Source organism: Curtobacterium sp. MCBA15_016, from assembly GCF_001865105.1.
In the GTDB taxonomy this organism is placed as follows: domain Bacteria; phylum Actinomycetota; class Actinomycetes; order Actinomycetales; family Microbacteriaceae; genus Curtobacterium.
This window is the reverse complement of the sequence record NZ_MJGR01000016.1, coordinates 95,885-143,604: the sequence shown is the minus strand read 5'-3', so window position 1 is coordinate 143,604 and position 47,720 is coordinate 95,885. Positions and strand designations below refer to the sequence as shown.

At 70.3% G+C, this 47,720-nt stretch carries 48 protein-coding genes and 1 pseudogene; 4 read left to right on the top strand and 45 right to left on the bottom strand.

What is annotated here, in order from left to right; all coding sequences use genetic code 11:
- Positions 1-29 precede the first annotated feature (29 nt).
- The 3 genes from BIV03_RS07580 to BIV03_RS07570 all read right to left on the bottom strand — a co-directional run bounded on the left by BIV03_RS07580 (position 30) and on the right by BIV03_RS07570 (position 4,502).
- Complete coding sequence (locus tag BIV03_RS07580) at positions 30-2,735, bottom strand: ExeM/NucH family extracellular endonuclease (RefSeq protein WP_071295216.1); 2,706 nt, start codon at positions 2,733-2,735, stop codon at positions 30-32.
- A 106-nt stretch (positions 2,736-2,841) separates the two neighbouring features.
- Entirely contained in the window at positions 2,842-3,588 is a 747-nt protein-coding gene (locus BIV03_RS07575) for an MBL fold metallo-hydrolase (RefSeq protein ID WP_071295215.1), read from the bottom strand.
- On the bottom strand, positions 3,585-4,502 hold the full coding sequence (locus BIV03_RS07570; protein WP_254790792.1) for a tRNA pseudouridine(38-40) synthase TruA: 918 nt from the start codon (positions 4,500-4,502) through the stop codon (positions 3,585-3,587). The genes BIV03_RS07575 and BIV03_RS07570 overlap by 4 nt, the downstream gene beginning before the upstream one ends.
- 161 nt (positions 4,503-4,663) lie before the next feature.
- Here BIV03_RS07570 and BIV03_RS07565 point away from each other — a divergent pair, with 161 nt between their 5' ends.
- Both BIV03_RS07565 and BIV03_RS07560 read left to right on the top strand, forming a co-directional pair.
- Entirely contained in the window at positions 4,664-5,653 is a 990-nt protein-coding gene (locus tag BIV03_RS07565) for an ATP-binding cassette domain-containing protein (protein WP_071295214.1), read from the top strand.
- Positions 5,650-6,480 carry an ABC transporter permease gene (locus BIV03_RS07560; RefSeq protein WP_070417694.1) on the top strand — a complete coding sequence of 277 codons (831 nt, stop codon included), beginning with the start codon at positions 5,650-5,652 and terminating at the stop codon, positions 6,478-6,480. The genes BIV03_RS07565 and BIV03_RS07560 overlap by 4 nt, the downstream gene beginning before the upstream one ends.
- Here the strand turns inward: BIV03_RS07560 and BIV03_RS07555 are convergent.
- From BIV03_RS07555 to infA, 8 genes are all read right to left on the bottom strand, one after another.
- Positions 6,462-9,671, bottom strand: coding sequence for a BTAD domain-containing putative transcriptional regulator (locus BIV03_RS07555; protein ID WP_071295213.1), 3,210 nt, complete (start codon positions 9,669-9,671; stop codon positions 6,462-6,464). The genes BIV03_RS07560 and BIV03_RS07555 overlap by 19 nt on opposite strands.
- A gap of 28 nt (positions 9,672-9,699) precedes the next feature.
- A complete protein-coding gene (locus BIV03_RS07550; RefSeq protein ID WP_071295212.1) occupies positions 9,700-10,818 on the bottom strand; it encodes an aromatic acid exporter family protein in 1,119 nt (372 codons plus the stop codon).
- 208 nt (positions 10,819-11,026) lie between these two features.
- Positions 11,027-11,593 (bottom strand): 50S ribosomal protein L17, encoded by a 567-nt coding sequence (gene rplQ / locus BIV03_RS07545; protein ID WP_070417691.1) that lies wholly within the window; start codon positions 11,591-11,593, stop codon positions 11,027-11,029.
- Between the two features lie 66 nt (positions 11,594-11,659).
- Positions 11,660-12,655 carry a DNA-directed RNA polymerase subunit alpha gene (locus tag BIV03_RS07540; protein WP_022906362.1) on the bottom strand — a complete coding sequence of 332 codons (996 nt, stop codon included), beginning with the start codon at positions 12,653-12,655 and terminating at the stop codon, positions 11,660-11,662.
- A gap of 208 nt (positions 12,656-12,863) precedes the next feature.
- Positions 12,864-13,262, bottom strand: coding sequence for a 30S ribosomal protein S11 (rpsK, locus tag BIV03_RS07535; protein WP_017885507.1), 399 nt, complete (start codon positions 13,260-13,262; stop codon positions 12,864-12,866).
- 9 nt (positions 13,263-13,271) lie between these two features.
- A complete protein-coding gene (gene rpsM / locus BIV03_RS07530; RefSeq protein WP_058728274.1) occupies positions 13,272-13,646 on the bottom strand; it encodes a 30S ribosomal protein S13 in 375 nt (124 codons plus the stop codon).
- Positions 13,647-13,808: 162 nt separating this feature from the next.
- Positions 13,809-13,925, bottom strand: a complete 117-nt coding sequence (gene rpmJ / locus BIV03_RS18725) for a 50S ribosomal protein L36 (RefSeq protein WP_022903266.1) — start codon at positions 13,923-13,925, stop codon at positions 13,809-13,811.
- A 70-nt stretch (positions 13,926-13,995) separates the two neighbouring features.
- Entirely contained in the window at positions 13,996-14,217 is a 222-nt protein-coding gene (gene infA, locus BIV03_RS07525; protein ID WP_017885509.1) for a translation initiation factor IF-1, read from the bottom strand.
- Positions 14,218-14,506: 289 nt separating this feature from the next.
- On the opposite strand from infA, the gene BIV03_RS07520 reads away from it, so the two are divergent.
- Positions 14,507-15,823 carry an LCP family protein gene (locus BIV03_RS07520; RefSeq protein WP_071295211.1) on the top strand — a complete coding sequence of 439 codons (1,317 nt, stop codon included), beginning with the start codon at positions 14,507-14,509 and terminating at the stop codon, positions 15,821-15,823.
- 250 nt (positions 15,824-16,073) lie between these two features.
- On the opposite strand, the gene map is transcribed toward BIV03_RS07520, so the two are convergent.
- The 26 genes from map to BIV03_RS07390 form a co-directional block, all read right to left on the bottom strand.
- Positions 16,074-16,907 carry a type I methionyl aminopeptidase gene (gene map / locus BIV03_RS07515; RefSeq protein WP_083403276.1) on the bottom strand — a complete coding sequence of 278 codons (834 nt, stop codon included), beginning with the start codon at positions 16,905-16,907 and terminating at the stop codon, positions 16,074-16,076.
- 7 nt (positions 16,908-16,914) lie between these two features.
- Positions 16,915-17,505, bottom strand: a complete 591-nt coding sequence (locus BIV03_RS07510) for an adenylate kinase (protein ID WP_070417689.1) — start codon at positions 17,503-17,505, stop codon at positions 16,915-16,917.
- Positions 17,502-18,824 carry a preprotein translocase subunit SecY gene (gene secY / locus BIV03_RS07505; RefSeq protein ID WP_022906357.1) on the bottom strand — a complete coding sequence of 441 codons (1,323 nt, stop codon included), beginning with the start codon at positions 18,822-18,824 and terminating at the stop codon, positions 17,502-17,504. The genes BIV03_RS07510 and secY overlap by 4 nt, the downstream gene beginning before the upstream one ends.
- 146 nt (positions 18,825-18,970) lie before the next feature.
- The gene (gene rplO / locus BIV03_RS07500) at positions 18,971-19,435 is read right to left on the bottom strand and encodes a 50S ribosomal protein L15 (protein ID WP_022906356.1); all 465 of its coding nucleotides are present in this window, start codon (positions 19,433-19,435) and stop codon (positions 18,971-18,973) included.
- The gene (rpmD, locus tag BIV03_RS07495) at positions 19,432-19,617 is read right to left on the bottom strand and encodes a 50S ribosomal protein L30 (RefSeq protein WP_022906355.1); all 186 of its coding nucleotides are present in this window, start codon (positions 19,615-19,617) and stop codon (positions 19,432-19,434) included. The genes rplO and rpmD overlap by 4 nt, the downstream gene beginning before the upstream one ends.
- Positions 19,617-20,408, bottom strand: a complete 792-nt coding sequence (rpsE, locus tag BIV03_RS07490) for a 30S ribosomal protein S5 (RefSeq protein WP_083295430.1) — start codon at positions 20,406-20,408, stop codon at positions 19,617-19,619. The genes rpmD and rpsE overlap by 1 nt, the downstream gene beginning before the upstream one ends.
- A gap of 5 nt (positions 20,409-20,413) precedes the next feature.
- Positions 20,414-20,788: a 50S ribosomal protein L18 gene (rplR, locus tag BIV03_RS07485; RefSeq protein WP_031261773.1), complete on the bottom strand. Its 375-nt coding sequence runs from the start codon at positions 20,786-20,788 to the stop codon at positions 20,414-20,416.
- A 2-nt stretch (positions 20,789-20,790) separates the two neighbouring features.
- Positions 20,791-21,327: a 50S ribosomal protein L6 gene (gene rplF / locus BIV03_RS07480; RefSeq protein WP_031261772.1), complete on the bottom strand. Its 537-nt coding sequence runs from the start codon at positions 21,325-21,327 to the stop codon at positions 20,791-20,793.
- Between the two features lie 6 nt (positions 21,328-21,333).
- A complete protein-coding gene (rpsH, locus tag BIV03_RS07475; RefSeq protein ID WP_022906351.1) occupies positions 21,334-21,732 on the bottom strand; it encodes a 30S ribosomal protein S8 in 399 nt (132 codons plus the stop codon).
- 153 nt (positions 21,733-21,885) lie between these two features.
- Complete coding sequence (gene rplE / locus BIV03_RS07470; protein WP_022906350.1) at positions 21,886-22,476, bottom strand: 50S ribosomal protein L5; 591 nt, start codon at positions 22,474-22,476, stop codon at positions 21,886-21,888.
- Positions 22,476-22,835, bottom strand: a complete 360-nt coding sequence (gene rplX / locus BIV03_RS07465; protein ID WP_022906349.1) for a 50S ribosomal protein L24 — start codon at positions 22,833-22,835, stop codon at positions 22,476-22,478. Before rplX ends, rplE begins: the two co-directional genes overlap by 1 nt.
- 3 nt (positions 22,836-22,838) lie before the next feature.
- Positions 22,839-23,207, bottom strand: a complete 369-nt coding sequence (gene rplN / locus BIV03_RS07460) for a 50S ribosomal protein L14 (RefSeq protein WP_017885523.1) — start codon at positions 23,205-23,207, stop codon at positions 22,839-22,841.
- 31 nt (positions 23,208-23,238) lie between these two features.
- Positions 23,239-23,523 (bottom strand): 30S ribosomal protein S17, encoded by a 285-nt coding sequence (rpsQ, locus tag BIV03_RS07455; RefSeq protein WP_022906348.1) that lies wholly within the window; start codon positions 23,521-23,523, stop codon positions 23,239-23,241.
- Positions 23,523-23,843: a 50S ribosomal protein L29 gene (gene rpmC / locus BIV03_RS20240; RefSeq protein ID WP_022906347.1), complete on the bottom strand. Its 321-nt coding sequence runs from the start codon at positions 23,841-23,843 to the stop codon at positions 23,523-23,525. The genes rpsQ and rpmC overlap by 1 nt, the downstream gene beginning before the upstream one ends.
- On the bottom strand, positions 23,843-24,262 hold the full coding sequence (rplP, locus tag BIV03_RS07445; RefSeq protein WP_022906346.1) for a 50S ribosomal protein L16: 420 nt from the start codon (positions 24,260-24,262) through the stop codon (positions 23,843-23,845). The genes rpmC and rplP overlap by 1 nt, the downstream gene beginning before the upstream one ends.
- Before the next feature lie 2 nt (positions 24,263-24,264).
- Entirely contained in the window at positions 24,265-25,062 is a 798-nt protein-coding gene (gene rpsC / locus BIV03_RS07440) for a 30S ribosomal protein S3 (protein WP_022906345.1), read from the bottom strand.
- On the bottom strand, positions 25,062-25,454 hold the full coding sequence (gene rplV, locus BIV03_RS07435; RefSeq protein ID WP_022906344.1) for a 50S ribosomal protein L22: 393 nt from the start codon (positions 25,452-25,454) through the stop codon (positions 25,062-25,064). The genes rpsC and rplV overlap by 1 nt, the downstream gene beginning before the upstream one ends.
- A gap of 25 nt (positions 25,455-25,479) precedes the next feature.
- On the bottom strand, positions 25,480-25,761 hold the full coding sequence (gene rpsS / locus BIV03_RS07430) for a 30S ribosomal protein S19 (protein ID WP_022906343.1): 282 nt from the start codon (positions 25,759-25,761) through the stop codon (positions 25,480-25,482).
- Between the two features lie 11 nt (positions 25,762-25,772).
- A complete protein-coding gene (gene rplB, locus BIV03_RS07425) occupies positions 25,773-26,612 on the bottom strand; it encodes a 50S ribosomal protein L2 (protein ID WP_070417686.1) in 840 nt (279 codons plus the stop codon).
- Positions 26,613-26,630: 18 nt separating this feature from the next.
- On the bottom strand, positions 26,631-26,930 hold the full coding sequence (rplW, locus tag BIV03_RS07420) for a 50S ribosomal protein L23 (RefSeq protein WP_022903283.1): 300 nt from the start codon (positions 26,928-26,930) through the stop codon (positions 26,631-26,633).
- Positions 26,927-27,586 carry a 50S ribosomal protein L4 gene (gene rplD / locus BIV03_RS07415; protein ID WP_070417685.1) on the bottom strand — a complete coding sequence of 220 codons (660 nt, stop codon included), beginning with the start codon at positions 27,584-27,586 and terminating at the stop codon, positions 26,927-26,929. Before rplD ends, rplW begins: the two co-directional genes overlap by 4 nt.
- Before the next feature lie 2 nt (positions 27,587-27,588).
- Positions 27,589-28,242 carry a 50S ribosomal protein L3 gene (gene rplC, locus BIV03_RS07410; protein ID WP_070417684.1) on the bottom strand — a complete coding sequence of 218 codons (654 nt, stop codon included), beginning with the start codon at positions 28,240-28,242 and terminating at the stop codon, positions 27,589-27,591.
- Positions 28,243-28,255: 13 nt separating this feature from the next.
- Complete coding sequence (rpsJ, locus tag BIV03_RS07405) at positions 28,256-28,564, bottom strand: 30S ribosomal protein S10 (protein WP_022903286.1); 309 nt, start codon at positions 28,562-28,564, stop codon at positions 28,256-28,258.
- 521 nt (positions 28,565-29,085) lie between these two features.
- A complete protein-coding gene (locus BIV03_RS07400; RefSeq protein WP_070417683.1) occupies positions 29,086-29,898 on the bottom strand; it encodes a DarT ssDNA thymidine ADP-ribosyltransferase family protein in 813 nt (270 codons plus the stop codon).
- An 80-nt stretch (positions 29,899-29,978) separates the two neighbouring features.
- Positions 29,979-30,956 (bottom strand): DNA topoisomerase IB, encoded by a 978-nt coding sequence (locus BIV03_RS07395; protein ID WP_071295234.1) that lies wholly within the window; start codon positions 30,954-30,956, stop codon positions 29,979-29,981.
- Positions 30,957-31,051: 95 nt separating this feature from the next.
- Entirely contained in the window at positions 31,052-39,661 is an 8,610-nt protein-coding gene (locus BIV03_RS07390; RefSeq protein ID WP_071295210.1) for an isopeptide-forming domain-containing fimbrial protein, read from the bottom strand.
- Between the two features lie 255 nt (positions 39,662-39,916).
- On the opposite strand from BIV03_RS07390, the gene BIV03_RS07385 reads away from it, so the two are divergent.
- The gene (locus BIV03_RS07385; RefSeq protein WP_071295209.1) at positions 39,917-40,483 is read left to right on the top strand and encodes a GNAT family N-acetyltransferase; all 567 of its coding nucleotides are present in this window, start codon (positions 39,917-39,919) and stop codon (positions 40,481-40,483) included.
- A gap of 98 nt (positions 40,484-40,581) precedes the next feature.
- Here the strand turns inward: BIV03_RS07385 and BIV03_RS07380 are convergent, their stop codons facing one another.
- The 8 genes and pseudogenes from BIV03_RS07380 to BIV03_RS19530 all read right to left on the bottom strand — a co-directional run.
- Positions 40,582-40,839, bottom strand: a complete 258-nt coding sequence (locus tag BIV03_RS07380) for an Rv0909 family putative TA system antitoxin (RefSeq protein ID WP_071295208.1) — start codon at positions 40,837-40,839, stop codon at positions 40,582-40,584.
- 178 nt (positions 40,840-41,017) lie between these two features.
- Positions 41,018-42,205: an elongation factor Tu gene (tuf, locus tag BIV03_RS07375; protein ID WP_070417678.1), complete on the bottom strand. Its 1,188-nt coding sequence runs from the start codon at positions 42,203-42,205 to the stop codon at positions 41,018-41,020.
- A gap of 134 nt (positions 42,206-42,339) precedes the next feature.
- Complete coding sequence (fusA, locus tag BIV03_RS07370) at positions 42,340-44,454, bottom strand: elongation factor G (RefSeq protein ID WP_070417677.1); 2,115 nt, start codon at positions 44,452-44,454, stop codon at positions 42,340-42,342.
- Between the two features lie 87 nt (positions 44,455-44,541).
- Positions 44,542-45,012, bottom strand: coding sequence for a 30S ribosomal protein S7 (gene rpsG, locus BIV03_RS07365; RefSeq protein ID WP_022903294.1), 471 nt, complete (start codon positions 45,010-45,012; stop codon positions 44,542-44,544).
- A 4-nt stretch (positions 45,013-45,016) separates the two neighbouring features.
- On the bottom strand, positions 45,017-45,385 hold the full coding sequence (rpsL, locus tag BIV03_RS07360) for a 30S ribosomal protein S12 (protein WP_017885540.1): 369 nt from the start codon (positions 45,383-45,385) through the stop codon (positions 45,017-45,019).
- 419 nt (positions 45,386-45,804) lie between these two features.
- Positions 45,805-46,941: a hypothetical protein gene (locus BIV03_RS07355; RefSeq protein ID WP_071295207.1), complete on the bottom strand. Its 1,137-nt coding sequence runs from the start codon at positions 46,939-46,941 to the stop codon at positions 45,805-45,807.
- Between the two features lie 34 nt (positions 46,942-46,975).
- A pseudogene (locus BIV03_RS07350) lies at positions 46,976-47,446 on the bottom strand (DUF6121 family protein); the annotation flags it as partial.
- 13 nt (positions 47,447-47,459) lie between these two features.
- A partial coding sequence (locus tag BIV03_RS19530) for a hypothetical protein (protein ID WP_217637352.1) occupies positions 47,460-47,720 on the bottom strand: 261 nt, incomplete at its 5' end.

The following is a 47,720-nucleotide window of genomic DNA, read 5'->3' as shown; positions in this document are numbered from 1 at the left end:
ACCGCGCCTCCCGTCCGGTGCAGCGACCGTCAGCCGAAGAGGCTCCGCAACCACGCGAGCAGGGCGGCGAGCGCCGCCAGCGCGTCCGCGACCGGACCGCCGTGGCCCGGGTTCCCGCCGTGTCCGGGGTCGCCGCCGTGGCCGGGGTTCCCGCCTCCCGGGGTGCCGACGCCCGGCAGGTCGATGCCGACCACGACCGGGTCGTGGTCGCTCGCCCGGTACACGTCGTCGCGGTACAGGTCCGTGACGTTGTAGTCGTACCGGCTGTACTCGAGGCCCACCGACTCGACCGAGTTGATGTTCCAGATGTCCACGCCGGTGACGGTCTCCAGTGCAGCAGGGGACGCGAACACGTGGTCGAGCGACCCGCTCAGCCCGCTGAAGACGTACGACCACTCGGACGCGTCCTCGGTCGGGCCGAGGTCCGTGTAGCCGGCGTCCTCGAGGGCGACGACCGGGTCCTCCTCGCTGTAGGCGTTGAAGTCGCCGAGCATGAACACCTTGTCGGTCCGCGCCTGGCGCTGCATCGCGGTCGAGAACGTCACGAGCGCCTTCGCCTGCTCGACGCGCGAGTGGTTCGACGCACCCTGCCCGTCGCCCTGGTCGGCGTCGACGCCCTCGCCGGAGCCCTTCGACTTGAAGTGGTTGGCGATGACCAGGAAGGTGTCCTTGGCACTCGGCTTCTGCGCACCCTTGCCCTTGCCGGGCTTCGCGACGACCGGGGCGAAGGCCTGCGCGAGCGGCTGGCGGGCGTTCGTGAACGCCGTCGAGTCGGTGAGGATCGTCGACGAGCCGACCGGCTGCACGCGGTCCTTCTTGTAGATGAGCGCGAGGCGGATGACGTCCTCGCTCGACGGGAGCTTCGACGGGGACCCCGCGTACGCCCAGGTGTCCTTGCCGGTCGCAGCGTTGAGCGCGGCCACGAGGGTCGCCACGGCCGCGTCACGGTCCTGGCCGAAGCGCGCCGAGTTCTCGATCTCCTCGAGGGAGACGACGTCGGCGCCGAGGCCGTTGATCGCCTTGACGATCTTCACCTGCTGGCGGGCGAGGTCGTCGGCGTTCGCGGCACCGCGGGCGTCGCAGCCGCCCCGGACGGTCACGGGGTCGCCGTCGCGGTCGGTGTAGTAGGTGCAGCCGGTGAGCTGGTCGCCGGTCGTCGGGAAGTAGTTCAGGACGTTGAACCCGGCGAGGCGGATGTCACCGCCGACGTTCTCGGGCGCCGCGGTGCGGACGTCCGAGAACGACGCCGGCAGGTCGGCAGCCGGGGTGGCGCCGGTGATCGGCGACGTCGGCTGGAACTTCCACGAGTCGTTCCGGTAGTCGAGGACGACCGGCTCGCGGAAGGTCGCCGCGGCACCGACCGTGATCGGGCCCTGCGTGAGCCACGACACCGGGATCGACTGGTTCGCCGCGCTGAGGAAGTTCGTGCTCGCACCGTCGTCGAGGACGACCTTGCGCGCCGCGTTGTCCGCGGTCACGGCGGCGGCCTCGGCACTGCCCGGACGGGCGACCTCGGTCGGCTGGAGCAGGCGCTGCTTCCCCGATGCGAGCACGACCTCGCCGTACTGGTTCGTCGTGTAGTTGTCCGCGACGGTGTAGTCGCCCTGCGGCGCCACGAGCATGCTCTCGAGGGACTCGCGCTGTGCGTCGGTGCGCGGGAACGTCAGCGTGGCCGGGACCGGCTGGACGACCCCCGCGGCGGGGAGCTTCGTCAGACCGGCCGTGGTGGGCACGGTCAGCTCGGTCAGGCCGTTGAACTCGGACACCGTGCCGGTGAGACGCACCGCGTCCCCGATCGCCACGCTGCCGACGGTCGCCGACGAGTACACGAAGACGGCGTCGGAGGCGGTGTGCGTCCCGAGGTCGAGCGCGCCGCCGGTGCCGGCGGTCTGGACCGTGTAGCCGTTGAAGCCGCCGATGGCGTACACCGCGGTGACGACGCCGTCGGTCGTGACGGTCTTCCCGGCGTACGGCGAGGCGTCGCCGGTGCCCTGCAGCTGCGCGATCGTGACCCGTTCGGCCGGGGTCGTGCCGCCGTCACCGGGGTCGGTGGGGTCCGTGGGGTCGGTCGGGTCCGTCGGCTGCGTGGTCTCGCCCGCGGCGTTCTCCGGCGTGACGGTCGTCGTCACCCGGAAGTCGGCGGCGTTCGAGTCGGTGTCGGTCGTGCCCTGACGGGTGAGCGCGTCCGGGACGGCGTTCGCCGTGCCGGTCGGTGCGACCGCGGTCTCGAAGGTGTTCGACGTGCCGTAGCCGAGCAGGTCGACGACGCCGGGGGTGCCCGTCGTCACGGCGCCGGCGGGGAGTGTCAGCGCCGTCGCCTGGTCGGCGAGGACGAGGGTGCCGGTCGAGCCGGAGGGGTTCAGCCCGGTGACGGCGTCCGGCTCGGGCAGCGCCTCGCCGTTCGTGCCGTTCGAGCCCATCTGCACGAGGTAGGTGCCGTGCGCGGGCACGGAGCCGGCGAGCTTGCCGACCGAGGGCGCTCCGGTACCGGTCGCCGCGCGGTACTGCACCGACCAGCCGTCGAGGCTGACGGGGCTGTCGGTGGGGTTGCCGAGTTCGACGAACTTGTTCGTGAAGGGCTGGTTCGCGCTGCCGCCCTTGAGGTAGGCCTCGGCGATGACGAGCCCGGCGCCCTGGGGGTTCGCGGTGGCCGTGGAGACGGAGACGAGCGGAGCGGCGACGAGCGCGGCTGCAGCGGTGGCGCACAGCAGAGTGCGCCCGACGGATCTGTGCATGGTCGCACGGTACCGACCTGCGGGGCCCCTCAGGTTTCCGGCGGGTGAACGATCCGTTCCACCCCTGATCGGGGTGCAGCCGGCGGCGCTGCGCGGTGCCCGGGGATCAGGACCCGATCGGCCGCCAGGTGGACCCGACGCGGTGCACGGCCGGCCCGTGTCCGGGGAGCAGGACGTCCGGGATCGGCAGCGCCCGCGCGGACTCGAGCGCTCGTGCCTGGTCGGCCGTGAAGAACGACGTGATCATGCGTGGCCGCGGCTCCCACGACGACGGCTGCGTGTCGTGCCGGCTGACGACGGCGTCCCCGGTGATGATCGCGTTCGCGGCGGGCAGCAGGTAGGCCGTGGACCCGTCGGTGTGCCCGGTGGCCGGCAGCGGCGCGATCGCCCGACCGACGAAGTCCGCACCCGTGAACGCGCGGGCGGTCGGCACCGCGGTGGGTCGCAGCGCGTCGGAGCGCACGGCGCGGGCGAGCCACCGGAGGACCCGGGGCGCGGCCAGCCGTCCACCGATCTCGGCCGGCGTCACCTGCTGCCGCGCGGGCCCGCGCACGTTGTCGAGCTCGTCGGCGTGGGCGAGCACCTCGACGTGCGGGTACCGCTCGAGGATACCGGGGATGCCGCCGACGTGGTCGACGTGCCCGTGCGTGACGTACACCCGGCGCAGGTCGTCGAGCTCGTGGCCGGCGTACCGCACGGTGTCGAGCACGAGGTCGGTGTCGGCCGGGTAGCCGGCGTCGATCAGTGCGACACCGTCCTCCTCGGCGAGGACCACCCAGTTCGAGACGGGCCCCTCGACGAACACCACCCCGGGTGCGACGGACACGACGGAGCGGGGTTCGCGGGAGGTCATCCCCCGACGGTACCGCCGTCGTCGGGCGCTCCGCGTCGCGCGCGGGTCTGCGACGCCCGCGCCGCGAGGTCGTCGTCCGCCGGGTACCCGACCTCGGTCAGGGTGAGGCCCTTCGCCGGCGCGACCGTGAACTCGCTCGTCCGGGCCTCGGCGACCCGCAGCTCCTCGAGCCGGTCGGCGCCGAACCGGCCCTCGCCGACGGCGATCGTCGCCCCCACCATCGCGCGCACCATGGAGTGGCAGAAGGCGTCGGCCTGGAGGCGCGCCACCAGCACACCGTCCGGCTCGCGGTCCCAGCGGAACTCCTGCAACGTCCGGATGGTCGTCGCCCCCTCGCGCGGCTTGCAGAACGTCGCGAAGTCGTGCAGCCCCAGCAGCCGCAGCGCACCGCGCTCCATCGCCGCCGGGTCCAACCGCGTCGGGTGCCAGACTGTGTGCCCCCGTCGACGTGGATCGCGCAGGGCGTCGGCGTCCGCGACCCGGTACGAGTAGCGGCGCCACAGCGGCGAGAACCGGGCGTCGAACCCCTCCGGCGCGACCGAGGCCCGGGTGACGACGACGTCCCCCTCCGGCGCCGCGATGCCGTTCACGCGCTTGACGAGCCCGTCCAGCGGCGAGCGCCCCGACCCCCGCTTGGCGGCCAGCGCGTCCCACTGCGCCGACGTGAGGTCGAGGTGGGCGACCTGCCCGGTGGCGTGCACGCCCGCGTCGGTGCGCCCGGCCACGGTGAGCAGCGGCGGCTCGCCCCACCGGGTGAAGACGGTGGCGAGCGCGGCCTCGAGCGCGCCCTGCACGGTCCGGAGACCCGGCTGCCGGGCCCACCCGGAGAACGCCGCACCGTCGTACGCGATGTCCAGCCGCAGCCGCACGCCGCCACCGTCACCGCCGCCCTGCGGGCCCGCCGTCTCGTCCACCAGGCCACCGTACCGGGGCCGGACCGCGCCTCCTGGCCCCCGTGCTGACACGCGCCTAGCCCCGGTGTCAGTGCCACGTCAGTGCCGCGTGAGCGGGCCGCGGCACCATCGTCCTCGACATCGACGAACCACGTCGAGTCACCACGAAAGGACCTGCGCGAATGACCACCACACCGCTCGCGGTCGAGGCCACCGGCCTCGTGAAGACCTTCGGGACGAACCGCGCAGTGGACGGTGTCGACCTCCGCGTGGAGGCCGGCACGGTCTACGGCGTGCTCGGCCCCAACGGCGCCGGCAAGACCACCACCATCTCGATGCTCGCGACGCTGCTCAAGGCGGACGCCGGCGAGGCCCGCATCTTCGGGCGGGACGTCCGCCGCGAGGCGCAGGCCGTCCGCTCCCTCATCGGCGTGACCGGCCAGTACGCGAGCGTCGACGAGACGCTCAGCGCGACCGAGAACCTCGTCATCTTCTCGCGCCTGCTCGGCCTGGGCCGCGCCGAGTCGAAGCGGAAGGCCGCCGAGCTGCTCGAGCGCTTCGGGCTGACCGAGGCTGCGTCGCGTCCGTTGAAGAACTTCTCCGGGGGCATGCGTCGGCGTCTCGACCTCGCCGCGAGCCTCATCGCACAGCCGCCGCTGCTGTTCCTCGACGAGCCCACGACGGGTCTCGACCCCCGCACCCGCGCCCAGATGTGGGACACGATCCGGGAGCTCGTCGCGACCGGCTCCACCGTCCTGCTGACGACGCAGTACCTCGACGAGGCCGACCAGCTGGCCGACCGTATCGCCGTGATCGACCACGGCCGCGTCGTCGCCGAGGGCACGGGCGACGAGCTGAAGGCGTCCATCGGGTCGAGCTCGCTCCAGCTCCGGCTGGCCGACCCGCTCCGGCTCGACGCCGCCCGCACCATCGTGCGGAACAGCCTCGGCGTCGACGCGGTGGCCAGCCCCGAGGGCTCGCGCCTCACCGCGCCGATGTCCGACCCGGACCGCGTGACCGACCTGCTCGTGTCGTTCCGCGACGCCGGCATCTCCCTCGCCGAGATGAGCGTGCAGAAGCCCACGCTCGACGAAGTGTTCCTGACCATCACGGGTGCCCCGGCCACCACCGACGACGACACCACGCGCGAGCTCGAAGGGAGCATCGCATGACCACCATCGCCCCCACCCCCACCTCGGCGCCACGGGTCGCCCCACGCCCCGGCATCGGCGGCTCCGGACTCGGCGCGACCGTCCGGCAGTCCTTCACGATGGCGTACCGCGGCCTGGTGAAGGTCCGTCGCACGCCCGAGCAGCTGTTCGACGTGACGCTCATGCCGATCGTCTTCACCGTGATGTTCACGTACATCTTCGGCGGCGCGATCGCCGGCGACGTGTCCAGCTACCTGCCCGTCATCATCCCCGGCATCCTCGTGCAGACGAACATCACGTCCTCGATCGTCACCGGTGTCCAGCTCCGCGAGGACATGGACAAGGGCGTGTTCGACCGCTTCAAGTCCCTGCCGATCGCCCGCATCGCCCCGCTCGCCGGTGCGCTGCTCGCCGACACGGTCCGGTACGCGATCGCCACCGCCATCACGTTCACGGTCGGGATCATCATGGGCCTGCGTCCCGAGGGCGGTGCCGCGGCGGTCGTGCTGGCCGGCGTGCTCGTGATCGTCGTCGCCTGGTCGATCAGCTGGATCTTCGCCTACTTCGGCGTGGTCGCCCGCACCGCGTCGAGCGTCTCCGGGATCGCCAACCTGGTGCTCTTCCCGCTGACGTTCCTGTCGAACGCGTTCGTCCCCACGGACACCCTGCCCGGCTGGCTGCGCTGGTTCACCGAGGTCAACCCGATCTCGCACCTCATCACCGCCGTCCGCGAGCTGATCAACCACGGCGCCGTCACCGGTGACCTCTGGATCAGCCTGCTCGGTGCCGCCGTGGTGGTCGCCGTGTTCGCGCCGCTGACGGTCCGCGCCTACATGCGGAAGGCGTAGCGGAGGTCCTCCAGCAGCGTCCTCGCCCGCGCGACGGCCTCGGTCCGGTCCCATCCGGCCGAGGCCGTCTCGGCGTCCGCGACGCGGGCCGCGCCGAGCGCGTCGACGAGGAGCGGTCGGAGCCGTCCGTGGGCGAGCACCGCGAAGTCCTGCCGGGTGCCGAACCGCATCGCGGCACCCCAGCACCGGGCCGCCTCGGCCGGACGGTCGCTGCGCGCCGCCGCGACCGCGAGTCCCGCCAGCGTCGTGCCGATGACGGGCAGGTCGAGCCACCACGGGTGGACGCGGATCATCACGAGTGCGGCCTTCCGGATGCGGCGAGCGACCGCGCGTTCGTCGGCCTGGAGGCGCGGTGCGGCTCCGTCGGCCGCGCCGAGTGCCGCCTCGTCGACCGCTGCGATCCGCGCCGCGCCCGCCATCACGGTCCAGTGCGGTGTCGCCTTCCGGTGCGGCAGCACCCAGTCCCACGCGGCCGTGTACTGCGCTGCAGCGGCGTCGAGGTCGCCCTCGAACCGGAGGCACTCCGCGCCGATCGCGACGGCGAGCACGCCGATCTGGGAGCGGTCGCCGTCGAAGCCGCCGCGCCCCGAGACCGGTCGGTGCTGCAGCTCGGCGGCGATCGACCGGGCGGTGTCCACGGCGCCGGTCGCGGCCGAGCAGAGCCCGACGGTCCAGCCGATCTCGTACAGGTCGTCCTCGGCGCCGAAGCGCTCGAGCTGCTCACGGGCGCGGTCGGCGTTCGCGAGGGCGTCCGCGTACCGGCCGGTCTGGGCGAGGAGCTGCGTCATGGTGACGGCCACGGTGCCGATCGTCCACGCGTCGGCGGTGCGCTCCGCGAGGGTCTGCGCCCGGGTGGCGTACCGGAGGGCCGCCGCGAACTCGCCGTCGTTCTCGGCGAGGGGCGCGCTGAGCATGTTGGCGGTGCCGGCCACGCCCTCGTCGGGGTCGTCGCGGAGGCGCGCGAGGAGCGCGGTGCCCGCCGCCGGACGCCCGAGCGTCAGGAGCAGTGCCGCCTGCGCGTCGAGCACCGGGAACCCCGTCGTCCCGACGCGGCGGAGGCGCCGGAGCGTGGAGATCGCCCAGGCGGCGGTCCGACGGTCGTCGAACGCCGAGGAGGCCCCGGCGACGACGAGTCCGACGTGCACCGCGGCGACGTCCTCGGCCGCGGGCGGACCCGAGCGCAGCACCGCGACCACGTCCGACGCGATCGCGGTGACCTCGCCGTGGGCACCCCGGAGCGTCCAGTAGGCCCCGAGGGCGGCGAAGACGTGCGCGGTCGCCGAGGCGTCGTCGGCGCGGAGGCTCCAGCGGAGCAGGGTCACGAGGTTGTCGGCCTCGCGCTGGACCTCGTGGAAGCGGTCGAGCTGCTCCGGGCCGGTGAGCGTGAAGAGGTTCCTGGCGGCGGCGAAGTCCCGCCCCCAGCGGATCATCGCCGTGCGCACGGCCTCGGTGGCGCCGCGTTCGTCGAGCCGTGCGGCCCCGAACTCGCGGACGGTCTCGAGCAGGCGGTAGCGGACCGGCTCCCCCTCGACCTCGACGAGCTGCACGAGGGACTGCTCGACGAGTTCGGCGAGGTCGTCGAGCGCATCGTCCCGGCGGTCCGGCGCGGCCACGGCCTCGACGGCGTCGACCGCCAGGCCGTCCGGGAACAGTGCCAGGCGGGTCAGGAGGTCCTGCGCGCCCGCGTCGAGCAGGCGCCAGCTCCACTCGATGACCGCCAGGAGCGTGCGGTGCCGCTCCGGGGCGCTGCGGTCGCCGCCGCGGAGCAGCGCGAACCGGTCGTCGAGCCGGCGCTCGATCTCGTCGATGCTCATCCCCCGGATCCGCGCCGCGGCCAGCTCGATCGCGAGCGGCGACCCGTCGAGCCGCGTGCAGATGCGGCGGACGGTGTCCACGGGCAGCACGGCCCCGGGTCGGGCGGCCCGGGCGCGCTCGGTGAACAGCCGGACCGCGGCCCCGTCGGCCTCGACTGGGAGGGGCGCGAGGGGCGCCACGACCTCGCCGGCGATCGCGAGCGGTGCGCGCGAGGTCGTGAGGATCCGGAGGTCGGGGATGCTCGCGAGCAGGTCGGCGGCGAACCCGGCGACGTCACCGACGAGGTGCTCGCAGTTGTCCAGGACGAGGACCGTCGGGGCCTCCCCGAGCGCCCGCCCCACCCGCGCGCGCAGGTCGGCGACGACGACCTCCCGCAGCGCCCGGGCGGAGCGGAACTCGGCCACCCCGAGCAGGGCACCGAGCGCGGGGACGACGTCCTCGGCGGTGGCGATCGGCGCGAGCTCGAACACCACCACGCCGGTGGTCGGCGGCACACCGGCGGCGACCGCCTGCGCGAGGCGGGTCTTGCCGAGCCCACCCGCACCGAGGATCGTGACCAGCCGGTTGCGGGACAGGAGGTCCGTGACGGCGTCGAGGTCCTCCTGCCGCCCGACGAGCGTGTTCGGCGCGGCCCGCAGCCCGACCCGACGAGCACGACCGGAGTCGGCGGCGGACCGGCGGAGCAGATCGGCGTTCAGCCGCACCAGGTCGGCCGAGGGGTCCGCGCCGAGCTCGTCGGCGAGGCGGTCGCGGTGCGTCGCGAACGCGGCGAGCGCCTCGGCGTTCCGGCCGGCGGCGACCAGCGCGCGCATGCACCCGGCGACGGCGACCTCGTCGAACGGGTTCGCCTCGGACTCGGCGAGCCACAGCGCGGCCGCTTCGGCCGCGTCCCCGCGGTCGAGGAGGAGTTCGCCCAGCCGGCGTCGGAGCGCACGGCGGGCAGTGGCCGCGCGGTCGGCGAGCGCGGCGCCGAGGTCCCCGTCGACGTCCGCGCCGGGGTCGCCCCGCCAGCCGTCGAGCGCTGCCCGGACCGCGGCGACGTCCTCGCTGGCAGCCGCGTGCTCGGCGGACGTCAGGTCGACCGAGCCGGGGTCGACCCCGAGTGCGTACCCGGTGCTCGTCGACACGACGACGCCGTCGGCCGTGCTGCGCCGGAGCCGGGAGACGAGGGTCTGCAGCGCTGCACGGGCACCCCGCGGCTGGTCGTCGCCCCAGAGCTCGTCGATGAGCGCCTCGGTCGTCACGGCGTGTCCGCGCGCGAGCACCAGCGCGACGAGGAACCCGCGCGCCAGGGCACCGGGGACGGCGGTCGGGCGCCCCTGCTGGTCCTCGACCTCGACCGGCCCGAGGACGGCGACACGAGAGTGGACGGGCACGTCCCGAGTCTAGGTCGAGCGTCGAGGGTCAGCCGCGGGCGTTCCGGAAGGCGGACGGCCCCGTGCGGGTGTCGAGGTCGTTCGTCGCCCGGCGCTCGGACTCCACGATGCCGCGCATCGCCACGAGTGCGGCGGACGTGACCGCGACGTGCGACGGGTTCTCGCGCGATGCGTCCAGCGCCCGCTCGACCTCGGCGATCGCGTCGTCGCCCGCTTCTTCGGGGCACTCGCCGCGGACCATGCACGCGAGCTCACGGAGGGCCGTCGCGAGCGGCTCGGCGAACTCGGGGTCCGGTCGCCCGAGCCCCTCCGACACCGGACCCGACCGGGCGACGAGCTCGGTGAGGTCCGTCGTGTACCAGGCGACCCGCTCGAGGGCACGGAAGCGGGCACCGTCCTGCTCGAGCCGTGCCCGGGACCCACGGAGTGCTCCGCGCGGGTTCAGCCGCCGGCTCTCGTGCGCGATCGACACCCGGGAGCGGACGTCGGCGATGGCACGGTCCAGTCGGTCCTGCTGACGGTCCCAGGCCTTCTCGTCGCGCTCGCCCCCTGCGAGGACCTCGGCGAGCCCGTCCAGGTGGTCCGCGAGCACCTGGTTGACCGCGTCGATCCGGTGCTCGGCGTCCCAGAAGCGCAGGGGCGGGAAGACGAGGAAGTTCACCAGCAGGCCCACCACGACCCCGACGGCCATCTGCACGAGGTACCCGAGCGAGTACCCCTCGGCGTGGGCGCCACCGACGAGCAGGACGAAGAGCGCGGCGGTGGACACCCAGGAGCTGCCCTCGCCGAGGACGCGGAACCCGCCCACGAGCACCCCGATGCCCACCGCCAGCGCGATCGCCAGGAAACCAGGGTCACCGACCCACATCGTGAACCCGGCGATGACGATGCCGAGCGCGATGCCGACGAGCGTCTGGACCCCGCTCCGGATGCCCGCGAACACCGTCGTCTGCATCGCCACGACGGCACCGAGCGGTGCGTAGTACGGGTACTCCGCCGCGACCCCGGGCATGTGTCGCGCGATGAACCACGCGAGCACGGCTGCGACGGCGGCCTTCGCTGCGTGGAGCAGGCGCGGTTGCGTCCCGGAGGTCCGGCTCCACCGCCAGACCCGGGTCCCCACACCCGCGATGTGCTCGAACTGCATCGGTCCCTCTCGTCGTGTCGGCCGGTCACGATACGGTGCCGCGCCTGTGAGACGGAGCCGGTCCGCGTTCTGCGGCTCGGCCGCCTGTGGGCCAGGAGGAACGGGGCGGGCCCGCACCGCGCCTCCAGGCCGCCGTCCGGTCACCCCCAGGACGCGACGAAGCCCCCGCAACGCGTGTTGCGGGGGCTTCGTCGTGGTGGGGCTGTGACTACTTGTCGTCCGACTTCTCGGCGGCGTCGGCCTCGACCTCGGCAGCTGCCTCGGTCTCGGTCTCCTCGGCGACGGGAGCGGACTCCTCGGTGGTCTCGGTCTCCTCGACCGGGGCCTCGTCGGTGGTGTCCTCGGCGGCAGGCTCCTCGACCGGAGCAGCAGCGGCCGGGGCCGCATCGCGCTTGACCGGGGCCGGCGTGCTCGACACCGGCTCGAGGACGAGCTCGATCGACGCGAGGGGAGCGTTGTCGCCCTTGCGGAAACCGAGCTTCGTGATGCGGGTGTAGCCGCCCTGACGGTCCTCGACCTGCGGGGCGATCTCGGTGAACAGCGTGTGCACGACGGACTTGTCGCGCAGGATGCTGATCACGCGACGACGCGCGTGCAGGTCGCCACGCTTCGCGAACGTGATGAGACGCTCGGCGACGGGACGGAGGCGCTTGGCCTTCGTCTCGGTGGTCGTGATGCGACCGTGCGTGAAGAGGGCGTTGGCGAGGTTGCTCAGGAGCAGGCGCTCGTGGGCGGGGCCGCCACCGAGGCGGGGGCCCTTGGTGGGCTTCGGCATGTCAGTTCTCCAGTGGTGAAAGTGTTGCGCGCTGCGTCAGCGGCGCGCGTGCGCGTCAGCGCGAGGTCAGTTGTTGGACTCGTCCTCGTCGTACCCGCTGTAGAAGTGGGCGCCGTCGAATCCGGGGACGGTGTCCTTGAGGGACAGGCCGAGCTCGGTGAGCTTGTCCTTGACCTCGTCCACCGACTTCTGACCGAAGTTGCGGATGTTCATGAGCTGCGTCTCCGACAGGGCGACGAGCTCGGACACCGTGTTGATGCCCTCCCGCTTGAGGCAGTTGTAGCTGCGGACCGACAGGTCCAGGTCCTCGATCGGGGTCTGCAGCTCGTTCGAGAGCACGGCGTCGACCGGCGCGGGGCCGATCTCGATGCCCTCGGCCGCGGTGTTGAGCTCGCGGGCGAGCCCGAACAGCTCGACGAGCGTCCGACCTGCCGACGCGATGGCGTCGCGCGGCGTGATGGCCGGCTTCGACTCGACGTCGACGACCAGGCGGTCGAAGTCCGTGCGCTCACCGGCACGCGTCGCCTCGACGCGGTAGGTGACCTTGAGGACCGGCGAGTAGATCGAGTCGATCGGGATCTGACCGGCCTCGCTGAACTCCGAACGGTTCTGCGTCGCCGAGACGTAGCCACGGCCACGCTCGATCGTCAGCTCGAGCTCGAAGCGCGCGGTGTCGTTCAGGGTCGCGATGACGAGGTCCGGGTTGTGGATCTCGACGCCGGCCGGAGCGGAGATGTCCGCTGCGGTGACCTGACCGGCACCCTGCTTGCGCAGGTACGCCGTGATCGGCTCGTCGTGCTCGCTGGAGACGACCAGGCTCTTGATGTTGAGGATGATCTCGGTGACGTCTTCCTTGACACCGGGAACGGTGCTGAACTCGTGGAGGACGCCGTCGATGCGGATGCTGGTGACAGCCGCGCCGGGGATCGAGGAGAGGAGCGTGCGGCGCAGCGAGTTGCCGAGGGTGTAACCGAAGCCCGGCTCGAGCGGCTCGATGACGAAGCGCGAGCGGAACTCGGAGATCGTCTCCTCGGTCAGGGTGGGGCGCTGTGCAATGAGCACTGTGGGATTCCTTTCGGCGGAGTGTCCGCTATATGACACTCGGCGGTACGACGGGGCCGACCGGGCCCCGACGGGTCTGTTGAGTTGTGATCACGCGCACGCGCTTGCCAGGACGGCACGGCCTGCGCGATCGAACGACCAGGAATGGCCGCGGGCCCTGCTCGCTCCCGTCAGGGGACGAGCAGGGCGCGGCCGGTTGCTCCTCGCGTCAGACGCGACGGCGCTTGGGCGGGCGGCACCCGTTGTGCGCCTGCGGCGTGACGTCGTTGATCGAACCCACCTCGAGGCCAGCGGCCTGGAGCGAGCGGATCGCGGTCTCGCGGCCCGAACCCGGACCCTTCACGAAGACGTCGACCTTCTTGACGCCGTGCTCCTGCGCCTGACGCGCAGCGGACTCGGCGGCGAGCTGCGCCGCGAACGGCGTCGACTTGCGCGAACCCTTGAAGCCCACGGCACCCGAGGACGCCCAGCTGAGGACGGCACCCGACGGGTCGGTGATGCTGACGATCGTGTTGTTGAACGTGCTCTTGATGTGGGCCTGGCCCACGGCGACGTTCTTCTTCTCCTTGCGGCGCGGCTTGCGCGCGGCAGTCTTGGGGGTAGCCATCGGGGTCTCCTATCGAGCCTTCTTCTTGCCTGCCACGGTGCGCTTCGGTCCCTTGCGGGTACGCGCGTTGGTCTTGGTGCGCTGACCGCGCACCGGGAGACCACGACGGTGGCGAAGACCCTCGTAGCTACCGATCTCGACCTTGCGGCGGATGTCGGCTGCGACCTCACGGCGGAGGTCACCCTCCACCTTGAAGTTGCCCTCGATGAAGTCACGGAGGGCGACGAGCTGGTCGTCGGTCAGGTCCTTGACGCGGATGTCACCGGAGATACCGGTCTCGGCGAGTGCCTGGACCGCGCGGGTACGGCCGACGCCGTAGATGTACGTGAGTGCGATCTCCACGCGCTTCTCGCGCGGGATGTCGACGCCTGCTAGACGTGCCATGTGATGGCTGCTCCTGTTGTCGATGGAGGTGTGGAGCAGTACCGGTGCTCGGGCCTCCGACCCGAGGTGTCCCCGCTCGCGCGGATCTTGGTACTGCGTTCGATGTTGAGTTGTGGATCCTGCTCGCAGCCGCCCGAGGGCGATCGCGTCAGGCAGCCGGGACTAGCCCTGGCGCTGCTTGTGACGCGGGTTGCTCTTGCAGATCACCATGACACGGCCCTTGCGGCGAATGACACGGCAGTGCTCGCAGATGGGCTTGACGCTGGGGTTGACCTTCATTGTTCTTTCCTCGTGCTCGCTGGCTTCGTGCTCGGCAGGGTTGCCGGGCCGTTCCTTTCCAGCTCGCGGATCACTTGTAGCGGTAGACGATCCGGCCGCGGGTCAGGTCGTACGGGCTCAGCTCCACGATCACGCGGTCCTCGGGGAGGATGCGGATGTAGTGCTGGCGCATCTTCCCGGAGATGTGCGCAAGGACCTTGTGTCCGTTGGTCAGCTCAACGCGGAACATCGCGTTGGGCAGAGCTTCGAGCACCGAGCCCTCGATCTCGATGACGCCGTCTTTCTTGGCCATAGCCTCACTGTCGCTTGGTTGGATTACCGGTGTGATCCCCGAGCCGGTCTGCGGGTCGGGCGCCACGCCCAGTAGGCATGACACACCAAAGATCGATCCTATGTGGTAAACCCAGGATTGCCAAGTGGAGACGGCGAAGTCCCCACGTCTGGGGCTTCACAGCGGCGTCTGAGCGTTCCACAGTGGTTTGACGGCGCGCTCCGGGGTCCCGTTGGTCACCGGCCCCTAGCGTGGCCGTCGCCCCCCGCCCGTGCAGACCGCGCCGCACGGACCACCGAACGGAGACCACGTGCCCGACGCCACCCGACGCCCGTTCGCCCGCCACGGCCGCCTCCCGCGCCGCCGCGGATGGGGCACGCTCGCGTCGATCGTGGCGTCCACCCTCGCCGTCGTCCTCGTGAGCGGGACGAGCGTCGCCGCCATCGCGGGTGCGCAGCTCGCCACGGCGCCGAGGACGGTCAAGCTCAGCACGGACGACCAGAGCACCGCGCAGACGGCCGACATCACGGCCATCAAGGGCGGTGCGAACATCCTGCTCATCGGCAGCGACACCCGCATCGGACAGTTCGACTCGGACGAGGACGTCGAGGGCGCCCGCAACGACGTCACGATGCTGATCCACATCTCGCAGGACCACACCCAGCTGACCGCGGTGAGCTTCCCGCGCGACCTCATGGTGCCGATCCCGGCGTGCACGAACCCCGAGAGCGGGACCACGTACCCGGCGGCCACGTCCGCGCAGTTCAACACGGCGCTCGGGAACGGCGGGGTCTCGTGCGTCGTCGACACCGTCGAGAACCTCACCGGCCTGAGCATCCCGTACGCCGGGCTCATCACGTTCGACGGCGTCATCGAGATGTCGAACGCCCTCGGCGGCGTGGACGTGTGCGTCGCGGACCCGATCAACGACTCCTACACGAACCTGCACCTGACGGCCGGCTCGCACAAGCTCGAGGGCACGGACGCGCTCGCGTTCCTCCGCACCCGGCACGGCGTCGGCGACGGGAGCGACCTCGCGCGCATCAGCTCGCAGCAGGTGTTCCTGTCGGCCCTGCTGCGCAAGGTCACCTCGGACGGGACGCTCTCGAACCCGATCACCCTCTACAAGCTCGCCGGCGCCGCGCTGTCGAACATGACGCTGTCCGACGGCCTCGCCCAGGCGCGCACGCTCGTCGGACTGGCCGGGGCCCTGCGCGGGATGAGCACGGCGAACATGCTCTTCGTGCAGTACCCGGTCGCGGACGACCCCGAGGACAGCGCGCGCGTGATCGTCGACCAGGACGCCGCACACACCCTCAACGTCGCGCTGCAGAACGACCAGAAGACCTCGCTGAGCGACTCGAGCACGGGGCGTGCGTCGGAGGAGTCCTCCGGGTCGAGTGGGACGGCGACCGCTGCTCCGTCCACGGGGACCTCGACCGGCACCTCGTCGGCCGGCGGGTCCTCGGGAGGGACGTCCTCGGGTACCGCGGCCGGCACCGGCACGGCGTCCGGATCGGCGTCCGGCAGCGCCACGAGCGCCGCGACCGGTTCGGCGACTCCGCTGCCCTCGTCGATCACCGGACAGAGCGCGTCCGAGGAGACCTGCTCCGTCGGCAACGACTGAGCCCGGCGCGCAGAGCGCGTCGCGCGGTGCCCATTGCGCGTCGCGCGTCGCGCGCGAGTGCGCACGCTGACGACGAGTGCACGTGGTCCACACGGTGCAGACGTCGTGGACGTGCGCAGGTGCGGACCGGAGGCGCGTGGCGGGGCCGCACCGCGCCTCCTGGCCGTCCGACGGGACCGGACGCGACAGCGCTCACGCGCCGGGTCAGGCAGTCCCGCCTGCGGGAGACGCGACCGACGGGAGGCGCGACCTACGGGATCGGGACCGGCGTCACACCCAGCGGGGCCAGGCCCGCGGCGCCGCCGTCGGCCGCCGTCAGAACCCAGATGCCGTCGGCGTGCACCGCGATGCTGTGCTCCCAGTGCGCCGCGTCGGAACCGTCGAGCGTGCGGACGGTCCAGTCGTCGTCGTCCGTCGAGCTGTCGATCGTGCCGGCCGTGACCATCGGCTCGATCGCGACCACGAGTCCGGGCTTGATCGCCGGACCGGCGCCGCGGACGCGGTAGTTGAAGACAGGCGGGTCCTCGTGCATCGAGCGGCCGATGCCGTGGCCGGTGTAGTCCTCGACGATCCCCCACGCGCCGGTCTCGTCGATGGCGTCCTCGATGACGGCGCCGACCTCGTGCAGGTGCTTCGCGTGCGCGAGCGCGGCGATGCCGTGCCAGAGCGCGCGCTCGGTGGTGTCCGAGAGCGTCTGCCGGGCCGCACTCAAACCGGCGTCGCCTCCCGGGACGACGACCGTGAAGGCGCTGTCACCGTTCCAGCCGTCGACCTCGGCACCGGCGTCGACCGACACGACGTCGCCGGGCTCGAGCACACGCTCCCCCGGGATCCCGTGCACGATCTCGTCGTTCACCGACACGCAGAGCGTGTGCCGGTAGCCCGGGACGAGCTGGAAGTTCGGGATGCCGCCGCCGTCACGGATGACCCGCTCGGCGATCGCGTCGAGCTCGCCCGTGGTGATGCCCGGACGGATCGCGTCGCGGACCGCCGCCAGTGCGTCGTGGGTCAGCAGACCCGGACGCACCATGGCGCGGAGCTCGTCCGGCGTCTTGTAGATCGAGGGCTTGCGGAACCGCACCACGCTGGCGTCAGACGCCCGCGGTCAGCCCACGCGAGGACAGCGCGGCCTGGATCCGGTCGCCGACCTCGTCGATGCCACCGAGGCCGTCGACGTCGACGACGAGCCCACGCTCGCCGTACGCCGCCACGATCGGAGCGGTCTGCTCGGTGTAGACCTGCTGCCGACGACGGATGGTCTCCTCGTTGTCGTCGCTGCGGCCCTGTTCCTCGGCGCGCTTCAGGAGGCGCCCGACGAGCTCGTCCTGGTCGGCGACGAGCTGCACGACCGCGTCGATGCCGGTGCCCTGCTCGGCGAGGAGCGCGTCGAGGTACTCGACCTGCCCGACCGTGCGGGGGTAGCCGTCGAGCAGGAAGCCGTTCTCGGCGTCGGCCTCGTGCAGGCGGGACTTCACGAGCTCGTTCGTGAGCGAGTCGGGGACGTAGTCGCCCGCGTCCATGATCGCCTTCGCCTGGACGCCGAGCGGGGTGCCCTCTGCGACGTTCTTGCGGAAGATGTCACCCGTCGAGACGGCGGGGATCCCGAACGCGTCGGCGATGCGACCGGCCTGGGTGCCCTTCCCGGCTCCGGGAGGTCCGACGATGATGAGACGTGCGCTCAACGGAGAAGCCCTTCGTAGTGACGCTGCTGCAGCTGCGAGTCGATCTGCTTCACGGTCTCGAGGCCGACACCCACGATGATGAGGATGCTCGCGCCGCCGAACGGGAAGTTCTGGTTCGCACCGAAGAACGCCAGCGCCGCCAGCGGGATCAGGGCGATGAGACCGAGGTACAGGGAGCCGGGCAACGTCACCCGGGTGAGAACGTAGTCGAGGTACTCGGCCGTCGGACGACCGGCCCGGATGCCCGGGATGAAGCCGCCGTACTTCTTCATGTTGTCGGCGACCTCTTCGGGGTTGAAGGTGATCGCGACGTAGAAGTACGTGAAGCCGACGATGAGCAGGAAGTACAGGACCATGTAGAACCAGTTGTCACCCGAGGTCAGGTTGTTCTGGATCCAGGTCACCCACGCCGCCGGCTCGCTGCCGTCGGAGGGCTGGTTGAACTGCGCGACCAGGGCCGGCAGGTACAGCAGCGACGAGGCGAAGATGACGGGCACGACGCCGGCCATGTTCACCTTGATCGGGATGTACGTGTTGTTGCCGCCGTAGGTGCGGCGACCGACCATGCGCTTGGCGTACTGCACGGGGATCCGGCGCTGCGACTGCTCGACGAACACGACGGCCATCATGATGACCAGGCCGACGAGGATGACGAACAGGAACAGCTCGAAGCCGTTCGACTGCTCGATCGCCCAGAGCGCCGAGGGGAACTGCGCCGCGATGGACGTGAAGATGAGGAGCGACATGCCGTTGCCGATGCCGCGCTCGGTGACGAGCTCGCCCATCCACATGATGAGGCCGGTACCGGCGGTCAGGGTGACGACCATGAGCATGATCGCGTACCAGCTGTCGTTCGAGATGATCGACGAGCAGGAGGCCGAGGCGTTGGTGCCGAACAGGGCGCCGGAGCGGGCGACCGTGATCAGGGTGGTGGACTGCAGCACGCCGAGCGCGATGGTGAGGTAGCGCGTGTACTGCGTCAGCTTCGCCTGACCGGACTGCCCCTCCTTGTAGAGGGCGTCGAAGTGCGGGATGACCACGCGGAGCAGCTGCACGATGATCGACGACGTGATGTACGGCATGATGCCGAGCGCGAAGACCGAGAGCTTCAGCAGCGCGCCGCCGGAGAAGAGGTTGATCAGGTCGTACAGGCCCTGCTGCGACGAAGCGCTGGCGAGACAGGTCTGCACGGATGCGTAGTCGACGAACGGCGCGGGGATGTACGACCCCAGGCGGAACAGCGCGATGATCGCGAGGGTGAAGCCGATCTTCTTGCGAAGATCTGGGGTGCGCATGATGCGCGCGACCGCTCTGAACACGAGGACTCCGAACTTCTGGGACCGGCGGCCCGTCGAGGGGCCGTCACCGGTGTGGTCGGCAGGACCGACCTGGCCGGCGGACGCCGACCACTGTCAAGGAAACCGTAACGGCGGCCCGTGCGCAAACGCACGGGCCGCCGACGGGGTTACTGGGAGACGGTGCCGCCAGCAGCCGCGATCTTCTCGGCGGCGGACGCCGAGACCTTGTCGACCGAGACCGTGAGCTTCACGCTGATGTCACCCTGACCGAGAACCTTGACCTTCTCGTTCTTGCGGACGGCGCCCTTGGCGACCAGGTCCGCGACGGTGACGTCGCCACCGTTGGGGTAGAGCTCCGCGATCTTGTCCAGGTTCACGACCTGGTACTCGACGCGGAACGGGTTCTTGAACCCGCGGAGCTTCGGGGTGCGCATGTGCAGCGGCATCTGCCCACCCTCGAAGCCGACCTTGACCTGGTAACGAGCCTTCTGGCCCTTGGTACCACGGCCGGCGGTCTTGCCCTTGGAGCCCTCACCACGACCGACGCGGGTGCGAGCCTTCTTGGCGCCCTCTGCCGGACGGAGGTGGTGCAGCTTCAGGACCTGCACGCGCTCGTTCTTCTCGTCGCTCATGCGTCGACCTCCTCGACCTTCACGAGGTGCGCGACCGTTGCGACGTACCCGCGGTTCTGGGCGTTGTCCTCACGCAGGACCGTACGGCCGATGCGCTTGAGACCCAGGCTGCGGAGCGTGTCGCGCTGGTACTGCTTCTCGCTGATAACGGACTTCGTCTGCGTGATCTTCAGCATCGCCATCACGCACCTGCCTTCTCGGACGCGGCACGCAGAGCAGCGGCCTCGGCCTGGAGCAGACGGTCCGGGACGACCCGGTCGACGGGGAGACCGCGACGGCTTGCGACCGCACGGGGCTCCTCGAGCTGCTGCAGCGCCGTGACGGTCGCGTGCACGATGTTGATGGTGTTCGACGAACCGAGCGACTTGCTCAGGACGTCGTGGATACCGGCGCACTCGAGGACGGCGCGGACCGGACCACCGGCGATGACACCGGTACCGGCAGCGGCCGGACGGAGGAGCACGACGCCGGCAGCGGCCTCGCCCTGCACCGGGTGCGGGATCGTGTTGCCGACGCGCGGGACGCGGAAGAAGTTCTTCTTCGCTTCCTCGACGCCCTTCGAGATGGCAGTCGGGACCTCGCGGGCCTTGCCGTAGCCGACACCCACGAGACCGTTGCCGTCACCGACGACGACGAGCGCGGTGAAGCTGAAGCGACGACCACCCTTGACGACCTTGGAGACGCGGTTGATGGTCACGACGCGCTCGAGGAACTGGCTGTCGCCACCCCGACCGTTGCGGTCGTTGCCACGGCCGCCACCCTGCTGACGGTCGCGACCGCCACCACGGCGGCCACGGTTGTCGGCGGAGTCGCGGTTGTTCGATGCCGAACCGGCTGCGGTCTCGACGGGGCGCTCGACGACGGGGACCTCGGGCTCCTTGGCCGCGGGGGCCGTGGTGCTCGTGGCCTCGGCCTCGGTCGCCTCAGCGGCCTCGGTCGTTTCGACGTTGGCGTCTTCGTTCGTGTTCGCGATGTCGCTCACAGGTTCAGCCCTCCTTCACGGGCACCATCGGCGATCGCGGCGACGCGACCGGCGTACTTGCTACCACCGCGGTCGAAGACCACGGCCTCGACGCCAGCGGCCTTCGCGCGCTCGGCGAGGAGTTCGCCGACACGACGGGCCTTGGCGGTCTTGTCGCCGTCGAACGTACGGAGGTCGGCCTCCATCGTCGACGCGCTGGCCAGCGTGTGGCCCTTGGCGTCGTCGATGACCTGGACGAACACGTGACGCGCCGAACGGGTGACAGCGAGACGCGGACGGGCCTCGGTGCCGGTGATCTTCTTGCGGAGGCGGTTGTGACGGCGCGCCTTGGCGGCCGACTTGCTCTTGCCTCGTGTCTTGAGGAGACCCATGATCACTTACCTGACTTTCCGGCCTTGCGGCGCACGATCTCGCCGGCGTAGCGGACACCCTTGCCCTTGTAGGGCTCGGGCTTGCGCAGCTTGCGGATGTTTGCAGCGACCTCGCCGACGGACTGCTTGTCGATGCCGTTGACGGTCAGCTTGTTGTTGCCCTCGACGGCGAAGCTGATGCCCGCGGGCGGCTCGACCGTGATCGGGTGGGAGTAGCCGAGCGCGAACTCGACGTTGTTGCCCTTCGCCTGCACGCGGTAACCGGTGCCGACGACCTCGAGGCCCTTGGAGTAGCCCTGGGTCACGCCGACGATGTTGTTCGCGATGAGGGTGCGGGTCAGGCCGTGCAGCGCACGCGAGCTGCGCTCGTCGTCCGGACGGGTGACGAGGACCTGGTTCTCCTCGACCTTGGCCTGGATGGGCTCGGCGACGACGAGCGCGAGCTCGCCCTTCGGGCCCTTGACCGCGACGTTCTGACCATCGATGGAGACGGTCACGCCAGCGGGGATGTCAATGGGAAGACGTCCGATACGAGACATTGTCGATCACCACACGTAGGCGAGGACTTCCCCACCCACGCCCTTCTGCTCGGCTTCACGGTCGGTGAGCAGTCCCGACGAGGTCGAGAGGATCGCCACGCCGAGGCCACCGAGGACCTGGGGGATCTCCGTCGACTTCGCGTAGACCCGGAGACCGGGCTTCGAGACGCGCTTGATGCCGGCGATCGAACGCTCGCGCTCGGGGCCGTACTTCAGGTCGATCGTGAGGGTCTCGCCCACGCGGGCGTCCTCGATCTTCCACTCGCTGATGTAGCCCTCGCGCTTGAGGATCTCAGCGATGTTCTTCTTCAGCTTGGAGCTGGGAAGCGAGACGGCGTCGTGGTGCGCCGAGTTCGCGTTCCGCAATCTGGTCAGCATGTCTGCGACCGGATCGGTCATCGTCATGATGGTCGTCCATTCTTCGCCTGGTTTCGACACCCGTTCCACGAATGCCGACCTGAGCGATCGGGTGATCCTGGGGCGATTCCCCTGGATCGGTGTGTTCGTGCGTGCGGGCCGGAGGACGTGAATCCTCCGGCCCGCACCGCCCGAAGTATCTTAGACCGTCTGCTCGGCAGAACGGAACGGGAACCCGAGCTGGCGGAGCAGCGCGCGGCCCTCGTCGTCCGACTTCGCGGTGGTCACGACGGTGATGTCGAAGCCACGCACGCGGTCGATGCGGTCCTGGTCGATCTCGTGGAACACGGACTGCTCCGTGAGACCGAACGTGTAGTTGCCGTTGCCGTCGAACTGCTTGTCGCTGAGACCGCGGAAGTCGCGGATGCGGGGCAGTGCGAGGGTCACGAGACGGTCGATGAACTCCCACGCGCGGTCACCACGGAGGGTGACGTGCGCGCCGATGGCCTGGCCCTCACGCAGCTTGAACTGCGCGATGGACTTGCGGGCCTTCGTGACCTGGGGCTTCTGACCCGTGATCGCCGTGAGGTCCTTGATGGCCCCCTCGATGATCTTCGAGTCGCGAGCGGCCTCACCGACACCGGTGTTCACGACGACCTTGACCAGGCCGGGGACCTGGTTGACGTTCGCGTACCCGAACTGCTCGGTGAGGGCAGCCTTGATCTCGTTCTTGTACTTCTGCTTGAGGCGCGGCTCGACCTTGGTCGCCGGCGCGGCAGTCGTGTCGGTCATCAGAGCTTCTCACCCGACTTCTTGGCGTAGCGGACTCGGACGGTCTTCTTGACGCCGTCCTTCTCCACCTCTTCGTTGCGGAAACCGACGCGGGTCGGCTTCTTGGTCTTCGGGTCGACGATGGCGACGTTCGACACGTGGATCGGAGCCTCGTGCTGCTCGATGCCACCGGTCTTCGAGCCGCGCTGCGTCTGGCCGACGCGGACGTGCTTCGTGACGAAGTTCACGCCCTCGACGACGACGCGGTTCTTGTCCTTGAGGACCTCGATGACCTTGCCCTGCTTGCCACGGTCACCGCCGCGCTCCTGCTTGGCACCCGTGATGACCTGGACCAGGTCACCCTTCTTGATGTTCGCCATGGCTTACAGCACCTCCGGCGCGAGCGAGATGATCTTCATGAACTTCTTGTCACGGAGCTCGCGACCGACCGGACCGAAGATGCGCGTGCCGCGCGGGTCGCCGTCAGCCTTGAGGATCACTGCCGCGTTCTCGTCGAACTTGATGTAGGAGCCGTCCTGACGACGGGTCTCCTTCTTGGTGCGAACGATGACCGCCTTGACGACGTCACCCTTCTTCACGTTGCCGCCGGGGATGGCGTCCTTCACCGTGGCGACGATGACGTCACCGAGACCGGCGTAGCGACGACCCGAGCCACCGAGCACGCGGATGGTCAAGATCTCCTTGGCACCCGTGTTGTCGGCGACCTTGAGGCGGGATTCCTGCTGAATCACTGCTGTCTCCTATTCCGAAGCAGGCCGGGGCCTACTTGGCCTTCTCGAGGATCTCGACCAGGCGCCAGCGCTTGGAAGCGCTGAGGGGACGGGTCTCGCTGATCACGACGAGGTCGCCGACACCAGCGGTGCCGAGCTCGTCGTGGGCCTTCACCTTGGACGTGCGACGGATGATCTTGCCGTAGAGCGCGTGCTTCACGCGGTCCTCGACCTCGACCACGATGGTCTTGTCCATCTTGTCGCTCGTGACGTAGCCACGACGCGTCTTGCGGTAGCCGCGAGCGGAGGCGGCGGAGGTCTTCTCTTCGTTCGCCATTACTTCTCCTCGGCGGTCTCGGCCTCGGCCGACTCAGCCGGCTTCTCAGCCTTCTTGGTCGTCTTCTTGGCCTTGGGGGCGGTCTCGACGGGCGCGGGAGTGGCACGGATGCCGAGCTCGCGCTCGCGGAGGACGGTGTAGATGCGAGCGATGTCGCGCTTGACGGCACGGAGACGACCGTGGCTCTCCAGCTGGCCGGTGGCCGACTGGAAGCGGAGGTTGAAGAGCTCCTCCTTGGCCTTCTTCAGTTCGTCAGCAAGACGCTCGTTCTCGAACGTGTCGAGCTCCGTCGGACGGAGCTCCTTGGAACCGATCGCCATTATGCGTCGCCCTCCTCGCGCTTGATGATGCGTGCCTTGAGGGGCAGCTTGTGGATTGCACGGGTCAGCGCCTCACGGGCGATGTCCTCGTTGACGCCGGAGAGCTCGAAGAGCACACGGCCCGGCTTGACGTTGGCGACCCACCACTCGGGGGAACCCTTACCGGAACCCATGCGGGTCTCGGCGGGCTTCTTCGTGAGCGGACGGTCCGGGTAGATGTTGATCCACACCTTGCCGCCACGCTTGATGTGACGCGTCATGGCGATACGAGCGGACTCGATCTGACGGTTGGTCACGTAAGCGGGCGTCAGCGCCTGGATGCCGTAGTCACCGAACGACACCTTGGTGCCACCGGTGGCCTGGCCCGAACGCTTCGGGTGGTGCTGCTTGCGGTGCTTGACTCGACGGGGAATAAGCATGGTTACGCCTCAACTCCTGCGCCGGCCGGCGCGTCCTGCGGGGCCTGCTGCTGACGGCCGCCACGGTCGCCGCCACGGCGGTCGCCGCGCTCGCCACGGGGGCCGCCACGACGCTCCGGGCGCGACGAACGCTGGTTCGCCTGCTCGCGAGCGAGCTCCTTGTTCGTGATGTCGCCCTTGTAGATCCAGACCTTCACGCCGATGCGGCCGAACGTGGTCCGGGCCTCGTAGAAGCCGTAGTCGATGTTCGCGCGGAGCGTGTGCAGGGGCACGCGGCCCTCGCGGTAGAACTCCGAGCGCGACATCTCGGCACCGCCGAGACGACCCGACACCTGGATGCGGACACCCTTGGCTCCGGCACGCTGTGCACCCTGCAGGCCCTTGCGCATGGCGCGACGGAACGCGACACGAGCGGAGAGCTGCTCGGCGATGCCCTGCGCGACGAGCTGGGCCTCGGTCTCGGGGTTCTTGACCTCGAGGATGTTGAGCTGGATCTGCTTCTTGGTGAGCTTCTCGAGCTCCCCACGGACGCGCTCCGCCTCGGCGCCACGGCGACCGATGACGATGCCCGGACGCGCGGTGTGGATGTCCACGCGGACGCGGTCACGGGTGCGCTCGAGCTCGATGCGGGCGACGCCGGCGCGGTCGAGGGTCTTCTTCAGGTACTCGCGCACCTTGATGTCCTCGGCCACGTAGTCGGCGTAGCGCTGACCCGGCTTCGTGCTGTCGGTGAACCAGTGCGAGACGTGGTCCGTCGTGATCCCGAGACGGAAGCCGTACGGGTTGACCTTCTGGCCCATTACTTGCTCGCCTTCTTGCTCGTCGCGGCAGCCTCGACCTCATCCGGCGTCGCGAGGACGACCGTGATGTGGCTGGTGCGCTTGTTGATGCGGAAGGCGCGGCCCTGGGCGCGCGGCTGGAACCGCTTCAGGGTCGTACCTTCGTCGACGAAGACGCGGCTCACGTAGAGGTCGCGCTCGTCGAGGAAGCTGTTCGTCGAGTCCGCCTTGACCCGTGCGTTCGCGATCGCCGAGGCGACCAGCTTGTACACGGGCTCCGAAGCGCCCTGGGGGGCGAACTTCAGGATGGCGAGGGCCTCGTGGGCCTGCTTGCCGCGGATCAGCTCGATGACGCGACGGGCCTTCTGAGGCGTGACGCGGATGTGTCGCACGCGTGCGATCGACTCCACCATTTCGTTCCTCCTCTGCGTCGCCGCCTTAGCGGCGACGGCCCTTCTTGTCGTCCTTCACGTGACCACGGAAGGTGCGGGTCGGCGCGAACTCGCCGAGCTTGTGACCGACCATCGACTCGGTGACGAACACCGGGATGTGCTTGCGGCCGTCGTGCACGGCGATCGTGTGCCCGAGCATGTTCGGGATGATCATCGAGCGACGCGACCAGGTGCGGATCACGTTCTTGGTGTTGGCCTCGTTCTGCGTGACGACCTTGCGGAGCAGGTGCTCGTCGACGAAGGGGCCCTTCTTCAGACTGCGTGGCATCTTCTGAACTCCTACTTGCGCTTCTTGCCGGCGTTACGGCGACGGACGATGAGCTTGTCGCTCGGCTTGTTCGGCTTGCGCGTGCGACCCTCGGCCTGACCCCACGGGCTGACCGGGTGACGGCCACCGGAGGTCTTGCCCTCGCCACCACCGTGCGGGTGGTCGACCGGGTTCATCGCGACACCACGCACGGTCGGGCGGACGCCCTTCCAGCGCATGCGGCCGGCCTTGCCCCAGTTGATGTTCGACTGCTCGGCGTTGCCGACCTCGCCGATCGTGGCGCGGCAGCGTGCGTCGACGTTGCGGACCTCTCCCGACGGCAGACGGAGCTGCGCGTAGGGGCCGTCCTTGGCGACGAGACGCACTGAGGCGCCGGCCGAACGCGCGAGCTTGGCGCCGCCACCGGGGCGGAGCTCGATCGCGTGCACGACGGTACCCACGGGGATGTTGCGCAGCGGCAGGTTGTTGCCCGGCTTGATGTCCGCGCCGGCGCCCTGCTCGATGACGTCGCCCTGCTTGAGCTTGTTCGGCGCGATGATGTAGCGCTTCGTGCCGTCCACGTAGTGCAGGAGCGCGATGCGCGCCGTGCGGTTCGGGTCGTACTCGATGTGCGCGACCTTGGCGTCGATGCCGTCCTTGTCGTGACGACGGAAGTCGATCACGCGGTACTGACGCTTGTGGCCACCACCGATGTGACGGGTGGTGATGCGGCCGGAGCTGTTGCGGCCACCGGTCTTCGGCAGCGGACGAAGCAGCGACTTCTCCGGCGTCGAACGGGTGATCTCAGCGAAGTCGGCGACCGACGAGCCGCGACGACCGGGGGTCGTCGGCTTGTAGTTACGAATAGCCATGATTTATCCCTCTGGTCCTCAGCCGACAGCCGTGAAGATGTCGATCGAACCGGACTTGAGCGTCACGATGGCACGCTTGGTGTCCTTGCGCTTGCCCATGCCGAAGCGCGTGCGACGGGTCTTGCCCGGACGGTTCAGCGTGTTGATGCTCGCGACCTTGACGTCGAAGATCTTCTCGATGGCGAGCTTGATCTCGGTCTTGTTCGAACGGGGGTCCACGATGAACGTGTACTTGCCCTGGTCGATCAGGCCGTAGCTCTTCTCCGAGACGACCGGCGAGATGATGATGTCGCGCGGGTCCTTGTTGAAGCCGCTCATGCGGAGATCTCCTTCGCGGTCTTCGACGCGATGAAGGCGTCGAGTGCGCTCTTGCTGAAGACGAGCGCGTCGGCCTTGAGCACGTCGTAGGCGTTGAGCTGGCCGTACGAGAGCGCGTGGACGTTCGGCAGGTTGCGGATCGACTTGAGCGTGAGCTCGTCGTCCTGCTCGAGCACGACGAGCACGTGCTTGACGGGCGCGACCTTCTCGATGAGCGTGCGGGCGGTCTTGGTCGACGGCACCTCGGCCGCGACGAAGCCCTCCACAGCGGAGATGCGGCCACCGCGGGCGCGGTCCGAGAGCGAGCCGAGCAGAGCAGCGGCGATCATCTTCTTCGGGGTGCGCTGCGAGTAGTCGCGCGGGGTCGGTCCGTGGACGACGCCACCGCCGGTGTGCTCCGGAGCGCGGACCGAACCCTGACGGGAGCGGCCGGTGCCCTTCTGCTTGAACGGCTTGCGACCAGCACCGCGGACCTCGCCGCGGTTCTTGGTCTTGTGGGTGCCCTGACGCGCGGCTGCGAGCTGCGCGGTGACGACCTGGTGGATCAGCGGGACGTTGGTCTCGACGTCGAAGAGCTCGGCGGGGAGCTCGACGGTGCCGGACTTGACGCCCGATGCGTCGAGGACGTCGATCGTGGTTGCGGTCGTGGTGGCCATGATCACTTACCCTTCACGGCGGTGCGGACGAAGACGGAGCGACCGCGAGCACCGGGGATCGCGCCCTTGACGAGCAGCAGACCCTTCTCGGCGTCGACGGCGTGCACCGTGAGGTTGAGGACGGTCACACGCTCGCCACCCATGCGACCCGCCATGCGCATGCCCTTGAAGACACGCGACGGGGTCGACGAAGCACCGATCGAACCGGGCTTGCGGTGGTTGCGGTGGGCACCGTGCGAAGCGGACACACCGGCGAAGCCGTGGCGCTTCATGACACCGGCGAAGCCCTTGCCCTTGGAGGTGCCGACGACGTCGACCTTCTGGCCCGCCTCGAACGTGTCGACGGTGAGCTCCTGGCCGAGCGTGTACTCAGCGGAGTCGTTGGTGCGGATCTCCGTGAGGGTGCGGCGCGGGGTGACCCCGGCTGCCTCGAAGTGGCCGGCGGCCGGCTTGTTGACCTTGCGCGGGTCGATGGCGCCGGCGGCGATCTGGATCGCCTCGTAGCCGTCGCGCTCGACGTTGCGGATCTGGGTGACCACGTTCGGGCCGACCTCGATCACGGTGACGGGGATGAACTTGTTGTTCTCGTCCCACACCTGGGTCATCCCGAGCTTCTTGCCGAGGAGGCCCTTGACGGTCTTGGTTGAGTTCGCCATCAGTCCAGCCCCCTTACAGCTTGATCTCGATGTTGACGTCGGCCGGGAGGTCGAGTCGCATGAGCGAGTCGACGGCCTTCGGCGTCGGGTCGACGATGTCGATGACCCGCTTGTGCGTGCGCTTCTCGAAGTGCTCGCGCGAGTCCTTGTACTTGTGGGGAGAACGGATCACGGTGACCACGTTCTTCTCGGTGGGGAGCGGCACCGGGCCGACCACGGTCGCACCGGCACGGGTCACCGTGTCGACGATCTTCCGGGCCGACGTGTCGATGACCTCGTGGTCGTACGACTTGAGCCGGATGCGGATCTTCTGTCCCGCCATGTGTCTCTTTGTCCTCTCTGCGCCGCGCACCCTCGGGCCGCCTGACGCCGCCGCCACCGTGCATTCCTGCAGGGCTTGGCTGTTTTCTGTGAACCAACCGGCCGCATCCGCTGGGGATGACCGCTGTTCTCGTGTCAACCGCGCGGAGCGACCTGGGCCGTTCAGCGTGGGCATGTCGTCTCCCGCACGCTCTGGGCACAGCAGTGCCCGTCACGCTTGGTGGGGAGTCGATCGTGTTCTGCTGCCTGCGGCCCAACCCAGCCCTGCTGGACAGGGGGGTTGTGCACTGCCAGAGCAGTGATCCTGCGCACGCGAACGCGCGCGGAATTTCGGAACCGGACAAGTCTCGCATAGGCACGGCATCCGTGCAACCCGGGCGTGTCGCGAATCACGGGCGTGTCGGGATCGGCCCGCTTCCCCGGATCCACGCGGATCGAGGGCCAGGAGGCGCGGGTCGCCCCCGACGCACGACGTGCCCTCCGGAGCCGGTCCGGAGGGCACGTCGCAGGGGTCGGTCGGGACTACTCCGCGACGACCGGGGGGACGAACCACGGGGGGAAGACCGCGACCCGGGGAGCGTGTCCGCCGTGGTCCTTGAGCACGGCCTTGACCGTCTGGCGGACGCGGTCGTTGGGGACGCCGATGACCGCGACGGCGGAGAACGGCACGCTCGGGCCGGCGAGCAGCTCGAGGCCGAGCATCTCCGGGTCGGTGAAGTCCGTGCGACGGATGAGGTTCGTCGCGGCCTCGGGCCCGACGGCGAACCGGACGTCCTCGGCGTCGGCGTCCTGGTCGGCGACGATGACCGACGCCCCGAAGGCCGACACCGGCACGACGAGCATGATGTACTCCGTCGCCCGGGTCCGGCGGGCCGCGTCGGACCACCGCTCGCCCTCGGCGCCGGTGCGCAGCTCGTCCCAGCGGGTCGCGTCGGGCGACAGCGTGAACGGCACGTGCGCGGCGACCGGGGAGCCGTCGGGGGCGTGTGCCTCGGCGCGGGCGGCCCGGGCAGCGGCGGAGGCGACGTCGACGACCGGCGTCACGGCGTCCGACGCGAGGATCGCACCGGACCCCACGATGTCGTCGAGGTTGTCCACGTGCGTCACGTGGTGCGCGCGGAGCGAGGCGAAGTCACGCGCCTCGGGCAGGTCGGGCACCGGGGACCGCAGCGAGGACGCCGGGGTCGCCGCCTGGCCGGGCACGGTCCGGAGCGAGGTGGTGATCCGGGTACGGCGCGGGGTCGGGGTGGTGGGGAGTTCTGCGGCCTCGCGCTGCCGTGGCGCGCAGATGTCGCAGAGTTCGGTGGGGAATCCGTGGATGCACTCGTCAGTCACGACTGGTGGGGTCCTTCCGTGCCCGGGTGGGGGTGTTCGGGCACGAGGTCCAACGGTACGTCATCCCGGCCCCTTCCCGGTCACTGTCGGTAGAGCAGTGCGCGGACCTCCGACTCGGCCGCGTGCGTGCGGTCGGGGTCGATGGTCTCGCCGTGGTCGTAGGCGTCGAGCAGGCGCGGGTCGATGTAGCTCTGCCGGCACACCGTCGGGGTGTTGCCGAGTTCCTCGCTCGCGACCTTCACCGCGTGCGACACCGCCTTCTTCCGTTTCGCCACGGACGACTGCGGTCCGGTCGCCGCGAGGTCGACCGCGGCGGCGACGGTGCCGTGCAGGGTGCGGAAGTCCTTCGCGGTGAACTCGTCACCGGCACGTTCCTTCACGTACTCGTTGATGTCCTCGGCGGAGAGGGGCTCCCACTCGGCGCCGCGGCGTGCACGGAACGAGAGCAGCCGGGCGTTCGGTCCGCGCCGCTTCATGCCCGCGATGACGGTCGCGAGGTCGGGGTCGTGGATCGAGGACGACCACTCCTGGCCGCTCTTGCCCGGGAAGTCGAGCTCGATGTCGTCGCCGGAGACGTGGGCGTGCGCGCACAGCAGGGTGGACAGGCCGCGGCTGCCGTGCTCGGTGGCGTACCGCTCCGACCCGACCCGCAGGGACCCCTGGTCGAGCATCCGGAAGGCCGCCGCGAGGGCACGCTGCCGGTCGGGCTCCGGCCGCCGGAGGTCCATCGTGACCCCGCGTCGTGCGACCGGCAGCGACTCGGCGAGCGCCAGGGCACGGTCGTACTTGATGCGGTCCATCCGTTCGCGCCAGGACGGGTGGTACATGTACTGCCGCCGACCGGCGCCGTCGACGCCGGTCGCGAGCACGTGCCCGTTGTCGTACGGCGAGATCCACACGTCGTCCCACGCGGGCGGGATGACGAGGTCCTCGAGACGCTGCCGGACAGCGGCGTCGGTGACGGTGGTGCCGTCCGGGTCGCGGTAGGAGAAGCCGCGCCCGCTGCGGACGCGGTGGTAGCCGCGACCGTTGGTCGCGGAGCGGCGGAGACGGGTCACGCTCTCGATGCAACTCGCCACCGCCTGTGACCCGGCCCGGCGACGGACGGGAGGGACGGTGCCAGCCGGCACCGCGCCTCCCGTCCGTCAGGTGGTCACGCTCGGCGACGTCGGCGCGTCACCAGCAGGACGCCACCGGCCGCCATCGCGAGGAGCGCGATCAGCGCACCGATGCCGAGTCCGGCCGCACCCGTGAAGGCGAGCTCGCTCGCCGACTCCGGAGCGTCGCGCACCGGGGCCGGGTCGCTGGCGCGCATCGGGTCCGTCGGGCTGGCGGATCCCGCGACCGGCACCACCTGCGTCGTCGGCGACTCGACCGTGGCGACGTTCGTGATGCGGTCCGGTGCGTCCGTCGCGACCTTCGCCGTGACCTGGAACGCGACCTTCCCGTCGACGGCGAGCGGACCCGTCAGGGTGCAGGTGACGGTCTGCCCGGTGGTGCAGCTCGCGGCCTTCGCGTCGTTCACGCTCACCAGGGTGAGGCCGGCCGGCAGACGGTCCGTGACGACCACGGGGCCCGGGTCCTCGGTGGGGCCGTCGTTGCGCACCGTGATGGTGTACCCGACGGTCTCCCCGCGGACCAGCTGCCCGGTGTGCGTCTTCGTGACCGCCAGGCTCGACGCGGGGTCGACGGCCAGCTCGTCCGAGTCGTCGTTGTCGGCGAGCGTCGTCTCGGTCGTGCTCGTCGCCACGGTCGCGCTCGGCTGCACGCCCGGGTAGGCGGCGGCCGTCGGCGTCTGGTGCACCGTGATCGCCGGGGCGAGCGAGCCCGCCGGCAGCGTGCCCGCGAGGGCGAACGACACCGTGGTCGAGCCGTCGGCGTTCTTCGTGACGGACGTGACGGTCCACGCGGGGTCGGCCTCGGCCCCGACGTACGTCAGGCCCTTCGGCAGCGTGTAGGTCGCGGTGACCGCCGCGGCGTCGGAGAGGCCGACGTTCCGGACCCGGATCGTCTCCGGCAGGTCCTTGCCGATCACCGCGGTGCCGTCGTGCCCGATCGTGATGGCCACGTTCGCCACCTCGTCGACGTCGAGGGGGCTCGTCACCGGCTCGTCGTTCGTGCCGACCGGCGGGTTGGTGCCCTGGCCGGTGATCACCGCGCGGTTCTCGATCGTGCCGGCGGTGTGGCCGGACGCGAGCTTCGTGGTGATCCACAGGCCGGGGGCGTCCGTCCCGGCGACGATCGTCGTCGGGAGCGAGCACGTCACCAGGGTCGGGTCGGTCGTGCCGTCGCAGGTCCACACCGCTCCGTCGCTCGAGGCGCCGGTGAACGTCAGCCCCTCGGGCAGCTGGTCGGTGACGACCGTGGTGGGCTGCTCGTCCGACGGACCCTCGTTGCTGACCTGGAGCAACCAGGTCTGCTCGGCGCCGGCGGTGACGCGCTTCGCGGCCGTCGTCGACCCGGGCTTCTCGACCGGGGTCTTGGTCAGGCGGAGCGCAGCGTGCGTCGTCACCGTGACGTCGTCACCGCTGGTGTCGTTCGTCGGGTCCGTGTCGGGCGTCGCACTCGACACGACCGCGGTGTTGCGGAGCGTGCCGGCCGGGGTGCCGGACGCGATCGAGGCGGTCACGTGGAACACCGTGGTCGCACCGTTCGCGACCACGCCGGTCGACCAGGTGCTCGGGTCCGCGCCCTGCTCCCAGGCCGTGTCGTCCGTCGTGACCTTCGTGATCGTCATCCCCGCGGGCGGGGTGTCGGTCCACGTGACGTCCTGCGCGTCCGAGGGGCCGTCGTTCGTCACGGTGACGTCGTAGGTGACGGTCGTGCCGGCGTCGGCGCTCGGGGCGCTCGTGCGCTGCTTCGTGATCGACAGGTCGGCGTGCGTGGTGACGTCGACGGTCGCCTCGTCGTGCGCGGTCGGGCCGGTGGCCGTGACGGGCGCCGCGGTCGCGGTGTTGACGATCGACGATCCGCGGAAGGACGCCGGCACGTGCACGGTCAGGACGATCGTGTTCGGGTCGGTCGCGCCCGCCGCGATCCCGTCGGCGCTCGACAGGGTGAGCACGCCGTCCTCGTTCGACTCGAGCGTCCAGTGCTGCTGGGTCGCCGCGGTCAGCCCGCGGAACTCCACGCCGGCCGGGAGGGTGTCCTGGACGCGGACGCTCGGCGAGGTGCCGTCACCGGCGGGCAGGTCGGACGGGCCGGTCGGGTTCGCGACCGTGATCGTGTAGGTGACGTCCTTCCCGGCGTCGACCGTCTCGACGTCCGCGGTCTTCGTCACCGACAGGCCGGCGGTCTGGGTGGCGTCGCTGCGGCCCTGCGCCTCGGCGGGCGCCGCGTTGTCGGCGGTCACCACGGCCGTGTTCAGCAGGGTGCCGGACATCGACGACGGGGTCGTCACCGTGATGGTGAACGTCGTGCTCTTCCCGGCGGCCAGGGTGCCGTCGAGCACACAGGTCACGTCGTTCCCGTCGGCGGCGGGTGCGGTGCAGGTCCAGGCGCCGTCCGTCTGGGTGATCGTGTCGGTCGCCTTGTCGACCGGCCCGTCGGCGCTGAGCCGCGTGCCGGACTCGAGCGTGTCCGAGACCCGGACCGTGCGTGCATCGGCCGTGCCGGTGTTGGTGACCCGGATGGTCCAGTCCGCGGACTCGCCCGCGACCAGGGCCGCGCGCTCGGTCGCGTCCGGCGCGGTCTGCGCCGTCGAGCCGAACGCCTTGGCGATCGTCAGCGAGGTCGTGTCGTCCACGCCGGTGGTCGCCTCCGCGTCGTCGTTCGACGAGGTCGGGTCCGTCGTGCGCGTCGGGTCGACCGCGACGCCCGCGGTGTTCACGATCGACTGCGAGGCGGTGACGTCCGGGTGCACGGTCGCGGTGACGGTGATCGCGCCGGCGGTGGTGCCGTTCGCGAGGCCGTCGCGCGTGCAGGTCACGGTGTCGTCGTCCGTGGCGCAGGTCCACGCGGGGTCGTCCGAGGTCGCACCCACGAGGGTCACCGTGTCGGGCAGCGTGTCCGTGACGGTCACCGTGCCCCGTGCATCCGAGACGCTCTGGGTCGTCGGGTCGGTGCGGTTCTCGACGGAGAGGTTCCACGAGATCGTCCGGCCGGCCTGCACCGTCCCGGAGGGACCGGTCTTCGTGATCGCGAGGTCGGCGATCGCGACCGGGGTCACGCTCGCGGTGTCGCTGTCGTTCCCGCTCTCCGGGTCGAAGGTCTGGCCCGTGCCCTGGTGGATCGTGGCGGTGTTCCGGACGGCGGTGAGCGGTGCGTTCGCCGGCAGCGTCAGCGCGACGTCGAGCTCGGGGAACGAGTCGCCCGCCGCGACGGTGGCACCGTTGACGCAGGACCACGTGCCGTCGTCCGGCGTGCAGGCCCAACCGCTGCCGGTGAAGGCCAGCGTCGAACCGGTGGCCAGGCCCGTCGGGGCGTCCACGACGGTCGTGCCGTGCGCGGCGTCGGGGCCCGTGTTGGTCACCCGGATGGTCCAGGCCTTCGCGGTGGTGGCACCGGCGACGACCTTCGACGTCGTGGCGGTCTTCGTCAGGGCGAGGTCGGCCGCCGCGATCCGTGCGGTCGCGGTGGCGTCGTCACCGCCGTTCGGGTAGGAGACGAAGGACCCCTTCGCCGAACCGGTGCCGCCCGACGCGCTCGTCACCGTCGCGGTCACGTGGTTCGTGTGGGCGATCGAGGTACCGGCTCCGGGGTCCGTCGTCGCACCGGTGCCGGGGACGGCGCGGTAGTGCAGCACGAGGGACCGGTCGGCACCGAGCGCGCCGAGGTCCGCCCACGTGAGGGTCGTCCCGCCGCCGCTGCGCGTCGGGTCGTCCACGGCGGACGCGGCACCGCCGTCACGTGCGACCGTCGCGCTGCCGGACACGTACGACCAGTTCGCCGGCAGGACGTCCTGCACGCGCACCGACGCGGCAGCGCTCCCGGTGTTCGAGAACGTCACGCTGAAGTCCGAGGCGACGCCCACGTAGGACAGCCCGCCGATCGTGTCGTTCGACTTCGTCACGGCCACGCGGGGGAACGACGGCGTGACGCTCGCGGTCGCCCGCGCTGCGGCGTAGTCCGCTCCGCCCGAGGCGAGCGAGTGGTAGACGCCGGTCGACGCCGTGTTCACCAGCGGGCTGCCGGAGAGGGTGGCGTCCTCGGCGAGCTTCGCCGTGTAGGTGTGGGTGACCGTCGCGCCGGCTCCGATGACCGCCGTCGGCCAGGTGATCCGCCCGCCGCCGCAGTCCGCGTCGGCGGCGATCTCCGCGCCGTCGGCGGTGAGCGACGCGCGGTCGACCGTGATGCCGTCCGGCACGCAGTCGGTGACCGGGGTGCCGTAGGCCGGCGAGCCCGAGTTCGTCACGGTCACCCGGTAGGTGATCGTCTGGCCCGGCTCGACGTTCATCGTCGTGGACGTCTGCGAGCCGACCGTCGCGGTCTTCGCGATCGCGAGCGACGGCGCGACGACACTGCCGTTCGCAGCGTTCGACGTGACCGACGCGTCGGACGGCGCCGCGCCCTTGCTCGTGCGGTTCCACGCGAGGGTGGCGGTGTTCGCGAGCCCCGTGCCCGCGACCTGGTCGGTGCCGACCGTGACCGGGATCGACGTCGTGATCGTCACCGGGTGGTCGATGCCGGTCGGGATGTCCGACAGCCGGACCACGACGGAGGCACCGTCGACCGAGGGGGTCGCGGTCACGGCGTCGTCGGAGCTCGTCACGGTCGGCGTGCCGGTCGCGGCGGTGCCCGCGGGCAGGACGTCCGTGATCCGGGCGTCGTAGAGCGCGACGTTCGCCGGGATGGTGGTCGTGATCGTGTAGGTCGCGCCGTCACCGGGGCGGACCTGCAGCGCAGCGGTGCCCGACGGGTCCGTGCTGGCGGTGCCGGTCGACGCCCCCGTCCCGGGGTTCCACGTCGGTGCCGTCAGCCGCTTGGTGACGGAGGGACCGGTGACGGTGACGTCGTCCGTGTCGCTCGCGAGCTGCACGTACGAGCTGTTCGCCGTCGCGTAGTCGGTCGTCAGGCTCGACGCCAGCACGCGCGCGGTGTTCCGGTAGGTCTGGCCGGCGGGAGCGTCCTGCTTGACCGTCGCGACGACCGTGATGGTGGCGGAGGCCCCGGCGGCGAGGACGCCGTCGCTCGTCGCGTTCCACGCGTGCAGCGTGGTGCCGGTCGGGCAGCTGCCGAACGCTGCGCGCTGCGCGGAGGTCGGGGTGGTCTCAGCCGCCGAGCTCGACGTGAGCGTCAACGCGTCCGGGAAGCAGTCGCCGACGAGGGTGGACCGTGCGTCCGCGCTCGTGGCCGTGTTCGTCGTCCTCAGGGTCCACGTGACGGTGTCGCCACCGGCGACCGTGCGGCCACCGAGGTCGTCGGACTTGTCGATCGCGACGGCCGGGGCCTGCACGGTCACCGTCTTCGACGCGGTCGCGGTGTACGCGGTGACGCCGGAGGGCTTCGAGGTGAAGGTGGCCGTGTTCTTCGGTGCCGCGGTCGTGAAGCCCGTGCCGTCCGACGCAGGGTACGTCCCGACGCCCGCGGTCGCGCGGAGCCCGGTGACGACGACCTCGAACTTCACCGGCGCACCGGTCGTGTTGTCGAACGTGGCCGGGAAGAGAACGGCGCCCGCACCGTTGGCGTTGCCGGTCCCGGTGAGCGTGAACGTCTGCCCGCCGTACGTCCCGGTGACGTCGGTGCCCTGTGCACTCGCCGGCACCGTGATGGTCGTCGCGTCCGGGAAGGTGAGGGTCCACGAGGTGGCAGCCGTCCGGCCGACGCCCGTCGGCAGCGGGTCGGTCAGGGTCGCGTTCGCGGCGCTCGTGCGGTCAGCGATCGTCGCCGAGTACTTGTACCCGAGCGTCTGACCGGGGGCGGCCGCGTCACCGGACAGGTTCGTCAGCGTCGAGTCCGCGACCGCTGCCCCGGACTTCGCGACCGTGACACCGGGGATCGCGACCGAACGGTTCGCGTCGGCCTGCGGTGCGGTGCCCTGACCGGCCGCGGGGGTGGAGGACGCGGTGGCGTTGGTCCCGCGCTTCGGGATCCACGTGGTCGTGGCGCCGGAGTCCGTCGCGGTCGTGAAGGAGACGACGGAGGAGTAGTTGGGGAACGTGGTCCCGACGTAGCCCGGCGACGGGGTCTGGACGTCGTACGTCAGGCTCTTCGTCGTGCTCGCGGCGATCGACGGGATCGTCCAGGTGAGGTACTGCACACCCGTGAACTTGGTCGCCGCCCCGGTGGGCGCCGCACCGCAGGCGCCTTGGTCGGAGATGTTCGTGACCATCGCACAGGTCACCTTCGACGGCAGGGCGTCCCAGACGGTGACGCTCCCGATGGCCGACGTCGTCCCCGTGGCCGGGGTGTTGCCGACGTTCAGCCGGTAGCTCAGCACCTGGCCCTCGGTGGTGGTGGTGGGGTTGGACACCGTGGTGCCGTCCGCCTTGACGATGTCCTTCGCGAGCGTCGCGGTCGGGGTGCCGGCGACCGTGTAGCCGACCGAGGACCGCAGGCTCGTCACGGAGCCCTTCGTGTTCTGCTGCGCGAACTTCATGAGGTTGTCGACGAGGTCGACCTTCGTGCTGCTCGAGCCCTGCGTGCTGATGGTCGCCGCGACGTAGAGGACGAGGCGCACCGCCTGGCCGTCACCGTCGACGTAGGTGCCACTCGCGCCGGACATCGTGTGACCGACCGCGAACGACGCCGTGGTCGCGCTCGACGACTTCAGCGTGACGTCCGATGCGGGGACGGAGCTCTCCGACCCGTAGGTCCAGTCGGTGCCCTCCGTCCACGTCGCACCGGCCGCGGTGGTACCGACCGGGAGCATGTCGGTGATCGTCGCGTTGCGGCTCTGGACACCGGCCGGGAAGTCCACCTGCAGTCGGAAGCAGACGACGTCGCCGAGCTGGAACGGGGCGGTGGGGGTCGTCGTCTGGTACCCGGTGCGCGTCGTCGCGGTGCAGTCGGCGGAGTTCCGCACGCCGTCGCTCGAAGCGCGCGGCAGCACGGACTTCGCGATGCTCGGGGAGTTCGACACGATCGTCGCCGCGGAGTCGTCGACGACCGCCGTCGAGCCGGTGTCGCCGTGGACACCGGTCGAGGTCCCCGCGATCCGGACCTTGTTCGTGAAGTCGTCGCCGGCGGCGGTCGGGCCGCCCGAGCCGGTGACCGAGTACTTGTCCCGCATGAGTGCCTTGTACGAGACCGTGACCGAGCCGTCGGTGGCCAGGTCCGCGACGTGGAAGGTCATCGTGAACGTGCCCGCCGCGGCGTCGTAGGCGACCTGGTCGACCGTCCCGTTCGTCATCGGCTGGTTCAGCGCGCTGACGGTGTTCGGGTCGCAGTCCGCGGGGATGGTCCCGGTGGTCTTCGTCCCGGCGGGGAACGCCGGGCAGAGTCCGTCCGGGATCGTATCGGTCAGCGTGATGCCGGCGGACGACTCGTACTCGCTCGTGCGGATCAGGAGCGAGTACGCGGCCTGCTGGCCCGCGGCGAAGACGTTGCCGTCGACGGGCGTGGTCACGGACTTCGCCACCGCGAGGTCCATCGCCTCGACGGTCATCGACGCCGTCGAGCTCTGCGCCGACGTCGCCGTTCCGTCGACCTTGCCGGTGTAGGTGCCGGCAGCGGTGACCGTGTTCGTCTGGCCGCGGCCGTTCGACGTCGTGTCCGCGGTGTTCTGCCTGGTCGACGCGCCGGTGTTGTTGTCGAGGTTCGCCGTGCTGGCCAGCGCGGCCGTGGTCGGAGCGGCGGGCGTCTGGCTGCCGGTGGCGAAGGTCATGGTGTTCTCGCGCAGCGGCACGGCGGCGAGGTACTGGATCGTCACGGGCGCGTTCGTCAGCTGCCCGAGGTTCCAGACCACCTTCGTGAAGACGGCCGTCCCCTTGCCCGGGACGTTGTTCACGGTCGTGACGCTCTGGGGCGTGAGGCAGTTCGCCGGCGTCAGGGTCCCGGACGCCTTCGCCGCGGTCGCTGCCGTGAGGTCGGGCGCCCCCGCGTACTCCGGCCCGGAGGTCGTGTTGTCGACCGCGCCGCACTGCAGGAACTCGAGGCCCGCCGGCAGGTAGTCCGTGACGGTCACGCCGTTGCTCGGCGCGGTCGAGGTGTTCTGCACCGTCAGCGTGTAGACCGTCGGGTGGTCGTGGACGCCGCGGACCAGCTCGTTCTCCGGGCTGGCCTCGGCCTTCGTGACCTTGATCGCGGCGATCGCGGTCGTGGTCGACTTCGCCGTGGCGGCGTTCGTCGCGTTGGTCGCCGGGGCGCCGGTCGTCGGATCGAACGTCGGCACGTTCCGCGCGTTCCCGCTGCCGGCGACCTGGACCGTCCCGGCGAACGACGAACCCACCGGGTAGGTCGTCGTCGAGGGCTGGACCTGGAAGGTGATCGACTTCTCGTCACCCGCGACGAGGTCGGACACGTTCGAGAAGACCAGGAGCAGCCCGCCTGCCGTCGGGGTGCTCGTGGTCGGGTCCGGCAGCGCGACGCCCGATGCCTTCGCCGAACCGGCGACGTAGGTCACTCCGGCCGGCAGCAGGTAGGAGTACCCGAGGTTGTAGAGCGGTGTCCCGCCCGACGCCGGCGTGCTGTTCGTCGCGGTGAGCGTGACGTTCACCGGGTCCCCGCTCAGCGCCGTGGCCGGAGCCTTCGCGGTGACCGTCACGACCGAGTCCGCCGCCGCGGGCTGCGCGACCGCCAGGACCGCGAGGAGTCCGGCGAGGAGCGCCGTCACGACGAGCATCGCCAGGGCGCGCGGACGGGCGGGGAACAGGGCAGGACGCATCGGGTGTGCTCTCGGGTCGTCGTCGGGCGACGCCGAGCACAGCGCAGCGATGCGGCACCGTCCGGGCAGGGATCCCTGGGCGCGCGTGCGTGGGTGTTCGGGTCACCACGAGAGGCCGGGTCGGCCTCGCGACTCCACGGTATCGAGTCGCGGGAAACCGCAACAACACCCCGAGTGGGGTACATCGCGTCCCACCTTGTGGGGACAACTGCGCCGGTCCTCCCAGGAGGCCTCCGGCACGTCTACGCTGCCGCCATGGCGTCGTACACCGTACGTCCTCTCGACGCGTCCACGTGGGACGCCTTCGACGAGCTCTGCCGCACGAGCGACGGCTTCCCGAGCGGCTGCTTCTGCATCGGCTTCCACGACGAGGGGCCGACACGGGACGCCGCGTGCAACCGGGAGCGCAAGCACGCCCGCGTCCTCGCCGGCACCACCCACGCCGCGCTGGTCCTCGACGGGGAGCGGTGCGTCGGCTGGTGCCAGTACGGGCCGGTCTCCGAGGTCGTCCGCATCAAGAACCGTCGCGTGTACGACCGGACGCAGGTCGGTCCGGATCCCGCCTGGCGCATCGGCTGCACCTACGTCCGCGCCGGGTACCGCCGACAGGGGGTCGCCATCGAGGCGCTCGGCGGTGCGCTCGCGCTCATCGCCGCCGCCGGCGGCGGGACCGTCGAGGGCTACCCGGAACCCGCCGGGACGGTGCCGGCCGGCTTCCTCTTCCACGGCGCGCTCTCGACGTTCGAGCGGTTCGGGTTCGCGCGCCAGCGCGCGATCGGCAAGCACCGCTGGGTCGTCACCACGACGGTCGAACCGGCCTGACGATCGAACCGGCCTGTCGATCGGGCCGCGCCCGAGACGGCACTGGAGGCGCTGCGCACGTCGTGCGCAGCGCCTCCAGTCCGTCGTCGGCGTCGAACCTACTCGCCGTTGTTGCCGATCTTGTCGTCCAGGTCCTGCGCGGTCTTGTCGATCTGCTCGTCGAACTTGCCGCCCGTGACCTTCTTGATGCCGTCGGCCAGGCCGTGGATGATCTTGTCGGAGACGTCTTCCGCCTTGTCGCTCTGCAGCGCCTCCTCGATCTTGTCCTTGTTCTCGTCCACGAACGCCTTCGCGCGGTCGGTGACCTCCTCCGCCTTGGCGGAGACGTTCTTCTGGATGTCGTCGAAGCCGGCCATGCTGCCTCCCTGCCGGCCGGAGGTGACCCGGCCGCTCGATGGCCGGTCGATCCGGCCGCTTGGCCCACATCGTGCTCCGATCCCCGCGATCTGTCCGCCGAACGCGAGCGAACTCCCGGGAAACGGAAAGCGGGGCCGGACCCGAAGGTCCGACCCCGCTGACGCGTGGTAACCGGAGTTACTTGACGATCTCCTCGACCGTACCGGCGCCGACCGTACGACCACCCTCACGGATGGCGAAACGGAGACCCGGCTCCATGGCGATCGGCTGGATCAGCTCGACGGCCATCGACACGGTGTCGCCGGGCATGACCATCTCGGTGCCCTCGGGCAGCGTGATGACGCCGGTGACGTCCGTGGTGCGGAAGTAGAACTGCGGACGGTAGTTCGCGTAGAACGGGTTGTGACGCCCGCCCTCTTCCTTGGTCAGGATGTAGGCGTTCGCCTTGAACTCGGTGTGCGGCGTGACCGAACCCGGCTTCACGACGACCTGGCCGCGCTCCACGTCCTCGCGCTTGAGGCCACGGATGAGCAGACCGGTGTTGTCACCAGCCTCGGCCTTGTCGAGCAGCTTGCGGAACATCTCGATGCCCGTGACCGTGGTCTTCTGCGTCGGGCGGATGCCGACGATCTCGACCTCGGAGTTGAGGTCGAGCGTGCCACGCTCGACACGACCGGTGACGACCGTGCCACGACCGGTGATCGTGAAGACGTCCTCGATCGGCATCAGGAACGGCTGGTCGGTGGCGCGCACCGGGTCCGGCACGTGCTCGTCGACCTGAGCCATGAGGTCCTGGACGGACTTGACCCACTTCTCGTCGCCCTCGAGCGCCTTGAGCGCCGAGACCTGCACGACGGGGGCGTCCTCGTCGAACTCCTGCGAGCCGAGGAGCTCACGGACCTCGAGCTCGACGAGCTCCAGGATCTCCTCGTCGTCCACCATGTCGGACTTGTTCAGCGCGACGACGATGTAGGGGACGCCGACCTGGCGGGCGAGCAGCACGTGCTCACGCGTCTGGGGCATCGGACCGTCGGTGGCGGCGACCACGAGGATCGCGCCGTCCATCTGCGCCGCACCCGTGATCATGTTCTTCACGTAGTCAGCGTGACCAGGAGCGTCGACGTGCGCGTAGTGGCGCTTCTCGGTCTGGTACTCGACGTGCGAGATGTTGATCGTGATGCCGCGCTCGCGCTCCTCGGGAGCGTTGTCGATCTGAGCGAAGTCACGGGCCTCGTTGAGGTCCGGGTACTGGTCGTGCAGAACCTTGGTGATCGCCGCCGTGAGCGTGGTCTTGCCGTGGTCGACGTGACCGATGGTTCCGATGTTGACGTGCGGCTTGGTCCGCTCGAACTTGGCCTTGGCCACTGTGGGTCCTCCTCAGGACTCGGAGAGCATGCCCCCGGTTCGTGAACCGTTGGCGTGCAGTGTGTGTCTTTACTGTACTTGGTGGCGAGGGGCCCGTCGCCGGGCACCCCCGCCTGTGGAGAGACGCTGGAGCGTCACTCCCCCGCGTTCTTCGCGATGATCTCCTCGGCGACCTTGGCCGGGACCTGGCTGTAGGTCTCGAAGGTCATCGAGTAGACCGCACGACCAGAGGTCTTCGACCGCAGGTCGCCGACGTAGCCGAACATCTCGGACAGCGGCACGCTCGCGCGGACCACCTTGACGCCCGAGGCGTCCTCCATCGAGGCGATCTGGCCACGACGGGAGTTCAGGTCACCGATGACGTCGCCCATGTACTCCTCCGGAGTACGGACCTCGACGGCCATGATCGGCTCGAGGATCGCCGGACCGGCCTTGCGGGCCGCTTCCTTGTAGGCGATCGAACCGGCGATCTTGAACGCCATCTCGGACGAGTCGACGTCGTGCGCCGCGCCGTCCTTGAGAATGGCCTTCACGCCGACCGTCGGGTACCCGGCCAGGATGCCGACCTGCATGGCGTCCTGGATACCGGCGTCGACCGACGGGATGTACTCACGCGGGACGCGACCACCGGTGACGGCGTTCTCGAACTCGTAGACCTTCTCGGCCGTGACTTCCATCGGCTCGAGGGCGATCTGCACCTTCGCGAACTGGCCGGAACCACCGGTCTGCTTCTTGTGCGTGTAGTCGTAGCGCTCGACGACCTTGGTCAGGGTCTCGCGGTAGGCCACCTGGGGCTTGCCGACCGACGCCTCGACCTTGAACTCGCGCTTCATGCGGTCGACGAGGATGTCGAGGTGGAGCTCGCCCATGCCCTTGATCGTCGTCTGACCGGTCTCGGCGTTGAGCTCGACGCGGAACGTCGGGTCCTCTTCGGCGAGCTTCTGGATGGCCGTGGAGAGCTTCTCCTGGTCGGCCTTCGTGTTCGGCTCGATGGCGACCTCGATGACCGGCTCCGGGAACGTCATCGACTCGAGGACGACCTGGTTGGTCGGGTCGCACAGGGTGTCACCGGTGGTGGTGTCCTTGAGACCGATGACCGCGTAGATGTGGCCGGCGGTCACGTTGTCGACCGGGTTCTCCTTGTTGGAGTGCATCTGGAAGATCTTCCCGATGCGCTCCTTCTTGCCCTTGGTCGAGTTGATGACCTGGGCACCCGACTCGATCGAGCCCGAGTAGACGCGGACGTAGGTGAGACGACCGAAGAAGGGGTGCACCGCGACCTTGAACGCGAGGGCCGAGAACGGCTCCGACGCGTCGGGCTTGCGGATGATCTCCTTCTCCTCGTCCTTGACGTCGTGGCCGATCATCGGCGGCACGTCGAGCGGGGACGGGAGGTAGTCGATGACGGCGTCGAGCATCGGCTGGACACCGCGGTTCTTGAAGGCCGAGCCGCACAGGACGGGGTAGACCTCGGACGCGATCGTGAGCTTGCGGATCGCAGCCTTGATCTCGTCCTTGGTGAGCTCCTCGCCGCCGAAGTACTTCTCGAGCAGGGCGTCGTCGGTCTCGGCGACGCGCTCGATCAGCTTGGCGCGGTACTCGTCCGCACGGTCCTTGAGGTCCGCGGGGATCTCCTGGACCTCGTACTGGGCGCCCATGGTGACGTCACCCTTGGAGTCGCCCGGCCAGACCTTGGCGTGCATCTCGATGAGGTCGACGATCCCGACGAAGTCGTTCTCGGCGCCGATCGGGAGCTGGAGCACGAGGGGCTCCGCGCCGAGGCGGTTGATGATGGTGTCGACCGTGAAGTAGAAGTCGGCGCCCAGCTTGTCCATCTTGTTGACGAAGCAGATGCGCGGGACGTCGTACTTGTCGGCCTGACGCCAGACGGTCTCGGACTGGGGCTCGACGCCCTCCTTGCCGTCGAAGACGGCGACCGCACCGTCGAGCACGCGGAGCGAACGCTCCACCTCGACCGTGAAGTCCACGTGACCGGGGGTGTCGATGATGTTGATCTGGTTGTTGTCCCAGAAGCAGGTCGTCGCGGCCGACGTGATCGTGATGCCGCGCTCCTGCTCCTGCGCCATCCAGTCCATCGTGGCAGCGCCGTCGTGGACCTCACCGATCTTGTGCGTGATGCCCGTGTAGAACAGGATGCGCTCGGTCGTCGTGGTCTTGCCGGCATCGATGTGCGCCATGATGCCGATGTTGCGGACCTTGTTCAGGTCGGTGAGCACGTCCTGTGCCACAGGGTTCCTCCGGAAGAGTTGTAGGAGAGGTTGGCGTCCGTGCGGGCGCCGGGGTTCATGACCACCGGCGCCCGGACGGTGCCGGGACTACCAGCGGTAGTGGGCGAAGGCCTTGTTCGACTCGGCCATCTTGTGCGTGTCCTCACGGCGCTTGACCGCGGCACCGAGACCGTTCGATGCGTCGAGGATCTCGTTCATGAGACGCTCGGTCATCGTCTTCTCGCGACGGGCCTTGGCGTACGAGGTCAGCCAGCGGAGCGCGAGGGTGTTCGCGCGGTGCGGCTTGACCTCGACCGGGACCTGGTAGGTCGAGCCACCGACGCGGCGGCTGCGGACCTCGAGGGTGGGACGGACGTTGTCGAGCGCCTTCTTGAGCGTCGCGACGGCGTCCTGCTGGTTCTTGGCGGAAACGCCTTCGAGGGCACCGTAGACGATGCGCTCTGCGAGGCCCTTCTTGCCGTCGAGCAGGATCTTGTTCACGAGCTGCGAGACGATCGGTGCGCCGTAGACCGGGTCTGCGACGACGGGACGCTTGGGGGCGGGACCCTTACGAGGCATTGGCTCAACCCTTCTTCGCGCCGTAGCGGCTACGTGCCTGCTTACGGTTCTTCACGGCCTGCGTGTCGAGCGCACCGCGGATGATCTTGTAGCGGACACCGGGGAGGTCCTTCACACGACCGCCGCGCACGAGCACCATCGAGTGCTCCTGGAGGTTGTGGCCCTCACCGGGGATGTAGGCCGTGACCTCGGTGCCGTTCGAGAGCTTGACACGAGCGACCTTGCGCAGTGCCGAGTTCGGCTTCTTCGGGGTGGTGGTGTAGACGCGGGTGCACACACCACGCTGCTGGGGGTTCGCCTTCAGGGCGGGCGCCTTGGTCTTGGTGACCTTCGGCGTACGACCCTTGCGAACCAGCTGCTGAATAGTAGGCAACTGTTCTCCTGGTTCTTCGCTCGTGTTCTCCGGCCGGCGCGGTCCGCCGACTTCCTCGTCCCACGCTGATCACCGCCTGACGGCGGATGACGAGTGGGGGACGGAGTGTTCCGGCCGACCGTTGGTCGGACCGGACTTTTCGGGCACGCCCGAAGGCGCACACCCGGAAGAGATTACCCGCGTAACCCGGCGAAATCAATCCGGGCGCGTCGCCCTGGAGGCGCGTGACGAGTGCCCTGGGCGAACAGGCGTCGCGTGGGTGGTCACGCGGGGCGCGGGGCGCTCCGCCCGGCCGGGCGCGGTGGACCGGACCGACGGCCGCCGGCCGGGCGCGGTGGACCGGACCCACGGCCGCTGGACGGACGCGGCGGGCCGGCACCGCGCCTCCTGGACGCACCGGGGCGCCGTCGTGCGCGGCGTCAGGAGCCCGTGTCGGACGAGCCGTTGCCCACCGCCGAGCGGAACGTCGCCCCCGCGTCCGTGAACTCCGTGACGTACCCGCTGGCGTTGACGTTCATCGGCCCGGCGGACGCCGTGCCCACCCCGCCCGGGCCGGAGATGTCCGCCGTGAACGTGGCACGCCCGAAGGACGTCGTCGTGACGAGCCAGCCGTTCGACACCCAGCCGCCGACCGACACGGTGGGGCGGGTGTCCAGCGTCCACTTCTGGTTCGTGTACGTGTAGGCGGCGTCCTGCCCGTAGGCGTAGAAGCTGCACCCGGCCGGTGCCGCCTCGGTCGAGGCGATGCAGCCGTCGACCCATGCGTCCACCGCCGCCTGGGCGGACCGCTTGCCCGCTGCGGTGAGCTCCGTCGTCATCGAGACGGGGCTCGAGGCGGTGCCCCCGAACCCGGTGACCGTCGCCGTCGCGGCCTTGGCGGAGTACCACTCGCCACCGTCCACCGCGACGTCGTACGTGCCGGGGAGGGCCGTGAGCGTCGCCGTGCCGTCCTTCGACGTGACCACGGACTGCCCGGCGACCGACACCTTCGTGCCCGTGGGGCCGCGCAGGCTGACGTCCACCGCACCGAGCCGCGGTGCCTCGAGCTGCCAGACCGGGAACACACCCCAGTCGGTGCCCGTCTTGTCGAGGGTGAAGGTGGACGAGACGTCGCGCCCCGCCTGCCGCAGGTAGGCCGTGACCGTGGCGGTGTCGCCGTCCGCACGCGTGGCGGCGATCCGGTAGCCCGTGACGCGGTCCTTCGCCTTCGCGTAGGCGGCCTTGGTGAGGAGCAGGTCGCGTTCGTCGTGCTCGATGCCCGCCACGTCGAGCGCGGCGCCCACCCGACCCGCCGTGAGGTCGTCGAGGAAGGCACGGACCGGACGATCGGCGGCGTGCGTCGACGTGCCGACCGAGTAGCCGACCACGCCCGCGACCAGGAGCAGCACGACGGCCGCGCCACCCGCGACGATGCTGACGAGCCGCCCGCGACCGAGTCGACGACGGGGCCGGGGCTGCGGTCCGGACGCCCCCGCCGGTGGTGCGTCCCGCGTGCCGCGGATCGAGTCCACGGCCGGGACGGATCCCCATCCGTCGGCCTGGTGCTGGTCGGTCATCGGTCCCCCGTCGTCCTGTGGTGCTGCAGGAAGACTACCGGCGGGCACCGTCATCGCCGGGCTCCGGGCGCACCCCCGACGCGCGCGACTGGTGCCGTGCCGCGGCGATCCCGCCGACGACGCACAGGAGTGCCACGACCACCGAACCGACGACGAACGGGCCGAGTGCGTAGCCGGCCGGGAACACGAGCAGCTCGGTGAGGTCGCTGCGGACCAGGCTGTAGCCGACCGCCCCGACGCCGAGCATCACCAGGTAGCAGGTCGCCGCGGCGACGAGGCCGGTGACGCCGGGGTTGCCCTCGCGGGAGCCGACCGCGGTCGCGAGGAACACCACCACGGCACCGCCGAGCACCATCGCGGGGCCGAGGTACGGGGTGGCGTCGGGCTGGGAGATGACCTCGACGTCGGCGAGGAGGGCCTCGAAGCCGGTCACCGCGATGACGAGCGCGATGAACAGGATCGACGTCATCGTCGCGATCAACCACCGGGACATGCGGTGATCGTATCGCTGGCGGGGCTCAGGCGGGGGTGGCGTCTGCGCGCTGCGGCTCGTTCGCGTGCGTCTGCTGGTCGGCGTGGGTCGGGTCGGCGTGGGTCGGGTCGGCGTGGGTCGGGTCGGCGTGGGTCGCCTGGTCGGCGTGCTCCTGCGCTGCGGCGACGAGCGCGAGGGCGATCGTGGCCGTGATCACCGGGATGGACTCGGTCATCGGCGCGGCTACGGTCGGGGCGTCGGTCGTGCTGGTCGCGTCGGGCGTGCTTGTCGCGTGCGTCGCGTCGGT

Excerpts from the sequence above, each read along its gene's own strand:
- BIV03_RS07580 (WP_071295216.1), bottom strand. The coding sequence starts at position 2,735 with ATGCACAGATCCGTCGGGCGCACTCTGCTGTGCGCCACCGCTGCAGCC.
- BIV03_RS07575 (WP_071295215.1), bottom strand. The coding sequence starts at position 3,588 with ATGACCTCCCGCGAACCCCGCTCCGTCGTGTCCGTCGCACCCGGGGTG.
- BIV03_RS07565 (WP_071295214.1), top strand. The coding sequence starts at position 4,664 with ATGACCACCACACCGCTCGCGGTCGAGGCCACCGGCCTCGTGAAGACC.
- BIV03_RS07560 (WP_070417694.1), top strand. The coding sequence starts at position 5,650 with ATGACCACCATCGCCCCCACCCCCACCTCGGCGCCACGGGTCGCCCCA.
- BIV03_RS07550 (WP_071295212.1), bottom strand. The coding sequence starts at position 10,818 with ATGCAGTTCGAGCACATCGCGGGTGTGGGGACCCGGGTCTGGCGGTGG.
- rplQ (WP_070417691.1), bottom strand. The coding sequence starts at position 11,593 with ATGCCGAAGCCCACCAAGGGCCCCCGCCTCGGTGGCGGCCCCGCCCAC.
- rpsK (WP_017885507.1), bottom strand. The coding sequence starts at position 13,262 with ATGGCTACCCCCAAGACTGCCGCGCGCAAGCCGCGCCGCAAGGAGAAG.
- rpsM (WP_058728274.1), bottom strand. The coding sequence starts at position 13,646 with ATGGCACGTCTAGCAGGCGTCGACATCCCGCGCGAGAAGCGCGTGGAG.
- rpmJ (WP_022903266.1), bottom strand. The coding sequence starts at position 13,925 with ATGAAGGTCAACCCCAGCGTCAAGCCCATCTGCGAGCACTGCCGTGTC.
- infA (WP_017885509.1), bottom strand. The coding sequence starts at position 14,217 with ATGGCCAAGAAAGACGGCGTCATCGAGATCGAGGGCTCGGTGCTCGAA.
- rplO (WP_022906356.1), bottom strand. The coding sequence starts at position 19,435 with ATGAGCGACGAGAAGAACGAGCGCGTGCAGGTCCTGAAGCTGCACCAC.
- rpmD (WP_022906355.1), bottom strand. The coding sequence starts at position 19,617 with ATGGCGATGCTGAAGATCACGCAGACGAAGTCCGTTATCAGCGAGAAG.
- rplR (WP_031261773.1), bottom strand. The coding sequence starts at position 20,788 with ATGGGTCTCCTCAAGACACGAGGCAAGAGCAAGTCGGCCGCCAAGGCG.
- rplF (WP_031261772.1), bottom strand. The coding sequence starts at position 21,327 with ATGTCTCGTATCGGACGTCTTCCCATTGACATCCCCGCTGGCGTGACC.
- rpsH (WP_022906351.1), bottom strand. The coding sequence starts at position 21,732 with ATGACGATGACCGATCCGGTCGCAGACATGCTGACCAGATTGCGGAAC.
- rplE (WP_022906350.1), bottom strand. The coding sequence starts at position 22,476 with ATGACCGACACGACTGCCGCGCCGGCGACCAAGGTCGAGCCGCGCCTC.
- rplX (WP_022906349.1), bottom strand. The coding sequence starts at position 22,835 with ATGGCGAACATCAAGAAGGGTGACCTGGTCCAGGTCATCACGGGTGCC.
- rpsQ (WP_022906348.1), bottom strand. The coding sequence starts at position 23,523 with ATGGCGAACGAAGAGAAGACCTCCGCCGCCTCCGCTCGCGGCTACCGC.
- rpmC (WP_022906347.1), bottom strand. The coding sequence starts at position 23,843 with ATGGCGATCGGTTCCAAGGAGCTCCGTCCGACGGAGCTCGACACGTTC.
- rplP (WP_022906346.1), bottom strand. The coding sequence starts at position 24,262 with ATGCTTATTCCCCGTCGAGTCAAGCACCGCAAGCAGCACCACCCGAAG.
- rpsC (WP_022906345.1), bottom strand. The coding sequence starts at position 25,062 with ATGGGCCAGAAGGTCAACCCGTACGGCTTCCGTCTCGGGATCACGACG.
- rplV (WP_022906344.1), bottom strand. The coding sequence starts at position 25,454 with ATGGTGGAGTCGATCGCACGCGTGCGACACATCCGCGTCACGCCTCAG.
- rpsS (WP_022906343.1), bottom strand. The coding sequence starts at position 25,761 with ATGCCACGCAGTCTGAAGAAGGGCCCCTTCGTCGACGAGCACCTGCTC.
- rplB (WP_070417686.1), bottom strand. The coding sequence starts at position 26,612 with ATGGCTATTCGTAACTACAAGCCGACGACCCCCGGTCGTCGCGGCTCG.
- rplW (WP_022903283.1), bottom strand. The coding sequence starts at position 26,930 with ATGAGCGGCTTCAACAAGGACCCGCGCGACATCATCATCTCGCCGGTC.
- rplD (WP_070417685.1), bottom strand. The coding sequence starts at position 27,586 with ATGGCCACCACGACCGCAACCACGATCGACGTCCTCGACGCATCGGGC.
- rplC (WP_070417684.1), bottom strand. The coding sequence starts at position 28,242 with ATGGCGAACTCAACCAAGACCGTCAAGGGCCTCCTCGGCAAGAAGCTC.
- rpsJ (WP_022903286.1), bottom strand. The coding sequence starts at position 28,564 with ATGGCGGGACAGAAGATCCGCATCCGGCTCAAGTCGTACGACCACGAG.
- BIV03_RS07390 (WP_071295210.1), bottom strand. The coding sequence starts at position 39,661 with ATGCGTCCTGCCCTGTTCCCCGCCCGTCCGCGCGCCCTGGCGATGCTC.
- BIV03_RS07385 (WP_071295209.1), top strand. The coding sequence starts at position 39,917 with ATGGCGTCGTACACCGTACGTCCTCTCGACGCGTCCACGTGGGACGCC.
- BIV03_RS07380 (WP_071295208.1), bottom strand. The coding sequence starts at position 40,839 with ATGGCCGGCTTCGACGACATCCAGAAGAACGTCTCCGCCAAGGCGGAG.
- rpsG (WP_022903294.1), bottom strand. The coding sequence starts at position 45,012 with ATGCCTCGTAAGGGTCCCGCCCCCAAGCGTCCCGTCGTCGCAGACCCG.
- BIV03_RS07355 (WP_071295207.1), bottom strand. The coding sequence starts at position 46,941 with ATGACCGACCAGCACCAGGCCGACGGATGGGGATCCGTCCCGGCCGTG.